Below are 54,179 nucleotides of genomic sequence, written 5' to 3' on the forward strand. Positions count from 1 at the left end.
TGGAGGTGTCTACGAAACCAGAGGCGATTCAGACTGCTATCGACCCAGGTGTTTGAATAGCGCTACAGGCAATGATTGTGGCTATCCATAACGTCTCTGGGTCGTATAGGTGGAGCTAACACCTACCCACTAGCAGCTTACGCTTGAAAAAAGCCGAAGTCGGTAGAATTCACTGTGGTCGAAAATCGGTCATCTGCGGCAGCCACCAAGCTGTTTCGCTTGGAATTTCTCAGATAGATCGTCATGCATCAAATCAGGAGAACAGTCAGGAATCTGACTGACCGACAAGAACGAAAAAGCCCGCAAACCTAGAGGGTCGCGGGCTATTCCATATTGAGATCACATCGAAGCGAGCCTAAGGATCGCTCCAGGGTCAGCAAGACTAGATTGGCTGTGAGTAGCCTTCCCTTCCTAGTACCTGCATTACCGCTGTGAATATGGTGGGTCGTGTAGGATTCGAACCTACGACCAATTGGTTAAAAGCCAACTGCTCTACCAACTGAGCTAACGACCCGTTGGATGGCGCGTATAATACTGATTTCTAACGGGAAATCAACACCTCATCGGCAATTTTTTCAAAAATAGCGGGTAGGATCCGCCACACCGGCTGCTGCGAAGCCATCGGCCCGCAAACGGCAACTGTCGCACTTGCCGCAGGCGCGCCCCTCGTCGTCCGCTTGGTAGCACGAGACGGTCAAGCTGTAATCCACGCCACGGGCAATACCGGCCTGGACGATCTGGGCCTTGCTCAGATTCTGCAAAGGCGCCTGGATACGGAAGCCCTGCCCTTCCACACCGGCCTTGGTGGCAAGGTTGGCCATGCGTTCGAAGGCCTCCACGAACTCTGGACGGCAGTCCGGATACCCCGAGTAATCCACGGCGTTGACACCAATGAAGATGTCACGGGCGCCCAGCACCTCGGCCCATCCCAGTGCCAGGGACAGGAATACGGTATTACGCGCAGGCACATACGTGACCGGGATACCTTCGCCAGGTGTCTCTGGCACATCGATACTGGTGTCGGTCAAGGCCGAGCCACCAATGCCGTTGAGGTTCAGACCGATTACCTTGTGCTCGACCACGCCCAGGTCTCGGGCAACACGCGCTGCAGCGTTGAGCTCGGCACGGTGACGCTGACCGTAGTCGAAACTCATGGTGTAGCAGCTATAGCCTTCAGCCTTGGCCATGGCGACCACGGTGGCCGAGTCCAGACCACCGGAAAGCAGAATTACCGCGCGTTTATCAGTCATGTTCATACTCCTCGTGTCAGCGTCCCGGTTCGTCGTTCCACAGCAGTTTGTGCAACTGCAACTGGAAGCGTACGGGCAGGTTGTCGGCGACGATCCAGTCCGCCAAGTCGGTGGCACTCACCTGGTGGTGGCTGGGTGAAAACAGTACTTCGCCCGCACGCTGCGCCAGGTTGTACTGAATCAGCTTGGAGACCGCCCAGTCATAGTCCTCGCGCGAGCAAATGACGAACTTGACCTGATCGTTACGGGTCAGGTGCTCGATATTCTCGTAGAGGTTGCGGTGCGACTCCTCCGAGCCCGGGGTCTTCAAATCGACCACGCGGCTGACCCGTGGATCGACCTGGGCGATGTCCAGGGCACCGCTGGTCTCCAAAGAGACTTCGTAGCCGGCATCGCAGAGGCGCTGGAGCAAGGGCAACGCATTGGGCTGGGCCAAGGGTTCGCCACCGGTCACGCAGACATAGCGCGGCCGGAATCCCGCCACTTGCTCGAGAATGTCGTCGAGGGTACGTACGGTGCCGCCGCTGAACGCGTAGGCACTGTCGCAATACTGACAGCGCAGGGGGCAGCCTGTAAGGCGCACGAATACGGTGGGCAGCCCAGCCGTCCGTGTTTCACCCTGCAAGGAGTAAAAGACTTCGGTGATGCGTAATGTGTCTTGCATGATCGCCACGGGCGTGACAGCTAAACAGGCTGTCCGCCTCCGTCAGGCACTGTCGCGGACTCGACATAGCGTTATCCGCACCAGCGTGTTTACGAAAAAAGGGCCAAGATTCTAACGAAAAAACCCGCGACAAGCGCGGGTTTCTTTCGAATGGCGATATTCAGAGCTTTTGCAGGTCACGCTGAGCCAGTTGTGCGGCAGAAGTGCCGGGATACTGGGTAATGACCTGCTGAAGGATGCCCTTGACCTTGTCGGTGTGCCCCATACGGCGCTCGACATCCGCCAGCTTGTACAGCGAGTCAGGCACTTTGCTGTGTTTGGGGTACAGCTGGCCGACTTTGGCGAAAGCCTGGCTGGCACCTTGCAGGTCGCCCTTGGCCAGGTTCACCTCACCCAGCCAATATTGGGCATTGCCGGCGTACTGGCTATTTGGGTACTTGCGCAAGAAGGCGCCGAAGGCCTGGCTGGCCTTGTCGAAATCCTTCTGCTTGATCAGGTCGAAAGCTGCATCGTAATAGAGCTTCTCTTTCGCCGGATCACCTGGTTCGCTGCTGGCGGCCGGTTGTTGGGCCGCGGCGCCAGCAGCGGCACCGGTGGCGGCATTGGAGGCGCCACCGGTGGAAGAATTCTCGGGGGTCGCGGCAGGTGCGACACCGCTGTTGATGCGACGGTCCAGATCCTGGTAACGCTCCAGGTTCTCCTGCTTCATGCGGGCGACATCGTTCTGTAGCTCTTCGATGATGCCTTGCTGGCGGGAAATCTGATCCTGCATCTGTTGCAGTTGCATGAACAGCTGGCCCTGTGCAGAAGCAGGGGCCGAAGCCCCTGCCCCGGCATAGGCGCCGCTCGTGCCATAACCCGCAGGCGGATAGCCACTTGCGTTGTCATCTACTACAGGAACCTCAGCCCAAGCCGCGAGCGGCAGGCTGAGCGCGAGGACGGTTACAGCACGACGGCACATACGCATAAGAACTTACTTACGCAGTTCTACGCGACGGTTCTGAGCCCAGGACTGCTCGTCGTTGCCGGTGGCAACTGGACGCTCTTCGCCGTAGGAAACCAGTTCCAGCTGAGCAGGGGAAACGCCCTGCAGAACCAGGTAGCGTTGAACGGCCTTGGCACGACGCTCGCCCAGAGCCATGTTGTACTCGCGAGTACCGCGCTCGTCGGTGTGGCCTTCCAGAACAACACGGTTGCCGTTGGCTTTCAGGTCCTTGGCGTGAACGTCCAGAGCGCGCATGGCTTCTGGCTTCAGGTCCGAGCTGTCGTATTCGAAGTAGAAGGTGGTGATTGCGCGCAGGGCGGCTTCTTCGCTCAGGCTGCCGTCAACAGCGCCAGTGTTGGCACCGTAGCCAGCGTTAGGATCAACAGCGGCGCCTTCGCCAGCGTTGTCACCGCCCTTGGAGGAGCAACCTACAGCTACGGCCATGGCCAGAGCCAGCGCAGCGAATTTACCAAACTTCAGCATTTCCATCGTGAAACTCCTAATGAAACCCCAGTGTGTTAAGCAAAAGTATTACGCCGCATCAGTTCAGGTAAGGGGACCAGGACGGTTCTCTGACTTCGCCTTGAGCGGTAGGAAGCGGGAGCCTCACGCGTCCATTGAGAGAGACGAGCATCAAGACTCCCCGGCCCTGCTGGCGGGTGGCGTAGATTAGCATGGTGCCGTTTGGCGCAACAGTGGGAGACTCATCAAGACTGGTGTCCGACAGAATCTTTACACTTCCGCGCTGCAAGTCCTGGGCAGCCACTTTGAAGTTGGTGAAGCCCTGTTGGCGATGGATCATCACCAGGGTCTTTTCGTCCGCCGACAGTTTCGGGTTGGCATTGTAGTTACCCACGAACGTTACACGCTCGGCGCCACCGCCACTGACCGATGTCTTGTAGACCTGCGGCTTGCCGCCACGGTCGGAGGTGAAGTACAGGGTATTGCCATCCTTGCCCCAGAACGGCTCGGTGTTGATGCCTGGGCCTGCAGTTACACGGCTGATCTGGCGCGAGCCCATGTTCATCACGTAGATGTCCGGGTTGCCGTCCTTGGACAATACGAAGGCAAGACGCGAACCATCTGGCGACCAGGCCGGAGCGCCGTTGAGGCCTTCGAAGTTGGTGATCTGCTCACGGCGCCCGGTATCGATGTGCTGAACGAAGATGCGCGGACGCTTCTGTTCGAACGAGACATAGGCAATACGCTTTCCGTCCGGCGCGAAACGCGGCGACAGGATCGGCTCACGCGATTGCAGCAAAGTAACGGCGCGGGCACCGTCATAATCAGAACGCTGCAAGGTGTAACGGGTGTTGTTGGCGGAGAAGCGCTCGGCAGTCACGTACAACATGCGGGTGGAGAATGCACCCTTGATGCCGGTGAGCTTCTCGAACGACTGGTCGGCGATGTAGTGCGACATGTCGCGCAGCTGGTCGACGCCACCAGCAACGCTGCCGGTCAGCACCTGCTGTTCGGTGGCGACGTTGAACAGGGCGTACTGCACCTGCAGGCGACCGCCGGACGGCACGATGCTGCCAACCATCACGTATTGGGCCCCCAGGGCTTTCCAGTCACGGAAGATGACTTCGCTGGCCTGGGTCGGCTGGCTGATCATGTTCTGCCGTGGAATGGGCGAGTAGTAGCCGGAGTTGCGCAGGTCATTGCCAATGATCTCGGCCATGTCCTCGGGCAACACGCTGCCACCCTGCAAACCGAACGGCACTACCGCGATCGGAGTCGCCCGATCGCTGCCGCTGGTGACCAGGATGTTCTTTTCCTCTGCCACGGCCATACCTGCCACGCAGCAGAGCATGACCAGCAGTCCTTTCAGACGTTTAATCACAACGCTAGATCCTCAGGTGTAAATGTCATCTTGAATGAACGGTACGGATTGAACTCGTTCGGCTTCAAGCCCTGCATCTCGGTCAGACGACCAATGTTCTTCACCGCTGCCACCGCCGAGCTGTCGAACGGACCGTCGCCACTGGAGCGCGCCACGCTGACGTTGGTGATGGTGCCATCGGGCAGCATGTTGATCTGCAGGACTACCGTCATGCCCCTGCGTGCGGACGGCGGACGCGCCCACCCTTCGGCTGCTCGCAAGCGAATCAGGTCGTCGAAATCGCCGGCCACTTCATCGCCACGCTCATCGGCCAGGGCCTGCTGCCGCTCGGTGGTATCGGACAGCAGCTCGGCCAGGGCCTGAGCTTTCTTGTCTTCTGCCGCCTTGCGGGCCGCTTCCTGCGCCTTTTTCTTCTGGGCATCCGCAGCCGCCTTCTTCTTGGCGTCTTCGGCTGCCTTCTTCTTCGCTTCCTCGGCCGCCGCTTTCTTCTTGGCGTCCTCGGCTGCTTTCTTCTTGGCCTCTTCGGCGGCTTTCTTTTTAGCCTCCTCGGCAGCCTGTTTCTTGGCTTCTTCCTCGGCTTTCTTCTTGGCCTCTTCCTCGGCTTTCTTCTTGGCGATATCAGCCTGCTGCTTCTCAGCGGCCTTCTTCGCCTCCTCGGCTTTCTTGGCCTCGGCAGCCTTCTTGGCTTCAGCGGCTTTGGCAGCCTCCTCGGCCTTCTTCGCCTCGGCGGCTTCACGGGCCTCCTCGGCCTTTTGAGCGGCGTCAGCTTTCTTTTGTTCCGCGGCCTTCACAGCTTCCTGCTCGACCTTCTTCTGCTCCAGTTGCTCGACCTCGGTCTGGCGCGAAGCGGTTTTCTTCGCTTCCCCGGCAATCTTCTGATTGGTCTGGGTAGTCGCCTGACTCTTGGATTTGAGCTGATAGAGCGTAGCCTGGACGATCGGCTTGGACGGCGGCAGCTCAGGCGTCATGGCGAAGCTGACGAACAGCATCGCGAACACCAGAACGTGCAGACCAATGGCCCAGACAGTGGGCCAGAAGTAGCTTTCCGAGGCGGATGGCTCTCGCTGTTGCATCAGGGCGCCTCGGTAATCAGGCCAACGTTACCGACACCGGCCTTCTGCAACCCGCCCATGGCACCCATGACCGCGCCGTAGTCGACGGCCTTGTCGCCACGAATGAAGACCTGGGTCTGCTTGCCCTGGTCGCGACCGGCGGCGATGATCTTGGTCACCGCGCTGGTCATTTCAGGCAAGGTCATGGCCTTGTCCATCTGCTTGTCGGTATCGACTTCGCTGCCGAGGTTCCAGTAGTAGGTTTTGTCGGCCTTGATCGAGATGGTCAGGATCTGAACGTTGTTGTCCTGGGGCAAGGCTTCGCTGGAAACCTTGGGCAGGTCGACCTTCACGCCCTGGTTGAGCATGGGGGCAGTCACCATGAAGATGACCAGCAGCACCAGCATCACGTCGATGTAGGGCACCACGTTCATCTCGGCGACCGGCTTGCGTTTGTGGCGAACTCGGGCCATGGGCTTCTACCTGATTACTCTTCGCTGGTGTGCACTTTGCGGTGCAGGATTGCCTGGAACTCGTCGGCGAACGTGTAGTAACGACCGATCAGCACTTCGCTGCGGGCGGAGAAACGGTTGTAGGCAATGACCGCCGGGATCGCGGCGAACAGACCGATCGCAGTGGCGATCAGTGCCTCGGCGATGCCCGGAGCCACTGTGGCCAGGGTCGCCTGCTGAGCCGAAGCCAAACCGCGGAAGGAGTTCATGATGCCCCAGACGGTTCCGAACAGGCCGATGTACGGGCTGGTGGAGCCGACAGTGGCAAGGAACGGCAAGCTCTGCTCGAGCTTTTCTTCCTCACGGGAGATGGCCACGCGCATGGCACGCCCGACGCCCTCCATGACCGCATCCGGGTCGACACCCGGCTGCTGGCGCAGGCGCGAGAACTCTTTGAAGCCGGCACGGAACACCTGCTCCACGCCCGAGTCCGGGTCCGGATTGCTGCCTGCCTGACGATACAGCTTGGACAGGTCGATGCCCGACCAGAAGCGCTCCTCGAAGGCATCGAGCGCACGACGACCGGCGCGCAGCATGGTGCTGCGCTGGAAGATCATGATCCATGAAGTGACCGAAGCGGCCACCAGGGTCAGCATGACCAGCTGTACCACTACACTGGCATTGCTGACCAGACTCCACATGGAGGTATGGTCGACGACGTTAGCTTCCACGCTTATTCTCCTGCATTCGATTGAGTACCCGTGCCGTCCGCCAGGAAGGCGTCGCGCAGTTCTGGGGGAATGGCCCGGGGTTTGAAAGTGTCGGCGCGCACGGCGGCCACCAGGAACTGCCCTTCGCAGAGCAGTGTTTCATCCTTTTCCCGCCAGACCTGCTGCACGAAGCGCAGGCTGGCGCGGTTCAATTCAAGCACTTGCGCGGTCACCCGCAATTCGTCGTCCAACCGCGCCGGCGCGTGGTAACGCGCTTCGCTGGAGTGAACTACGAACAACAGGTTCTGGCCGGCAAGCTCGGACTGGGAAAACCCCAGGTGCCGCAGCCGCTCGGTACGCGCCCGCTCCATGAATTTCAAATAGTTGACGTAATACACCACGCCACCGGCGTCGGTGTCCTCGTAATAGACGCGACAGCGGTGAGCGAACGGTTCCAGGCCATTTTGCGCGCGCATACTCTAGTGCTTACTCCTCAGCTTGCCAATCCGCCCCGGCAACTGTTTTTGCATGGATAATGTCTTATTGCCAGCGCGCCAAGCGCGTGCCAGCGGTAGGACCACGAAAACCATGATTCGATCTGTCATTCATCGGGATCGGAGAACTCTCCGCCTTCGGCGAAGCGCCCTGGAATGTTCAGGCCAAAATGCAAGTAGGCATGCCGAGTGACCACCCGCCCGCGCGGCGTGCGCATGATGTAACCCTGCTGGATCAGGTACGGCTCGAGCACGTCCTCGATGGTGTGACGCTCCTCGCTGATCGCCGCGGCGAGGTTGTCGACCCCCACTGGGCCACCGTCGAACTTCTCGATCATGGTCAGCAGCAAACGGCGATCGGAATGGTCGAAGCCACGCTCGTCGACATCCAGCAGGTTCAGTGCCATGTCCGCCACGGCCTTGGTGATCTGCCCTTTGCCACGGACCTCGGCATAATCGCGCACGCGTCGCAGCAAGCGGTTGGCTATACGCGGCGTGCCGCGGGCACGACGGGCGATCTCGTAGGCCCCCTGGTCCTCGATGGACAACCCGAGGATGCTGGCCGAGCGGCTGACGATGGTCGCCAGATCCTTGTTGCTGTAGAACTCAAGGCGCTGGACGATGCCGAAGCGGTCGCGCAGCGGGTTGGTCAGCATGCCAGCACGGGTTGTAGCGCCAACCAGAGTGAACGGTGGCAGATCGAGCTTGATCGAACGCGCCGCCGGGCCCTCGCCGATCATGATGTCCAGCTGAAAGTCCTCCATCGCTGGATAGAGCACCTCCTCGACGACCGGCGACAGCCGATGGATCTCGTCGATGAACAGCACGTCATGGGGCTCCAGGTTGGTCAACATCGCGGCCAGGTCACCTGGACGCTCGAGGATGGGCCCCGACGTACTCTTGACCGACACGCCCATTTCCTGGGCGATGATGTTGGCAAGGGTGGTCTTGCCCAGGCCCGGCGGGCCGAAAATCAAAGTGTGGTCGAGGGATTCGTTGCGACCGCGCGCCGCCTGGATGAACAACGCCATCTGCTCGCGCACCACCGGCTGGCCGATGTACTCGTCCAGGCTCAGAGGGCGGATCGCACGATCCTGGATTTCTTCGCGGTCGCGGCCACTGGCGGCGATCAGTCGGTCAGTTTCGATCACTTGGCGATCATTCCTTTAAGGCTGCGGCGAATCAGCTCCTCGCTGCTCAGACCGCTCTTGCCCTCGATGGCCGCCACCGCCTTGCTGGCCTCCTGGGGCTTGTAGCCCAGGGAAATCAAGGCGCTGACCGCATCGGCCTCCGCATTGGAGGCGCTGCTTACGGGCATTGGGCCATCAGAGACAAGGGTGAACATTGCGGGGGAGGTTTCCCACGCCTTGAAGCGATCCTTGAGCTCCACCAGCAGGCGTTCGGCGGTCTTCTTGCCTACCCCTGGTACACGCACCAACGCCGAGGCGTCCTGGGCCTGTACACAGCGCACCAACTCATCGACCTCTAGGCCCGACATCAGCGCCAGGGCGAGCTTCGGCCCTACCCCATTGAGGCGGATGAGCTCGCGAAACAGTTCACGCTCGCGCTTTTCGGCAAAGCCATAGAGCAGATGGGCATCCTCACGCACCACCAGATGGGTGTGCAGGGTGACCGGCTCACCGACTTTCGGCAACCGGTACAAGGTAGTCATTGGCACCTCCAGCTCATAGCCCACGCCATTGACATCGACTATCAGGTGCGGCGGCTGTTTTTCCGCCAGAGTGCCGCGCAAACGTCCAATCACGTTCCGATCCTTTCCTTCGGGTGCCGGCCAGAAACCGGTCCACCCTATCAGCAAATGCAGTGGGAGACTGTTCCCCCCACACAAAATATGTATCAGCGCATGAAGCGGCTACAGACGCAAGCGTCCACCGCGTCGCCGGGCTGTGGCCAATCCATGAGGGATGAGGCTGGAGCGAGTGTGAGCATGGCACAGCGCGATGGCCAGGGCGTCGGAGGCATCCACCTGGGGCTTTTGCGTCAACTTCAACAGGTGCATGACCATCAACATCACCTGTTCCTTGTTGGCGCCACCGGTCCCGGCCACGGCCTGCTTGACCTGGCTGGCACTGTATTCGGCAATCTCAAGACCCGCCTCGGCGGCCGCGACGATCGCCGCGCCCCGAGCCTGCCCAAGCTTGAGAGCCGAATCGGCGTTGCGCGCCATGAATACCCGCTCGATGCCCATGGTCACCGGCCCGTGCTGGCGGATGATCTCACTCACTCCACGGAACACGACCTGCAGCCGCTCGTGCAATTCGCCACTGCCTGTGCGAATACAACCAGACGCCACGTACTCGCAGCCGCGAGCCGTCTGACGCACCACGCCGAAACCTGTGATGCGCGAACCGGGGTCGATACCAAGAATCAGAGTCATAGGGCCTGTCATTGAAAGGAGGCATGTTTTGCGAACTGCATCGGCCCTTTCGCGGGCAAACCCGCCCCACAGACATGGCACCGGTTTCGATTGCGGCGCCATGCCTGTGAGAGCGGGTTTACCTACAAAGCCCGTACAGGCGCTGACAAGCTTACAGAGCTGGTAGGGGTCGCCCGAACACCTTAGCCGAGCTTCTCCATGATCTCGTCGGAAATTTCGGCGTTGGAGTAGACGTTTTGCACATCGTCCAGATCTTCGAGCATGTCGATCAGCTTGAGCACTTTCTCCGCCCCCTCCTGATCCAGCTCGGCACTGGTGGTCGGCTGCATCACGATCTCGGCGTCGGCGGCCTTGAAGCCGGCCTCTTCCAAGGCGTTACGCACGGCATAGAAGCTGTTGAACGAAGTGAATACATCGAAGGAGCCGTCGTCATTGGCGACCACATCGTCGGCATCCGCTTCCATGGCGGCTTCCATGAGGGTGTCTTCGTCCAGGCCCGGAGCAAAGCTGATCTGCCCCTTGCGCTCGAACAGATAGGCGACGGAGCCGTCGGTACCAAGGTTGCCGCCACACTTGGTGAATGCATGGCGCACAGCCGCTGCGGTGCGGTTGCGGTTATCGGTCATGGCCTCGACCATGATCGCCACGCCACCAGGACCGTAGCCTTCGTAGCTCAGCTCTTCGACGTTGTCGCTTTCGTTGGTGCCCGCACCGCGCGCCACGGCGCGGTCGATAATGTCGCGGCTCATGTTGGCACCCAGGGCCTTGTCCAGGGCCAGGCGCAAACGCGGGTTGGATGCCGGGTCAGGCCCACCCTGCTTGGCAGCGACAGTCAGTTCGCGGATCCACTTGGTGAAGATCTTGCCTCTCTTGGCATCCTGGCGCTCTTTGCGGTGCTTGATGTTTGCCCACTTGGAATGACCAGCCATAACGACTCCGAATCCTTGAAACAGAAACAGGTTCCGCCCCGAAGGGCGGAACGCGAGAAAACTGCGCCAAAGCGCGTGGGCGCTTCCGCCAGGGAAGCGCCCTGGGTCGATTACTCGACCTTGGTCTGCTCACGCAGACGGATGTGCAGCTCGCGCAGGGCCTTGGCATCCACCAGACCTGGAGCCTGGGTCATGACGCACGCGGCGCTCTGGGTTTTCGGGAACGCGATCACTTCACGGATCGACTGGGCGCCGGTCATCAGCATGACCAGGCGGTCCAGGCCGAAGGCCAGGCCACCATGAGGTGGCGCACCGAACTTCAGGGCGTCGAGCAGGAAGCCGAACTTCTCCTGCTGCTCTTCGGCACCGATGCCCAGCAGACGGAAGACCGCCTGTTGCATTTCCTTACGGTGGATACGGATCGAGCCGCCACCGAGTTCAGTGCCGTTGAGCACCATGTCATAAGCACGCGACAGCGCAGCGCCCGGGTTGGCCTCGAGCTCTTCAGGCGAGCACTTGGGCGCGGTGAACGGGTGGTGCAACGCGCTGAAGCTACCATCGTCGTTTTCTTCGAACATCGGGAAGTCGACGACCCACATCGGTGCCCACTCGCAGGTCAGCAGCTCGAAGTCGTGGCCCAGGCGGATACGCAGCGCGCCCAAGGCTTCGCTGACGATCTTGGCCTTGTCGGCGCCGAAGAACACGATGTCACCGTCGACGGCGCCCACGCGATCAAGGATCACGTTCAGGTTGGCCTCTGGGATGTTCTTGACGATCGGCGACTGCAGGCCCTCGACGCCCTTGGCGCGCTCGTTGACCTTGATGTAGGCCAGGCCCTTGGCGCCGTAAATGCCGACGAACTTGGTGTATTCGTCGATGCGGCTGCGCGGCATGCTGGCCCCGCCCGGCAGACGCAGAGCGGTGACGCGACACTTCGGATCGTTGGCCGGGCCTGCAAAGACCTTGAAGTCCACGTCCTTGAGCTGGTCGGCAACATCGACCAGTTCCAGCGGAATACGCAGGTCAGGCTTGTCGGAACCGTAGCGACGCATGGCCTCTTCGTAGGTCATGTGCGGGAATTCGCCGAACTCCAGATCCAGGACTTCCTTGAACAGCTTGCGGATCATGCCTTCGGTCAGGCCCATGATCTCGGCTTCGTCGAGGAAGCTGGTCTCGATGTCGATCTGGGTGAATTCCGGCTGACGGTCGGCACGCAGGTCCTCGTCACGGAAGCACTTGGCGATCTGGTAGTAGCGATCGAAGCCGGCGACCATCAGCAACTGCTTGAACAGCTGCGGCGACTGCGGCAGGGCGAAGAAGCTGCCAGCGTGGGTACGGCTCGGGACCAAGTAGTCGCGCGCGCCTTCCGGTGTGGCGCGGGTCAGGATCGGCGTCTCGACGTCGAGGAAACCGTTCTCGTCCAGGTAGCGACGGATGCTGCTGGTGATGCGTGAGCGCAGACGCAGCTTGTCGGCCATTTCCGGGCGACGCAGGTCGATGAAGCGGTAGCGCAGGCGGGTTTCCTCGCCTACATCGGAATATTCGTTCAGCGGGAAGGGTGGGGTTTCCGCCTCGTTGAGCACCTTGAGCTCATAACCCAGCACTTCGATACCGCCGGACGCCATGTTCGGGTTGACCGCGCCAGCCGGGCGCAGACGCACCTTGCCGGTGATCTGTACGACATACTCGCTGCGCACGCGGTCGGCAGCGGCGAAAGTCTCGGCGCGATCCGGGTCGAAGACGACCTGGGCCATGCCTTCGCGGTCACGGATATCGAGGAAGATCACCCCGCCGTGGTCGCGGCGACGATGGACCCAGCCGCAAAGGGTGACTTCCTGGCCGTCCAGGCTCTCGTTCAGTTGGCCGCAATAATGGCTGCGCATCATGATGGTGGTTTCGCTTCTCGTGATTCGTGTATTCGGTGGAGGTCTTGGCCGCCCAAGGGGCTAATACTGCAAGACCCAGTCACTGCAATTCAACTCAGTCGGCCTTGTCGCCGCCTGCCAGGTTCTTCTTCGCCCCGGTCTTGAAATCGGTCTCGTACCAGCCGTTGCCGCTCAGGCGGAAGCCGGGTACCGACAGCAGCTTTTTCAGGGCTGGAGCCTGGCACGCCGGGCAGTCGGTCAGTGGTGCGGCGCTGATCTTCTGCAACACCTCCATCCGGTGATCGCAGGACGCACATTGATAGTCATAAAGGGGCATGGGGGTGTCTCTCGTCAACCACAACGCTGCCGGGGCAGTAAAAAGCGGGATTATATATGGTTAAGGAGAGCTGCGCAGCCCGCCCGGCGATCAGCGTACTCAGGGCGGATCCAGCAGCCAGGCCACGCAGATCACCCGAATCAGCCCACTGAAGTTGCGAACCCCACCGTGACGCAAGTGGACCTCCCGATCCACGTAGGACAGCACGGCGCTTACCGTGCATTGGTTGGCCTGGGCGATGCGTTCGAGAATACGCCAGTAGACCACCTCAAGCCGCAGGCAGGTGGCAAAGCCATTGAGCCGGACCGACCGGGAGACCGGCCGAACCTGCATCATGTCGAAATCTGCCCGAAAAGGGTCAATGCACTGCTTGCCCGGCCATTTTCCCTGGCAAGCGCCTCGCCTGCCTTGTTGCATCACTTCCACCACACCACTCCATTGTCTGGAAAAATCCCCTCGCGCCCATGCACGACCGGGCAGATCAATAAAGCGCTGTCAGGGCCTTCAAAGCAGTGGCAAAACCTTCCGGGCGAAACGAAAGACCCGACCCTGGACAGGGTCGGATCGATGGAGCCTACAAACGAACGATCACTTTTCCTCGAGCAATACCCGCAGCATCCAGGCGGTTTTTTCATGGATCTGCATGCGCTGGGTCAGCAGGTCGGCGGTCGGCTCATCGCTGACCTTGTCGACGACCGGGAAGATGCTACGCGCCGTGCGCACCACCGCCTCCTGCCCCTGAACGAGCTGACGGATCATCTCTTCGGCAGGCGGCACGCCCTCTTCTTCCTTGATTGACGAGTGACGCGCATAGAAGGCATAGGAACCTGGCGCCGGGAAGCCCAACGCCCGAATGCGCTCGGCGATCGAGTCGACCGCCAGGGCCAGCTCGTTGTACTGCTCTTCGAACATCAGGTGCAGGGTGCGGAACGCAGGGCCGGTGACGTTCCAGTGAAAGTTATGGGTTTTCAGATACAGCACGTAAGTATCCGACAACAGGCGGGAAAGCCCATCGACGATGGACTTGCGATCTTCTTCATTGATACCGATATCGATTGCCATGAAGCTCCCCTTTCCATAAGGCTTGGTCATCAAGCGGGCACCCCAAACTGTATCAGACCCTCCCGCTCCTGCCCGTGACACAGGACAAGCCGTCGCCCCACGGTTTGAGAACCCTCTGCCTTTGCTGTTAAATAGGCACCGTGCCACCCGTGCGGACAGTCATTGCCGGGTGCATAGGCTGGCCAGTTGCGTGATCGCGCCTTGTATCTGCGCACCGCACGTCCAGCTCTTCCTGTGATCGGCCTTATCAATGTGAGCCCACTCAAATGTTCAAGATCGTCCATCTGGTGACGGGCGTAGCAGCTTTGCTGCTGTCGCTCATACCCAGCCTGAAAACCGATGCAACTCCGTTCCTGGAGCAACCTGAAGCCGTCTATCTGGCATTGCTCGGCCTGCTCAACCTGCTGTTGGCACCTGCACTGCCGCTCTACTACAAAGGCGCCCGCCAGCAACTGCAATCGCTGGCGTGCGCCTTGTTGGTGCTGGCGGTGATCCTGCAGACCATCACCCTGCTGGCACGCCCGGAACTGGGCGACCTGCCAGCCTTGCTCTGCGCCACCCTGGCCGTAGCCTTGCACCTTGGCACAGGCTTCGCCCGCAGCTTCAAGAAGCCACGCGCCAACCAAGGCACCTCACAAGATGCGGGCAAACGTGATACCGGCACGGTGAAGTGGTTCAACACCTCCAAGGGCTTCGGCTTTATCTCCCGCGATTCGGGCGACGACATTTTCGTGCATTTCCGCGCGATCCGTGGCGAGGGCCACCGCGTTCTGGTCGAAGGCCAGCGCGTTGAGTTTTCGGTGATGCACCGCGACAAAGGCCTGCAGGCTGAAGACGTGGTCGCGGTTTCCCGCCGCTGACCGACAGACCCTGGCGCAGCGGATCCCTCCGCGCCAGGGTCACCTTCCTTAATAATGAGGCGGCGGCGCCTGCTCCCCCTCGCCACCGTACTGCCCCACCACTTCCTCGTAACGCTTGATCAGTTCGGCCATCTGCAGCTGCAGGCGCTCGATCACCCGCCCCTGCTCAACCAGCACATCATTCAGCGCCTGAATGGTGTCGTCCTGAAACGCCTGACGGCTTTCCAGCTCGATGACTCGCGATTCCAACGACATCGCCTCAAACCTCCCGGAAGTCATCGTTCAACACCACCCGCAAACGCTGACGGATCGAGTCGATCTGGTCGGTGGTGTACTCGGTAGCAGGCACCCGCCCCCACACTGGCGCGGGCCAGGCCGCGTCGTCGCGTCGGCGCACGATCACGTGCATGTGCAGTTGGCTCACCACATTGCCCAAAGTCGCGACGTTGAGCTTGTCGGCAGCGAAGCTGTCCTTGAGTGTTTCGGCCAGGTAAGTGGTTTCCTTCCAGAGCTGCTGCTGGTCGGCTTCGTTCAACTGAAACAGTTCGCTGATATCGGCGCGCCGCGGCACCAGGATGAACCAGGGGTAGTTGGCATCCTTGCTCAGCAACAAGCGACTCAATGGAAAATCTCCCAACACCAGGGAATCCTGCTGCAAACGCGAATCCAGAACGAACACGGCATATCTCCTCAAGACGAAACGGCCCGGCCAGAGCGCGGGCGAGATGAGCGAAGGATACCTTGCTTCAACAGCGCCAGCATGAAATGCCACCGCAAGGGCTGCCTTTTTCGGCGAGCAGCACACTTGTACGCACAACCCGGTAACACAGCGCTACTTTTCGCACCAAAAAGGAGCCGACAGCGCAACACACCCCACTGCTTTGTGCGCGGATTAACAGTTTTCGGTAACACGTTGACTTTTAAGGTAGCTTTTCGCCCACGAGCGTGGCCGCGATTTGGCACACCATCAGACGCTTTTCGCCCCGTATTTATGGACCTTTGCCATCCCTGCCAGAGGGACTGTGAAAAATTCATGAACAAATCGTGATTTTGAGCACGCTTGTTGCATTCCCATCCGACCAAGTCACGAGGCACCTCGGTGCACGAGACAATAAAAAAAAGCGGCAGGGATACCCAGGTTGTTCCACCAGCCAGGTGTGTTTACAGAATTGTTACAGCGCTGGCGTTATACGCCCCGAAACTGGGCGTAATTTGCGACATGGAAATAGCCAAACGCGACATGTTGAAAAAGTTCCCTAAAGGTTGTTTTTTCAGTGTCGCCAAGAATAGTCAGCGTGATATACATTTTCGCCGACATAACAAGAAAGAGCTCGCCCTATAACTAAAAGAGCAGGGTGAAGCGGTACTTCCTAAAAACCAAAGGAGCAAATCACGATGCGCGTGATGAAGTGGAGCATGATCGCCCTGGCCGTTGCGGCAGGGACCTCGCAGTTGGCAGTGGCCTCTTCGCAAGACGAATCCAAGGGTTTCATTGAAGACAGCCAGCTGAACGTCAAGACCCGTATGCTGTATTTCAGCCGTGACTTCCGCAACAACCCGGCCGGCACCCAAAGCCGCCGTGAAGAGACCGGCCTGGGCTTCCTCGGCACTTACGAGTCCGGTTTCACCCAAGGCACCGTCGGTGTGGGCGTCGACGCAATCGGCATGCTGGGCCTGAAATTGGACAGCGGCAAAGGCCGCTCCGGCACCGGCCTGTTCCCAACCGACTCGGATGGCCGTTCGCAGGACGACTACTCCAAAGGCGGCGCCGCAGTTAAGTTCCGCGTTTCCGACACCGTGCTGAAGGTAGGTGACCAATTCACCGCACTGCCGGTCTTCGCGACCGATGACAGCCGCCTGCTGCCAGAAATGGCCCAAGGCACCTTGATCACCAGCAACGAGATCAAGGACCTGACCCTGCACGCCGGTCACTTCACCAGCCTGACCGCTCAGGAAGAGACCAACCGCGACAGCCTTCACCTGAAGGAAGCTAACGTTGTCGGTGGTACCTACGCGTTCACCGAAAACCTGAGCACCAGCCTCTACTACTCCAAGGTCGAAGACTACTGGCGCAAGTACTACGCCAACGTCAACTGGGCGCTGCCGATCTCCGACAAGCAAGGCCTGGTGTTCGACTTCAACATCTATGACACCAAGAGCGAAGGCCACCTGGCCCGCGCCTTCGATGGCGACAAGCTCGACAACCGTGCATTCAGCCTTTCGGGCGCCTACAACATCGGCGCTCACACCTTCACTCTGGCCTATCAGAAAGTGACCGGTGACGGCGACTACGCTTACGGCGTCGACGGTGGCGGCACCATCTTCCTGGCTAACTCCGTAGCCCGCTCCGACTTCAACGCCGAAGACGAGAAGTCCTGGCAGGCTCGCTACGACCTGAACTTCGCCGAGTACGGCATTCCAGGCCTGACCTTCATGACCCGTTACGTGCGCGGCACCGACGCCAACGTCGCCGGCACCAGCAACGGCAAAGAATGGGAACGCGACATCGATATCAAGTACGTGCTGCAAGAAGGCCCTGCCAAGGACCTGAGCTTCCGCGTACGCCAGGCCACCTACCGTTCCGCCGACGGCGTCTACTACGGTTCCCCGTCGATCGACGAACTGCGCCTGATCGTCGAGTACCCGCTGAGCATCCTGTAAGCCCCTGGCTTGCAATTGCCCCGCACCGAAAAAGCCCGGCGATCACGCCGGGCTTTTTCTTGGCTGACAAGCGCCCCGCCCTGGGGCATCCTGTACGCCTTCGCTCCGCCCCCGTACAATGCGGGGTCATTTCAACGTCTTAGGCAATCGACACGGCCCACCATGCGTACCAGTCAATATTTGCTCGCCACCCAGAAAGAAACCCCTGCCGATGCAGTGGTCATCAGCCACCAGCTCATGCTGCGCGCCGGCATGATCCGCAAGCTGGCCTCCGGCCTGTACACCTGGCTGCCGATGGGCCTGCGGGTGATGCGCAAGGTCGAAGCCGTGGTCCGCGAGGAAATGAACGCCGCTGGCGCCCTGGAAGTGCTGATGCCAAGCATCCAGCCTGCGGAGCTGTGGCAGGAATCCGGCCGCTGGGAGCAATACGGCCCTGAGCTGCTGCGCCTGAAGGACCGCCATGACCGCGACTTCTGCGTTGGCCCGACTCACGAAGAAGTCATCACCGACCTGGCACGCAACGAGCTGTCCAGCTATAAACAGCTGCCGCTGAACATGTACCAGATCCAGACCAAGTTCCGTGACGAGATCCGTCCGCGCTTCGGCTTGATGCGCGGTCGCGAGTTCATCATGAAGGACGCCTACTCCTTCCATGCCGACCAGGCTTCCCTGCAGGAAACCTACGACCGCATGCACCAGGCGTACACCAACATCTTCACCCGCCTGGGCCTGGACTTCCGTCCAGTGCAGGCAGACACCGGTTCCATCGGTGGTAGCTACTCCCATGAATTCCACGTTTTGGCCGAGTCCGGCGAAGACGACGTGATTTTCAGCGACAGCTCCGACTACGCCGCCAACATCGAGAAGGCCGAGGCCATTCCACGCGAAACCGTGCGTCCAGCCCCCACTGAGGAGCTGCGCCTGGTCGACACCCCGAATGCCAAGACCATCGCTCAACTGGTCGAGAACTACGGCCTGCCGATCGAAAAGACCGTCAAGACCCTGATCGTGCGCGGCGCCGAAGAAGGCAAGCTGATCGCCCTGGTGGTCCGTGGCGACCATGAGCTGAACGAAATCAAGGCCGCCAAGCTCGAGCAGGTCGCCGACCCACTGGTCATGGCAACCGACGCTGAGCTGCGCGCCGCCATCGGTGCTGGCGCAGGCTCCCTGGGCCCGCTGAACCTGCCGCTCGAATGCATCATCGACCGCTCGGTCGCCCTGATGAGCGACTTCGGCATCGGCGCCAACATCGACGACAAACATTACTTCGGCGTCAACTGGGAACGTGACTTGCCGGTTCCTCAGGTCGCCGACCTGCGCAACGTGGTCGAGGGCGACCCAAGCCCGGACGGCCAGGGCACCCTGGTCATCAAGCGCGGCATCGAAGTCGGCCACATCTTCCAGCTCGGCACCAAGTACAGCGAGGCGCTCAAGTGCCAGGTACTGGGCGAGAGCGGCAAACCGGTAACCTTGTCCATGGGCTGCTACGGCATCGGCGTCTCCCGCGTGGTCGCCGCCGCTATCGAGCAGAGCTATGACGACAAGGGCATCATCTGGAACGATGCCCTGGCACCCTTCCAGATCGCCCTGGTACCGCTGCGTTATGAAACCGACGCCGTTCGCGAAGCGACCGACAAGCTGTACGCTGAACTGACTGCCGCCGGTTTCGAAGTGCTGCTGGACGATCGCGACAAGAAGACCAGCCCCGGCATCAAGTTCGCTGACATGGAACTGATCGGCATCCCTCACCGCATCGTGGTCAGCGACCGCGGCCTGGCCGAGGGCAACCTGGAGTACAAGCACCGTACCGAGCAAGAAGCCCAGCCTCTGCCGCTCAACGAAGTGCTGACCTTCCTGCAAGCCCGCATCCGTCGCTGATAGCCCACCGCACGAGTGATCATGTCCAGAAGCACCTTTACCCTGGGGGGCGCCGCACTGTGCGGCGCCCTGCTCGTCAGCGGCTGCGCCAACCAGATGTCCCAGCGCAGCGAGCATGAGGAGCGCGCCGAGCGCAAGCTGCTCGAACATACCCTGCAAATCGACGTGGGAGAGCCCAAGGTGATGGAGCTTCCCCAGCGGCGCGTACGTATTCATGAACAGAAGCGCTTCGAAGTTACCGAGTTCGAAGTCACTCGCCGTTACGACCGCTACACGCCTTACCAACCCTGGCGAGAGATCTATGAGATCCCCCTGGGCGCGGTTGCCGTGGTGGCCGGTGTCGGCGCCAACGTGGTCAACGTATTCGCCCTGGGCAATCTACCGGAAAGCATCACTCATGATTGGCTCAGTTACGGCCTGGCTGGGCTCAACCCGTTCATGAACGTGCCGTCCAATGGTCGCGCGCAGCAGAACCTGGCTGGGATCAGCGAAGTGCAGAAGGACAAGCGCGAGGAGTACACCAGCCTGCCCTGGAGCGAACGCCTGGTCGAAGTCAAGGCTGGCAAACTGACCCACGAGCTGACCACCGACCATAACGGCGTACTACGTCTGAACCTGCTCGACAGCCCGTTCTCCGAGCAGAACCTCAATCACATCGGCACCCTGCACCTGCATGTAGCCGACGAGGACAATGGTGTGCGCGGCGATGCCAGCCTGCTGGTCAGCAGCAATTTGCGTGGCAAGCTGCTCGAAGCCCACGAGCTGATCTTCGATGACCTCGAGGGCGACGATGTCGGCCAATGGGTGCATCGGGTCAAGCGCCTGTCGGAGCTGGGCTTGGAAGAAGAAGCCAGCGAGCTGGAGCAAAGCCTGATCGAGTTGACCCGCAACGATCCGGAGCTGCAACGGGACTTCCTGCAAGCACTGACCAAGGACACCGGGCGACTGGTTGCCGACCCTGGAATACAGTAAACCCGCCGGGGCTGCCTAGCGGCCCCTCCCCTTCACTCACTGCGGCGGGAAGAGCTCCAACTGCTCATGCGCCCCACGCAGATCTCGCAATCGAACTCCCACGCCTAATAACCGTACTGGCTTGCCACCCCTGGCAAACGCCTGGCTGAGCAACTGTCGGTAGCTCTCCAGATCACGACCGGCTCCAGCCTGTTCCAGGGTCGTCTGGCTGAAGTCGTGAAATTTTACCTTCACGAACGGTTTGTCCGGCCGGTAACTGTTATCCATGCGCGCAATGCGCGCGTTCAGGCTCTCGAGCAGCTCGGGCAGTTTCTGCAGGCAACTCGCCAGGTCCGGCAAGTCGGTATCGTAGGTATTTTCGACACTTACAGATTGACGCCGGCTGTCATTTTGTACGATTCGTTCATCTATACCCCGCGCCAGCCCCCATAACCGCTCACCAAAACTGCCGAATTCCCGCACCAAAGCCAAGCGCGACCACTCGCGCAGCTCCAGACACGTTTCGATACCCAGGCGTGACAGTTTGTCCGCCGTGACCTTGCCCACGCCGTGCAGCCTTGCGACCGGCAAGGCTGCTACGAATGCTTCCACCTGGTCGGGGGTTATCACGAACAAACCATTGGGCTTGCGCCAGTCGCTGGCGATCTTGGCCAAGAACTTATTCGGCGCCACGCCAGCCGAAACCGTGATGTGCAGCGTCCGAGCGACCCGCTTACGAATGTCTTCAGCAATACGCGTGGCGCTGCCGGCGAACCATTGGCTGTCGCTGACATCCAGGTAGGCCTCGTCCAGCGACAGAGGCTCGATCAAGTCGGTGTAGTCACGAAAAATCGCGTGGATTTCCCGAGAGGCCTCGCGATAAGACTCAAAGCGCGGCTTGACGATCAACAGGTCTGGACAGAGCTTGAGCGCATGACGCGAAGACATGGCCGATCGCACACCATAGGCACGCGCCTCATAATTGCAGGTCGCGATCACCCCGCGCTGCTCAGGCGCCCCGCCCACGGCCATCGGGCGCCCTGCCAAACGCGGGTCGTCGCGCATTTCGATTGCGGCATAGAAACAATCGCAGTCGATGTGAATGATCTTGCGCAAGGACATGGATGACCGTCAGCACTGTAAATTCATACAGATACTACCGGCGAGTCGCCATGTGTTCCAGAGCCGGCCTGTCGGAAAGCCTTCCAATCCGATGCAAGCCCCGTCATTGCTGAGCTGCAGCCCTTATTCAAACGCTAAGAGATTGAACAAAAAAGGGTTTTTCCGAAATAGCGCTTGACATGGCAGAGGATTTCCGTAGAATTCGATCTCACAGGCGCGGGATGGAGCAGCCTGGTAGCTCGTCGGGCTCATAACCCGAAGGTCGTCGGTTCAAATCCGGCTCCCGCAACCAGATTCAGAAAAAGGCCACTGTCGATACAGTGGCCTTTTTTCTTGTCTTAGAAAAAATCTACGAGAAATCAAAGAGTAATGCTTGACAGCCACTCGGAATTCCGTAGAATGCGCATCCACTGACGCGGGATGGAGCAGCCTGGTAGCTCGTCGGGCTCATAACCCGAAGGTCGTCGGTTCAAATCCGGCTCCCGCAACCATATTCGTCAGAACAAACCCCGCGCTGCTAACGCAGCGCGGGGGTTGTTGCTTTTGGCCCCGTGAATACTTCCCCACTTCGCCTCAAGTGGGCCTCGCCGGATGAACTATCTTTAACCCTGCCAAACCGCAGAAAGCGGGCCGGGCAGGAGTAATATCTGGATACGTTTTCCGAAGGGACTTTCACTTGGCCGCACCTCTGCCCAACCTCGCGCTCCTGGCCCGAGGTTATCCATGATTTCACACGACTCCGAACCTCAGGAGCCTCTCGCCACCGCGCTTCCCAACGCCGCCCGCCGTCTGCCCTGGCTGGAGCGGCTGAGCCGTTATCGCCAACCCTTGGGGCTGGCCTTGACGTTGCTGCTGTTCAGCATGGCCTTGATCGCCTGCCGGCACTTGCTGAGCGAACTGGACATTTATGCCCTTCACGACGCCATGCTCAGCGTGCCGACACGATCTTTGGCGGGCGCCTTGCTGGCGACCGTCGTGGGCTTTGTGACTTTGCTGGGCTATGAATGGTCCGCCAGCCGTTACGCCGCAGTGCAGCTACCGGCCCGCACATTGGCGCTGGGCGGGTTCAGCGCCTTTGCCATTGGTAACGCGGTCGGGCTGTCGATCCTGTCCGGTGGCTCGGTACGTTATCGTCTGTATGCGCGGCATGGGCTAGGCGCCGCTGAAATCGCACGGATGACCGTGTTCGCCAGCCTATCCCTAGGCTGCGCCCTGCCCCCTCTGGCAGCGCTGGCGACATTGAGCAACCTGCAAGGAGCCGCCACCGCCCTGCGCCTGCCTGCCCCGTTGCTGGCCAGTATCGCCGTGGCAGTGCTGGCGCTGACGGCCGTATTGGTAATCGGCCTCTATCGCCGCCGCCTGGACGAGCAACCTCTGCCCGATAGCCTGGTGGTGCAGTTTGGACGGCGCACCCTGCGACTACCAGGCGCCCGCTTAGCCGCCCTGCAGTTGTTGATCACCGCCCTAGACGTCGTCGCCGCCGCTACCGTGCTTTACCTGCTGCTGCCCGAAGCTCCGCCTTTCGGCGCCTTCGTCCTGGTCTACCTGCTCGCCCTGGCCGCCGGTGTACTCAGCCATGTGCCAGGTGGCGTGGGGGTGTTCGAAGCCATTCTCCTGGCCGCCTTCGCCAATCAACTGGGCGCCGCGCCACTGGCAGCTGCCTTACTGTTGTATCGCCTGATCTATGTGGTCCTGCCCTTGCTGGTGGCCTGTGTGCTGCTGTTGGCGAGCGAAGCCCGCCGTCTGCTGTTCGCCCGCCAAGCGATCAATGCAGCCGCCGGGCTTGCCGCGCCGGTGCTGGCAATCCTGGTGTTTCTGTCAGGCGTCGTGCTGTTGTTCTCCGGGGCCACGCCCGAGATCGACACGCGCCTTGAGCACATGGGCTTTCTGGTGCCCCATCGCCTGATCGACGCTTCGCATTTTGGCGCCAGCCTCATCGGGGTGCTGTGCCTGCTACTGGCTCAAGGGCTACGCCGGCGACTGTCGGCCGCCTGGCTGCTGACCACTGTCCTGCTGCTGGTAGGCGCGCTGCTGTCGTTGCTCAAGGGTTTCGATTGGGAAGAAGCCAGCGTGCTGATCTTCACAGTGGCGCTGCTGGCCTTGTTCCGTCGCTCGTTCTATCGCCCAAGCCGGTTGCTGGAGCTGCCCTTCTCGCCGGTGTACCTGGTGGCAAGCGTTTGTGTGGTCGGCGCCTCAGTCTGGCTGCTGCTGTTCGCCTACCAGGATGTGCCCTACAGCCACGAACTGTGGTGGCAGTTCACCCTCGATGCCGACGCACCACGTGGCCTGCGCGCCGCCATGGGCAGTGCAGTGCTGTTAGTGGTCGTCGCGCTGACTTGGCTGCTGCGCACCGCACGGCCCGTGATTCACTTGCCCAACGATGAGGAACTGCAACAGGCCAAGGGCATTCTGATGGCCTCCGACCAACCCGACGGTGGCCTGGCACTCACCGGCGACAAAGCCTTGCTGTTCCACCCCAACCACAAGGCCTTCCTTATGTATGCCCGTCGCGGCCGCAGCCTGGTCGCCCTGTACGACCCGATCGGCCCCGCCCAAGAGCGCGCCGAGATGATCTGGCAATTCCGTGATCTGTGCGATCTGCACCACGCCCGCCCAGTGTTCTATCAAGTCCGCGCGGAGAATCTGCCGTTCTACATGGATATCGGCCTGACGGCACTCAAGCTCGGCGAAGAAGCGCGGGTCGATCTGCGCCGTTTCGACCTCGAAGCCAAGGGCAAGGAGATGAAAGACCTGCGCTATACCTGGAACCGCGGCGGCCGTGACGGGCTGACCCTGGAGATCCATGAGCCAGGCGATGCCCCGCTGGAGGCACTCAAGGAAATTTCCGACGCCTGGCTCGGTGGCAAGAACGTACGTGAAAAAGGCTTTTCCCTCGGTCGCTTCAGCCCCGAGTACCTGCAGCATTTCCGTATCGCGTTGATCCGCTTTCAAGGCCTACCGGTGGCCTTTGCCAACCTGCTGGAAACCCAGAGCAAAGAGCTGGCGAGCCTGGACCTGATGCGTGCCCATCCGCAAGCCCCCAAGCTGACCATGGAATTCATGATGATCGGTTTGATCCTGCACTACAAAAACCACGACTACGCCCGCTTCAGCCTCGGGATGGTCCCGCTCTCCGGCCTTCAGCCCCGACGTGGCGCCCCCCTGACCCAACGCCTGGGTTCAATGGTGTTCCAGCGCGGCGAGCAGCTGTACAACTTCCAGGGGCTACGTCGCTTCAAGGACAAGTTCCAACCGGATTGGGAACCCCGCTACATGGCTGTGCCGGCCGGGCTCGACCCGTTGGTGGCACTGGCCGATACCGCCGCCCTGATCGCAGGCGGCCTGACTGGATTGGTGAAACGTTGATGATCCGACGCTATTGGCTTTACCTGACCGGCGCCCTGCTCCTGGCCTTGCTGGCCGGTGCCGCGACCTTCTGGCTGTGGACCCGCCCAGCGCCCGAGGCCCGCCTGGAACACCTGACCCTGGGCGATGGCAGCAGCCTGGTCCGCGCCATACCGGGCGTACACGCCAAGGCCCGCGTGGCCATCGCCGTGCCCCAGGACCAGGCGCTCAGCGACAAACAATTGCTGGACCTGAGCCAGGCCGGCGAGGCCCAGCTGGTCCAGGTGCTTCTGCCGCCTGGCGACTGCGTCAAGCAGCAGCGCGCACTGGACCAGGCCATGGGCGAGCTGGCCGCACCGCCGAACTTGGTGGCTGGAATCGGCCCTGGCGCTGCGCAGGCCTGGCGATGGCTGGCCACCCAGAGCGATGACAAGGCCCGCGCCATCTCCGTGGACTTCACCCTCGAACAACCCGGTTGCCAGCCCCTGCCCAAATCCGCCGCCCACGGCCATTGGAGCGTTGCGTGGAATGACAATCCCGACGATGCCAGTGCCGCATTCGTGCGCGACCAGGCGAACGCCGAGACGAGCATCTCCGACTACGACATTCACCTGCCCCAGGTGCTCAAAGCTCAACTGGCCCAGGCCCTGATCGGCAAGGACGGCAATGCACTGAGCATTCCGGTAGTTGAGGTCCCCGCCGGGCAGACCACCGACACCGTCACCCTATTCCTCTCCGGGGATGGCGGCTGGCGTGACCTGGACCGCGACGTCGCCGGCGAAATGGCCAAGCTCGGCTACCCGGTCGTAGGGATCGATACGCTGCGCTACTACTGGCAGCACAAGACGCCGGAACAGAGCGCCGCCGACCTCTCTGAGCTGATGCAGCACTATCGCCAGAAATGGGGCACCAAGCGCTTCGTGCTCACCGGCTACTCCTTCGGCGCCGACGTGCTGCCGGCGATCTACAACCGCCTGCCGGATGAAGACAAACAGCGGATCGATGCCGTGATCTTGCTGGCGTTTGCCCGCAGCGGCAGCTTCGAGATCGAGGTCGAGGGCTGGTTGGGCAAGGAAGGTCAGGAAGCCCCGACCGGCCCGGAAATGGCCAAGCTGCCAGCGCCCAAGGTGGTGTGCGTCTATGGTGTCGAGGAGACCGATGAAAGTGGGTGTACCGACAAGACCGCAGTCGGTGAACGCCTGAAGCTGCCTGGCGGGCATCACTTCGACGAGAACTATCCAGCCCTGGCCAAGCGCCTGATCAGCGAGATCGAGACGCGCCAGGGGAAGTCCAGCGTGGCGGAACAGAACTGAAATAAACCTGCGGGCCGCCTCGGACGGCTGATCACGGGCTTGCCCTGCGATCAGCTGTCCGAATGCCCCTAGGGAATCAGATCTCGACCTGCGTTCCCAATTCGATCACCCGGTTCAGCGGCAGGTTGAAGAACCGAAGATTACCGTTGGCATTCTTGAGCAGGAACGCGAACAGATTGCCCCGCCAGCGCGCCATGCCCTCCAGGCGCGAGGCGATCACTGTCTCGCGGCTGAGGAAGTAGGTGGTACGCATCGGGCTGAAATCGAGTCCGTCCAGGTGGCACAGCTTCAGCGCCGCCGGCACGTCCGGTTCATCCATGAAGCCAAAGTGCAGCAACACGCGGAAGAACCCATCACCATAGGCCTCCACTTCAAAGCGCTCGTGCTCCGGCACCCGCGGCCGGTCCTCACTGACCACCGTCAACAGCACCACCTGGCTGTGCAGCACCTGGTTATGCAGCATGTTGTGCAACAGCGCATGGGGCACAGCGTCTGCCCGCGCAGTGAGAAACACCGCCGTGCCCTCGACGCGATGTGGCGGCTGTACGCGGATACTGCTGATGAACACGGGCAACGGCAGGGCTCCCTCGTCGATACGGTCCACCAGAATCTGTTTACCGCGCTTCCAGGTACTCATCAGGACGAACAGCACGATCCCCGCCAGCACAGGGAACGCGCCGCCCTGCACGATCTTCGGCACGTTGGCGGCGAAGAACAATCCATCGACAAACAAGAAGCCCAACAGAATCGGCACCGCCAGCACCGGTGGCCACTTCCACAGCAGCAGCATCACTGCCGACACCAGAATGGTGGTCATCAACATGGTGCCGGTCACCGCAACGCCATAGGCTGCGGCCAATGCGCCGGACGACTCGAAGCCGATCACCAGCAACACGACGCCGACCATCAAGGTCCAGTTCACCGCACTGATGTAGATCTGCCCTTGCTCGTCGCTCGAAGTGTGCTGGATCTGCATCCGCGGGATGTAGCCAAGCTGGATGGCCTGGCGGGTCAGGGAAAAGGCCCCGGAAATCACCGCCTGGGAAGCGATCACCGTCGCCAGCGTGGCCAGCCCCACCAGCGGCAACAGTGCCCAGCCCGGCGCCAGCAGGTAGAAGGGGTTGCGCGCCGCTTCCGGGTTTTGCAGCAGCATCGCGCCCTGTCCGAAATAGTTGAGTACCAAGGCCGGCAGCACCAGTGCGAACCAGGCCCGAGCAATCGGTTTGCGGCCGAAATGCCCCATGTCGGCGTACAGCGCCTCGGCACCGGTCAGCGCCAGTACCACCGCCCCGAGGATCGCCACGCCCATGCCCGGGTGAACAATGAAGAAGTTCAGCGCCCAGCCCGGATTGAACGCCTTGAGCACTTCCGGACTCTGCGCGATGCCATGCACCCCGAGCGCCCCCAACACCACGAACCAAGTGACCATGATCGGCCCGAACAGCTTGCCGATTTTCTCTGTGCCATGCTTCTGCACCAGGAACAATGCCACCAGCACCACCAGCGAGACCGGCACCACCCAATGATCGATTCCGTCGAAGGCAAGCCCCATGCCCTCAACCGCCGAAAGCACCGACACCGCCGGGGTGATCATGCTGTCACCGTAGAACAACGAGGCACCGACCAGACCGCAACCGACCATCAGCGCCCTGAGCTTCGGGTAATTGGCCGTCGCCCGGCGCGCCAGTGCGGTCAATGCCATCGTGCCGCCTTCCCCCTGGTTATCGGCACGCAGGATGAACATCACGTACTTGAACGAAACCACCCACAACAGCGACCACAGAATCAGCGACAGGATGCCCAGCACGCCATCATGGTTGACCTGTACCCCATACCCCCCGGTGAAGACCTCTTTGAGGGTGTACAGCGGGCTGGTACCGATATCGCCATACACCACCCCAACAGCTGCTACGAGCAGGCCCAGCGAGCGTGTCGCCCCCTGCCCACCTTCGGCGTGACTGCTTGCCTGAACCATCGACCACTCCCGCAGAAGGCCTTCTAGACCCATTTGAGTTGCACCCGCGCCGAGCCATCCCGAATGCCCCCGCGCAACGGCGCGAAGCATAGCGCAGCGTTCGTCGTATTTCTGCTGGTAAAGCGACCTTGCGCTCGCTAGAATTGCGCACTTTTTGATCAGAGGCGCCAAAAGCGCCCATCAGTATCGCCCCCGTCAGCGGCTGGGCGATCTGTCTTCAATACCGAGGTTAGCCATGTCCACCACTCCCGCCACCCCGAAGGTCGGTTTCGTCAGCCTGGGTTGCCCCAAGGCTCTCGTTGACTCCGAGCGCATCCTGACCCAGCTGCGCATGGAGGGCTATGAAGTCGTGCCTACCTACGAGGACGCCGACGTGGTGGTGGTCAACACCTGCGGCTTCATCGACAGCGCCAAGGCCGAGTCCCTGGAGGTGATCGGCGAGGCGATCAAGGAAAACGGCAAGGTCATCGTCACCGGTTGCATGGGTGTCGAGGAAGGCAATATCCGCGACGTGCACCCGAGCGTGCTGTCGGTCAGCGGCCCGCAACAGTACGAGCAGGTAGTCAATGCCGTACACGAAGTGGTTCCACCGCGTCAGGACCACAACCCGCTGATCGATCTGGTCCCGCCCCAGGGCGTCAAGCTGACCCCGCGTCACTACGCCTACCTGAAGATTTCCGAAGGCTGCAACCACAGCTGCAGCTTCTGCATCATCCCGTCGATGCGCGGCAAATTGGTTAGCCGCCCGGTCGGCGAAGTGCTGAGCGAGGCCGAGCGCCTGGTCAAGGCCGGCGTCAAGGAGATCCTGGTGATCTCTCAGGACACCAGCGCCTACGGTGTGGACGTCAAGTACAAGACCGATTTCTGGAACGGTCGCCCGGTCAAGACCCGCATGCTCGAGTTGTGCGAGGCCCTGAGCAGCCTCGGTGCCTGGGTGCGCCTGCATTATGTCTACCCATACCCGAACGTCGACGACGTGATCCCCCTGATGGCCGCCGGCAAGATCCTGCCGTACCTGGACATTCCCTTCCAGCACGCCAGCCCCAAGGTGCTCAAGGCCATGAAGCGTCCGGCCTTCGAAGACCGTACCCTGGCCCGCATCAAGAGCTGGCGCGAGCAGTGCCCTGAGCTGGTGATCCGCTCCACCTTCATCGTCGGCTTCCCCGGTGAAACCGAAGAAGACTTCCAATACCTGCTCGACTGGCTGACCGAAGCCCAGCTCGATCGCGTCGGCTGCTTCCAGTACTCGCCGGTCGAAGGCGCCCCGGCCAACGATCTGGGCCTGGAAGAAGTCCCGGACGAAATCAAGCAGGAGCGCTGGGACCGCTTCATGGCACATCAGCAGGCCATCAGCGCCGCACGCCTGCAACTGCGTATCGGCAAGGAAATCGACGTGCTGATCGACGAAGTCGAGGAGCAGGGCTCGGTTGGCCGCAGCTTCTTCGATGCCCCGGAAATCGACGGCAGCGTGTTCATCGATGGCGATCATGGCTTCAAGCCAGGCGACAAGGTGCGCTGCCGCATCGTCGATGCCGACGAATACGACATGTGGGCAGAACCGATCTGAGCCTCCTCAGGTCAGCCCCGATCAAGCCCCGCCACTGGCGGGGCTTTTTTTTGCATCTATGTTTTCCTCAGGACCCAGCAGGAGCAATGCGATGCAACCGGCACTGACGCTTCAAACGCCAAATGTGAGCGACTACCCGGAACTGGTGCGGATCTGGGAGGCCTCGGTGCGCGCCACCCACGACTTCATGCCCGATGCCTATATCGTGCTGCTGCGCGAACATGTGCTACGCCGTTATCTGGACGCCGTGATGCTGGTCTGCTGCAGGGACAGCACCAGGCGCATTCTTGGTTTTGCCGGCGTCGCCAATGGCCGGGTGGACATGCTCTTCGTCGCCCCCGAGTACCGTGGCCAGGGCATCGGCAAACGGCTGTTGCGCTATGCCGTCGACGAACTCAATGCCGAGCGCCTGGATGTCAACGAGCAAAACCCCCAGGCCCTGGGGTTCTACCTGCACGAAGGGTTCGAAGTCACCGGGCGTTCGGAAACCGATGGACTAGGTCAGCCCTATCCCTTACTGCACATGACCCTGATTCGCACAGGCTCTTGAGCTTTGGATGCAGGATGCCGTACGCCACTCCTGAAATGGCGTAAATGACATAGATTCCCAGCCCCAAGATCGTCCAGACAGGTACAATGGCGGCCTTCCCTGCCTCATTTTGCGAATTGCCTTCATGTCAGAACCCGTGCGCCTCTCCAAACGCCTCATCGAGCAACTTGGTTGCTCCCGCCGCGAGGCCGAGCTGTACATCGAGGGCGGCTGGGTCACGGTGGATGGCGTCGTGGTCGAGCAACCCCACTACAAGGTCGGGGCCGAGCCGGTTGCACTGCTCCCGGGAGCACGCGCCGAGCAACTGCCACCGGTCACGCTCCTGCTCAATCAAACGGCCGGTCAGAATGCCGAGACAGGTCGCAGCAGCATGACCATGGCTACCCTCAGCGAAGCCCATCCGCCTTCGGTGCGCCCGCTGCATGGTCACTTCGCCAGGTTGTCCTGTGTCGCGCCTCTGGAACCCGGCGCAACCGGTATGCAGCTCTACACCCAGGACTGGCGAGTCACCCGCAAGCTCGAGGCCGATCTTCATCGGATGGAGCAGGAGTACATCGTCCAGGTCGAAGGCCAGGCGTCGGCAGAGGCCTTGCAGCGCCTTGCCCGTGGCATCAGCCGCAGCGGTCAGGAACTGCCCAAGGCCAAGGCCAGTTGGCAGAACGAAAGCCATCTGCGCCTGGCCCTGAAGAATCCGCGGCCCGGGCAGATCGGCGCCTTGTGCGCCGCCCTTGGACTCAAGGTGCTGGGTATGCGCCGTATCCGCCTGGGCGGTGTGTCCATGGGCAAGCTGCCCGCCGGGCAGTGGCGCTACCTGGCGTCCAACGAACGCTTCTAGGCCCTGTATGCCATGTATCCGCACCCGGCCACACTGCCCCTAGCATTATCGCCACGCCACTGCTGGCGTGGCGCCTGAACAGGATTTGTCACCATGAACCACAACGATGTCCTGCGCAGCCTGCGCTACATGCTCAAGGTCAGCGACGCCCAAATGGCCGAGATCATTGGGCTGACCGGCCTCGAAGTTTCCGCCGAAGCGGTCGCCACCTACCTGAAGAAAGAAGATGAAGCCGGCTACGTGCGTTGCCCGGAGCGGGTCATGGCGCATTTTCTCGACGGGTTGGTGATTCACCGTCGAGGCCGCGACGACAGCCGCCCGGCGCAACCGATCGAAGTACCGGTGAGCAACAACACCATCCTCAAGAAGTTGCGTGTGGCCTTCGAGCTCAAGGAAGAAGACCTGCATGTGATTCTGAAGTCGGTCAACTTCCCGGTGTCCAAACCCGAACTCAGCGCGCTGTTCCGCAAAGTCGGCCATGACAACTACCGACCTTGTGGCGACCAGCTGCTGCGCAACTTCCTCAAGGGCCTGACCCTGCGTGTGCGCGGCTGAGCACGATGCGACATACGGTCTCCCCGGTTGGCATCGTCCGCTCCTGCTTCAAGGAGAAGTTCGCCATACCTCGCCAGCCGCAGCTGGCGCCCGCCGCACGTGGCGTGCTGGAGCTGCTGCCCCCGTTCGACCAGGGTGATGCCGTCGCCGGGCTCGAACAGGTAAGCCATGTCTGGCTGTTGTTCCTGTTCCACCAGGCCCTGGAAGACAAGCCCCGCCTGAAGGTGCGCCCGCCGCGCCTAGGGGGCAACAAGAGCATGGGCGTGTTCGCCACCCGTGCCACCCACAGACCCAATGGTATCGGCCAGTCAGTGGTGCGCCTGGAGGGTGTCGAGGCAGGTCGTCTGCTGCTGTCGGGGATCGACCTGCTCGACGGGACGCCGGTACTGGACATCAAGCCTTATGTGCCCTACGCCGACTGCATCGATGATGCAACCAACCAGATGGCCAGCGATGCGCCTGAACCTATTGCCGTGACCTGGAGCGAGGCCGCCCTACCCCAGGCCCATACACATGCCTTGCGTCTTCGAGAGCCATTGGTCGAGCTGATCGAGCAGTGCCTGGCGCAGGACCCACGCCCGGCTTACCAGGTACCGCCAGCTGATCGGGTGTATGGGGTGAAGTTCTGGGATGTCCAGGTGCGCTGGCACTACCCGAAACCAGACCAGATCCGTGTTCTGGAAGTCGTACCGGACGCTTAAGCCTTTCGGAAAACTCCCGGCGGTGCAGCCGCCGGCAGTACCGTTTTCCGGACATAAAAAAACGCAGGCCATAGCCTGCGTTTTTGCGTTGTGCGATTCGTCTTACTTTTCGACGAAAGCACGCTCGATCAGGTAGTCACCTGGCTCACGCATGCGTGGGGAGATCTTCAGACCGAAGCTGTCGAGAACCTCGGCGGTTTCGTCGAGCATGCTCGGGCTACCACAGATCATGGCGCGGTCGTCCTGTGGGTTGATCGGTGGCAGGCCGATGTCGCTGAACAGCTTGCCGCTGCGCATCAGGTCGGTCAGACGGCCCTGATTCTCGAACGGCTCGCGGGTCACGGTCGGGTAGTAGATCAGCTTGTCGCGAACTGCCTCGCCGAAGAACTCGTTCTGTGGCAGGTGCTCGGTGATGAACTCACGGTAGGCGACTTCGTTGACGTAGCGCACGCCGTGAACCAGGATCACTTTTTCGAAGCGCTCGTAGGTTTCCGGATCCTGGATGACGCTCATGAACGGCGCCAGACCGGTGCCGGTGCTCAGCAGGTAAAGGTGCTTGCCCGGGTTCAGGTCGTCGAGGACCAAGGTACCGGTGGGCTTCTTGCTGATGATGATCTCGTCACCTTCCTTCAGGTGCTGCAGCTGAGAGGTCAGCGGGCCATCCGGCACCTTGATGCTGAAGAACTCCAGGTGCTCTTCCCAGTTAGGCGAAGCGATGGAATAGGCGCGCATGAGCGGACGGCCGTTGTCCTGTTGCAGGCCGATCATCACGAACTGACCGTTCTCGAAGCGCAGGCCCGGATCACGGGTGCACTTGAAGCTGAACAGAGTGTCGTTCCAGTGGTGCACACTGAGGACACGTTCGTGGTTCATGTTGCTCATCGATGGGGCTCCTGAAGAAAGACGCGGCGCGGACCTAGCGCACTATTGCGCGATATTTTAGGGGCAGCGACAATATCTGTTAAATGGATTATCAAGATATGTCTTATCGGTTATATAGATATGCGATTCACGCTTCGTCAGCTGCAAGTCTTTGTCGCCGTCGCCCAGCACCAAAGCGTGTCCCGGGCCGCGAGCCTGTTGGCGTTGTCGCAATCGGCCGCCAGCACCTCGATCACTGAACTGGAGCGTCAATCGAGCTGCCAGTTATTCGACCGCGCGGGTAAACGGCTGAGCCTCAACGCCTTGGGCCATCAATTGCTGCCCCAGGCCGTTGCCCTGCTCGACCAGGCCAAGGAGATCGAGGACCTGCTCAATGGCAAGTCCGGCTTCGGATCGCTCTCGGTCGGTGCCACCTTGACCATCGGCAACTACTTGGCAACCCTGCTGATCGGCAGCTTCATGCAGGGTCACCCGGAGAGTCAGGTCAAACTCCATGTGCAGAACACCGTACATATCGTGCAGCAGGTCGCGCACTATGAAATTGACCTGGGTCTAATCGAAGGCGACTGCAACCACCCGGATCTGGAAGTGCAACCCTGGGTGGAAGATGAACTGGTGGTGTTCTGCGCGCCTCAGCATCCCTTGGCCAAGGTGGGCCGGGCAGATGTGGAGACCTTGTCCCACGAGGCGTGGATTCTTCGCGAGCAAGGCTCGGGGACGCGGCTGACGTTCGACCAGGCCATGCGTCATCACCGCGCCAACCTGAACATCCGCCTGGAGCTGGAACACACCGAGGCGATCAAACGCGCCGTTGAGTCCGGCTTGGGCATCGGCTGCATCTCGCGCCTTGCCCTGCGCGACGCGTTCCGGCGTGGCAGCCTGGTGGCGGTGGAAACGCCGGAACTGGACTTGTCGCGGCAGTTCTATTTCATCTGGCACAAGCAGAAATACCAGACCTCGGCCATGCGCGAATTCCTGGAGCTGTGCCGTAACTTCACCGCCGGCGTCAGCCGCAGTGACGAGATCGTCCTGCCGCCGATTGCCTGATCAGAGCAGGATTACACCCCACACCAGCGCCACCATGGTCATCGCGACCAGTTGCGCGGCGCTGCCCATGTCCTTGGCATTCTTGGACAAGGGGTGGCGCTCCAGGGAGATACGGTCGATGGCCGCCTCAACCGCAGAATTGAGCAACTCGACGATCAATCCCAGCAAGCATACGGCGATAAGGATCGCACGCTCCACACGGGTGACGGGCAGCCAGAAGGCCAACGGAATCAGTACGACGTTGGCCAGCACCAGCTGGCGGAACGCCGCCTCGCCCTTGAAAGCGGTACGCAGGCCGTCCAACGAATAGCCGGCGGCATTGAAGATACGTTTAAGGCCGGTCTGGCCCTTGAATGGCGACATGGACGGTTACTTCACCGATTAAAGGGCCAGCAGATTAGTCCAACCCGGGTCAAAAAAGCGTGAATATACGGGAACTTAGTTAGCCGGAACCGATTCGAGTTGTTGCAGCAGCAACGCTGCCTGAGTACGGGTACGCACCCCCAGCTTGCGGAAGATTGCCGTCACGTGGGCCTTGATGGTCGCCTCCGACACGCTCAATTCGTAGGCGATCTGCTTGTTCAGCAAACCTTCACAGACCATGGTCAGCACCCGGAACTGCTGCGGCGTCAGACTGGCCAGACCTTCGCTCGCAGCCTTGGCCTCGGCCGAGACATCGACCTTCTCGAACGCCTGTGGCGGCCACCACACGTCGCCATCGAGCACTTTCTGCACTGCATCCTGGATGACGTCCAGGTTGCTCGACTTGGGGATGAAACCACTGGCACCGAACTCGCGAGACTTGACCACCACGGCCGCCTCTTCCTGCGCCGAGACCATGACCACCGGAATCTGCGGGTACTGCCCACGCAGCAGGACCAAGCCGGAGAAACCATAGGCGCCGGGCATGTTCAGGTCCAACAGGACCAGATCCCAGTCGGCCTTCTCGGACAGGCGGGTTTCCAGCTCGGCGATGCTCGCCACCTCGACCAGACGTACATCCGGCCCCAGGCCGAGGGTAACGGCCTGGCGCAGGGCGCTACGAAACAGTGGGTGGTCATCGGCAATCAGGATTTCGTATGTGGCCATCGATCTAAGGATCCTGTTCTGTGCCAGGCGCGAGGGGTGGAGGAATGCCTGGCGAGCAACTCAAGGCGCAAACGGCAAGGCCGCCGGCCGCAATGGCACGGCGAAGTCCGGGAAAACAGCATCTTCGTCGTGCCCGAATCGGCGCCAAGAATGCCGAGCACGGTCCGGGCGGTCAAGCCAATTGCCCGGTCGTCCCCGCCTCCTTGGCTGCCAGCCTGGTCATTATGAACCAATCCACCGCGCCTGCCCCTTGGACTATAGGAAGGTATGCAACCGCCGATGCGCGTCGTCGTCCAGATCCAGCGGCAAGTGCCGCTTGGCACTCAAATAATGCAGGCTGAACACATCCAGGTAGGCGTCCAGCGCCTCGCTGGCGCGTTGGTCACCGGCCAGTTCCAGGCACATTGCCGCAACCTCGGCGGTACAGAAATGGTCATCACGCTTGGAACGGCGCAGCTTGTAACGCGACATCTGCTCGGCCTGCAGGCTCAGAACTGGGAAGCGGTCCAGATAAGGGCTCTTGCGAAACATCTTGCGGGCTTCGGTCCAGGTGGCGTCGAGCAGAATGAACAACGGGCGTTTGCCCGGCTCGCGCACCACCTCGCTGACAACCCGCTCTGGCGCGACGAACTCACCGGGGAAGACGATGTAGGGCTGCCATTTGGGGTCGTCAAGCAATGCGAGCAGGCGCGGGTCGACGTCGGTACGGAGCCAGCCAAAGGCCGAGGTGTCCTCTACCAGATCAGCGATCAGCCAGCCAGTATTGGTCGGCTTGAGTGGCTCTGTGTCATGCATCACCAGACACATGCCGGCGTCGGCGGTGACCTTGGGCTTAAAGGCACACAGGCAGTGGCTGGCGATCACGCGGCAATCCGGACAACGCACCGCGCGCGAACCACGGGCAATGAAGGGCTTGTTGCTGCGGGCCAGGCGTTCGGCGCGCAGGCGTGCTACGGCGTGGCTCATGGCTGCACGCCTCGCAGAAGGAAGGAAACAGGCACGGTTGCAACTCGGCGGGAAACAAGCCGCCAGTCTACCAGAGGCGTTGTCATTTGCCGTGCAGGTGGACGGACGCCTCCTTTATAATCGCGATTTTGGCGACCTGGGATATCCCACAGGCGGGTGGTTTCATGGAACGCCGCTCGCTGGCGCAGGTCAAAGTGCCAGTCATCGAACCAGGAGAGATTCATGCTGCGTCTTACCATCCCGACCTTGAGCCTGCTGCTCGCACTGCCACTGGCGGCCCAGGCGGCCTCCAAGCAGGAATACGAGCTGAACCAGATGCTGCAGAAGGTCGCCAAGGAAAGCAGCGTCGGCACCCCGCGTGCCATCAACGAAGATATCCTCGACCAAGGCTATACCGTCGAGAAAGGCCGGGCGTTGGTCAACCACCTGAGCGTACGCGAGAGCCACGCCGAGCGGATGCGCGCCAACCCGGAACAGGTTCGCAGCCAGCTGGGCGACAGCGTGTGCCGCAACAATGGCTATCGTCAGCTGATGTCCAAGGGCGCGGTCCTGGTCTATCGGTTCTCGGTCTACAAGACCAACCAGCCGATCATGGACCAAGCCTTCGACGCCTCCAGCTGCGTGGCGGGTAACAAGAAGAAGTAACTCAGGCAACCCTGTCGTTGTTACTGGCGCGCCGCTGTTCTTCATCGGCGCGCAACTCCGCCAGCAGAGCCTGGAGATAACGCGAGTGCCGCTCTGCGACTTCCAACCTGCGTAAGCACTCCGCTTCCAGGCTCACGTGATGGGCCTGGGCAGCCCGCTCCAGCAGCAGATATAGCTGCCTGTCCACCTCGATGATCAACCGATGCATACCGCGACCTCCTGCATCGAGACGTTGCGTTTCCAGTTAACCAGAGCTGCGTTACAGCTGGCCCCCTCCCGACGAGCGGGAAAACTGCGCTGTTATCGGACATCGCACTGTCTTCAATCGGCACGATCTAACGCTTGGGTCTAGATTGATAGCAAATACCCGTGCATTTCCGGCACCCGAGGAGACTGCCCAGGCGCGGCGCTCTTGCACTGCGATAACAACAATGTGATGGACATTTGTCACTGCATCATGGCCTTGAAGGCCCACTGCAATGCTCGGGTTGCATACTCGAGCAACGGCAGCCAGCGACACACGCAGTGTCGCGGCCGGGATACCCCATCGTCCCGGTCAGAGGTTCTGCTGCAGAAGGAGACGTTGAATGCCTTACCAACCGAACGAACTCTTGTTCAATCATTTCAGGGACAACGGCATCGACCTGAGCAAGATTGATGAACAGCTGCAACTGGTCGCGCCCAACAGCCCCAACCTGCCGCTGTACCGCGACATGATGCTGACCATCCTGCGCATGGCCCACGACGACACCAACCGCTGGAACGCCAAGATCACGCTGCAGGCCCTGCGCGAACTCGACCATTCCTTCCGCACCCTGGAACGCTACAAGGGACGGCGGAAGGTCACCGTTTTCGGCTCGGCGCGTACGCCATTGGAACACCCCATGTATGCGCTTGCCCGTGAACTGGGCGCAACCCTGGCACGCTCCGACCTGATGGTCATTACCGGTGCCGGCGGAGGCATCATGGCCGCAGCCCATGAAGGCGCCGGCACCGGGCACAGCCTGGGATTCAACATCACCCTGCCTTTCGAGCAACATGCCAATGCCACAGTGGATGGCACTGACCAGTTACTGCCCTTCCATTTCTTCTTCATTCGCAAACTGTTCTTCGTCAAGGAAGCCGATGCCCTGGTGCTCTGCCCAGGTGGGTTCGGCACTCTGGATGAAGCTCTCGAGGTACTCACCTTGATCCAGACAGGCAAAAGCCCTCTGGTGCCAGTGGTATTGCTGGACTCGCCAGGCGGAACCTTCTGGCGGGACGCGCTGGCGTTCATCAGCAAGCAACTGGAGGAAAACCGCTACATTCTGCCCAGCGACATGAAGCTGGTGCGCCTGGTCCACAGCGCCGACGAAGCGGTGGAGGAGATCAACCAGTTCTACAGCAACTACCACTCCAGCCGCTGGTTGAAGAACCAGTTCGTGATTCGCATGCATCATCCCTTGAGCGATGCAGCGCTCTACGACATCCAGGAAGGATTCGCCGATCTACGCCTGAGCGGCAAGTACCATCAACAACCAGACAGCGGCCTCGAGCACGAGATAGGTAACTTCAACCACCTGACCCGATTGACCTTTGCCTTCAATGGTCGTGATCAGGGCCGCCTACGCGAACTAGTGGACTTCATCAATCTGCCGGAAAACTGGGCCAAGCCCCAGCCCATGCACACCACACAGCGAGCAAGGGAAGCCTTGAAGGTCGATTGAGAAAGGGGACAGCGGGAAACTGAAGAATCAGTCGTCAAGATTGCGGCCGCTGAGCAGACGGCCGATCAGCTCCATGGGGAATCCACGGTAGGCAAGAAATCGGGTCTGCTGGGCACGGCTTCGGGGATCATGGGGACGTTGCCCGGCGAACTTGCGTTGCCAGACTTCCTGCAGCCGGGCCGCCCAGTCCACTCCGCTTTCACGCAGAGCCTGGTCGATGTCACCACGGTTCAGGCCGCGTTGCCCTAACTCTTCGCGAATACGCGCTGGGCCGTAGCCGGCATTGGAACGATAGGAAATGAAGCTTTCGAGGTAGCGTGCCTCACTGAGGAGCCCCTCTTCGGCAAGCCGATCGAGCGCAGGCTCGATCAGCTCATCCGGTGCGCCGCGCTGACGCAACTTACGTGTCAGCTCGACACGACCATGCTCGCGGCGTGCGAGCAGGTCCATGGCTGTCCGCCGAACGGCGACGGGGTTGTCGAGTACGACGGACATGGGGCCAATCAATAGCCGGCGTCGGCGTCAGCCATGTCGTCGGCATCGGCTTCAGCAGCGGCGGCCTTGCCAGCAGCGGCGACGGCACCTGCGTTGAGCAGTTTTTCACGGATTTGTTTCTCGATCTCCGCCCCTACAGCTGGGTTGTCTTGCAGGAACTTGGCAGCGTTGGCCTTGCCCTGACCGATCTTGTTGCCTTGGTAGCTGTACCAAGCACCGGATTTTTCCACCAGGCCTTGGGATACACCCAGGTCGATGATCTCACCGTTGCGGTAGATACCCTTGCCATAGAGGATCTGGAACTCGGCCTGGCGGAACGGCGGCGAAACCTTGTTCTTGACGATCTTGACGCGGGTCTCGCTACCCACTACCTCGTCGCCTTCCTTGACAGCGCCGGTACGACGGATGTCCAGACGCACGGAGGCGTAGAACTTCAATGCGTTACCACCGGTGGTGGTTTCCGGGCTACCGAACATCACACCGATCTTCATACGGATCTGGTTGATGAAGATGACCAGGCAGTTGGCGTTCTTGATGTTACCGGTGATCTTGCGCAGCGCTTGGGACATCAGGCGAGCCTGCAGGCCCACGTGCATGTCACCCATTTCGCCTTCGATTTCGGCCTTCGGGACCAGCGCGGCCACGGAGTCGACAATGATCACGTCAACGGCGTTGGAACGCACCAGCATGTCGGTGATTTCCAGGGCTTGCTCGCCGGTATCTGGCTGGGAGACCAGCAGGTCATCGACATTGACGCCCAGCTTGCCGGCGTACTCGGGATCAAGGGCGTGCTCGGCATCGACGAAGGCGCAGGTGGCGCCGTTTTTCTGGGCTTCGGCGATAACCGACAGGGTCAGTGTGGTCTTACCCGAGGATTCCGGACCGTAGATTTCAACGATACGGCCTTTAGGCAAGCCGCCGATGCCAAGGGCGATGTCCAGGCCCAGGGAGCCAGTGGAAATGGCCGGGATGGCCTGACGCTCGTGGTCGCCCATGCGCATGACCGCGCCCTTGCCGAATTGGCGTTCGATCTGACCCAGGGCAGCAGCCAAGGCGCGCTTCTTGTTGTCGTCCATTGAAATCCTCACGTGTTCGACGGGCGGCCCTGCGGCCGGAAATAACTGTATAAGTAGCCAGTATTATTCCACAGGGATTCGCTTTGGCAAACCCCCGTCGGGTGATTTACTCCACACCAAGCTGTAACAAGCCGTCTAACGCGGCGATCACCGTCTGTCGGCGCACCGCTTCGCGGTCGCCGTCGAAGTGCCGGCGCTCGCTGATCACATGGTTGCCATCGGCCCATGCCAGCCACACGGTACCCACCGGTTTGGCAGGTGAACCGCCATCGGGCCCGGCCACACCACTGACCGCCACGGCAAAACGCGCCCCGCTGGCGGCCTGAGCGCCACGGACCATGGCCTCGACCACTTCCTGGCTCACCGCGCCCACCTGGCCGAACAACACTTCGGGGACACCCAGCTGGCGGGTCTTCTGGGTGTTGGAATAAGTCACGTAACCGGCCTCGAACCACGCCGAGCTGCCGGGAATGCGGGTGATGGCCTCGGCGATGCCGCCACCGGTGCAGGACTCGGCAGTGCTCACCTGCGCATTGAGGCGCCGCAAGTGCTCTCCAAGACGGGTAGAAAGAACGGTGATCGGGTCCATGGCTGGGCTCCTTGAAAACTGCGCTCTACCCTACCACCCTCGCTTGGCCAGGCAAGGGCTCAGCGCGCCAATGCCCGAATGTAATCCTGGCAGGCGCGCAGGGCGATCAGTCCCCGGTCTCCGGTGTCGGTGATGGCGATAATGCGTCGAGCATCCGCTGGGTCAAGTCGGGCGCGTACGGGGCCATGATCCACGCCGCTGGCGCTGGAGGGGGCAGGCACTGTGGGGCAGTTGGCGCCCTGTTCGACCAAGACTGACAACCGCAGGTCAGCAGTAGCCAGGCGGTCACGCAGGCGAGCTTGAGTCTGTTGGGCATGGGCGAGCTCCTGGAAATGTCGTGTTTCACTGCCTTGCAGGCGTTGTTCGAGTTGCTGGCGTCCCTCGCGCTCGGCGAGCAGCGCTCGCGCTGCTTCCTCTGCACGCGCCTGGGCCTCATGGGCTTGAGCCTCGGCCTGCTGCGCGAACAGCCGGCCGTAGCGCCAGGCCTGGACCTGCCAGGTCAATGCCGAAGACAACAGCACGAGCACCAGACACAGCCCCAGCCATAGGCGGCTCAACACAGCACCTCCCGCGCCCGTGCCCACAAGGCCAGACGATCTTCCAGCCCATTGAGCCCACCATTGATGTGACGGGTGATGCGATTGAACTCACCCCGATCCGCCAGCGCATTGAGCCCGCGTGAATGCCAGAACCACGCCGCCGATTCACAAGCCCAGCGGGGTTGCTCAAGCATCTGCGGCTGCGCCAGCAGGCGTTCATCACCAAACAGCGCCCGGCTGCAGGCCTGATAGTTATTGCGACCGGTCACCTGGATCAGGCCACGGCCGCGATAGAGCTGACCATCACCATCAGCCTCGGGGGTATTGCCCAGCCGCTGGGCCAGGCTGCCCGTGTCATAACGCGAGAGGTAACGGTCATTGCCCAGCTCCTTGAGGTAGCGCAGTTGGCCAGATTCATGACCGACCTGGGCGAGGAACGCTGCGACGCGTTTGGGATTGTCGATTTCCCAGCGCGGCAGGGTGCTGTTCAGGGCTGGCAAAAACACGTCCGCGACAGGGCGGGCATTGGGGAAGATCGCGAGTAGTTGGTCTTCCGTAAGCATGAATATCTCCTTGATCACGCAGGATTCGGACACAAAAAAGCCCGGTGCGAACCCGGGCTTTATCGAGCCGATCGACATTATTGAAAAAGTGTCCGACGATGTTTCCAGGCGACTCTAAGTGCCACGAAAAATGGCGCAAAAGATACAAGCGCCAAAAGCACGACATTTCGCCAGATCGACTCATTGTTCCACTCGATTATTTGTCGATTGAAATCATCATCGAAAACAACCAGCCCTTCTTGAGTCGCCAGTTCACGCAGTACAATATCTGGCTCGCCGACTTCAACGGTCAGAAGTACCTTAGAACCAATCCGTAAGCCTGTCTGCTGGTAGATCGCCTGGTTGACATACACTGCCTTGACGTGTCTTGCTCCGTTCAACCTGAAAGTGATCCCCAGTGTTACGATAGCCGGATCATGCTCCCAAGATGAGGCATGGCCGTTAACACGCCCCTCTAAGTTCACAAGCCTAGTTACATCAACCGGTGCATACACTCGCAGCTGCGAGTAGTAGAGCGCAGCAAAAACCCAAAGCCCGACCGCAACAATCAACAGATTGAAAATTTGCTGCCTTGGAGGCAGTGTTTTTAGCATTCGAGCGAACGAGCTTATCGAAAACATACTCAAACCCTTGACCGACCTCTTAACCGATAATTTTATACTCAGTGGTACCGATCGATACCAATGAAGTTGTTCTGAGGGCTTACGATTTCAATAGGACCAATGTCAACTCGCCAACCGAGAGACTGTGAAACTGGGAAAATCAGCGGCCTCGAAAATCCATTCTCGATATATCCTCCGCCCGACCCGGCGGAATTTTCATAAAGGTGATAGTCTTTCCCGGTAATTGTAACGACGCCCCGCTTTGGATCCCATTGAATCACGGCAATACGATTTGTATACGCAGCTCTGATCTGTGCAAGCGTTACTAGCTTCAAATCAGGCGCAACCCAATAATTTTGATATGAAGCGTTAGGCCTAGCGCGAAAATTCTTTTCCCAGATTGGCTTCACATAGGATGAGTATATTTTCTTCGCAACATCCGAGGTCACCACTCCGGCCAAGCTCGTAAGCACACCCACAGCGACAAACCCTCCCGCCCCTACTGCCCCCCCTAATAAAATCAAACTACCGACCACCCCCACTAAATTACCAACCAAACTAATGACATCCCCTGTATCAAAGCCTTTATCCTCACGATATTTGGCTGTGATCTTCAACAAAACGGTAGTGGCGGCAAACGTATTGGTTTGAAGATTCAAGAATGGTGTGAGCCCAGCTGTCAACTTTACAATCGACGTTACATTGGCCACAGCCGCTCCCGTCTGCGCGCTCTGGTTCACCAAGGTGAAGCCCTGCTTATCACTGTTGTATTGATCGATTAATGAAGTTCCTGCCGCCGTCGCACCGGCAGTTGTGTCGACATACCCCAGGATTATTTCAACGGTCCTAGCCATACGACACTACCCCTTAATCAGCGTCTTGAATGCAACGCTCATGCGCAACCGGTTGCAGCTAGTGGCAGGAGCCCTGGCACCATGGTGTATCTGGCCATTGAACACGACGACCCGTCGTGCCTTGGGCTGAACGGCTGTGAGGATTGTTTCCTTGTCGTCTGCATAGAACATCAATTCACCGCCCCAGCAGGTCGCCCAGTGTTCACTACAGAACAACATCACGGTGCGCCCCGGTTCGTCAGGTGTATTGTCCCGGTGTATGGGGCCGTCCTGAGCGCTGGTTTGTCCATTTGCGTATACGCCGAGTAAGATCGCTTCAGGCATATGAACGGCCTTTATGCGCGCCCAGCAGTCCGCGAGAAATGCCCATTCCGATCGCTCACGCAGTTCTTGTTCACAGTCCTCTAGTTCGCCTCTACGCGTCCCTGCAATAAAGCTGTGCCAACAAGGACGCTCCAATGGTGAGTACGGATAGGGCCAGCCATATCGCCATACAGCGCCACTCAATAACTCCAGCAGTTTCGAGTGCTCTTGGGCAGTGATTCCATTGTCTATGACACATATATCTCGGCAGGTGATTGCTCCAGACATCGCTCGACACTCCTCTGTCGTCCTCAGGGTTGAAGGACGACTTTAGGGAGCGCTGAGCGCCACAGGCACCCGGAAATCTGCACAGCTACCCTCTCCATTACTGCTTCATCAGGCCGCTACGCTTGGGGGCATTCCCTTTTGCTTTTGCCTTCCCCCCATTACCGCCATTGCATTGCACGGTGGTGCGCCAGCCCGACATGGTGAACACCTGCTCGACCGATTCGACCAGATAGTCCCCGTCCAGGCCAGGAAGAAACCCTTGCAGATTGATACGTCGCTCGGCGAAGAGGTCGGTACGCCCTGGCATGTCCAGGCGCACGCTGGCGGTGTCGCGATTGAAGCTGGCCAGGCGGGCCCTGGCCGCTTGTTCAGCGGCAGCGCGGTTGGGGTAGAGATGGCGATCGGTGTACACCGGTTGCAGGCCGTCCGGCGCATCGCCATTGGCGAGCTCGACCGTCTTGAGTTCACCGCTGGCAGGATCTTGGTGGCGGGCGCGTACCGCTTTGTGCGTGGTTTTATCGCCCAGGCGAAACTGCCACTGACTGACATCGACGCGCGTAACACTTACCACCCCGAGGGCCTTGCCGCTGGCGCTCTGCCCTCCCTGGCGCGGCAGTACCAACAGCTGGCCATTGGCAAGCTTCGCAGTGCAGTCGTGCAGCCGTGCCAGGCGGGTGATGAAATTGAAATCGGACTCGCTGTACTGATCGACCCGCGGCACGTGCAGCGTCACGGGGCACACCGTCTGCCAGCCATTGCGGGCAGCGATGTCGGCAACGATGCGCTGCAGCGTGACCTGCTCCCAACTGCCGCTGCGTATGGTCTTGCCGCTGCCACGCAGGTCGCTGGCCTTGCCTCGGATCACCAGGGTGTCCGGCGGGCCGGCCAGCTCGACCTCATCGACGGTGTAGCGCCCTAGCAGGTTCAGTGTCTGTCCGGCATAGCCCAGGTGCACCTCGAGCACGGCGCCCCGGGACGGCAGTGCGACAGCGCCGTCACGGGCATCGATGCGCAACTCGAACTCGTCCGACTCAAGGCCAGGCTTGTCCGTGGTGCGCAGTGAGAGCAGGCGGTCGTTGATCAGCAGGGTAACGTCGTGTCCGTCGGCGGTAATGCGAAATTGCGGTTGCATGTCAGGCTCCTTGGGAGGAACCGTTGCCCGGCCCGGTCGAAACCGGCCACGCATCAGTCCCACAGTTGCAGGGTGTCGCTCGCCACCGCGGGCAGCTCCGGCAGTCGAATCCTCACGCCTGCGCGAAACGGCTGAGGCTCATCCGCCAGTCCTTGGTTGGCATCCAGCACCGCCTCGACGGAGCCCACAAGGTGCCCGTAGTAGTGCTGGCAGAGCGTGTCGAGCAGATCGCCCTCAGAGGTTGCGCAGGTCTTGGCCATAGCTCACGAACTCCAGTGAAAACCCTTGTTTGCGCGGAATGCCGCCAGCCAACAGTTGGCTCTGCTCCTCTTCGATGCTGGTCAGGCACCAAGTGCCGAGCACCTCGCCGTAGCCGGTGGTCAAGGACAGGGGCAACAGTTGACGGCCGATGCTGCGCAGCGCCTGCAACTGGCCGATGCCGCCCTTGAAGCCGGGGTAGATGGCCCCGCGGATGTAGATGTGCTCCTCGCCCAGGCTGACAGCCTGTTGCGCGTTGTCGCGGCTCAGGCGCTCTTGCCCGACCCAGCGATAGCGCGTCTGGCGACGCAACTGATCGAAGGCAGCGGTATCGAGGTTGAAATAATAGGGCGCAGCGCCTGGCTTCAACGGTTGCAGAACCAACAGGTGAGGGAACGGCTTGACCGCTTCGGCGGCGGGCGTTACCTCGGGCGCGAAGCCCAGAGTCGACAGCACGCCCTCCACCGTCGAACTCACCGCCCCGACAACACGACGGATCGCCGCGCCGGCTTTGGCCGCATGGCCGGCAAAACTGTCGATGCGCTCCCGCACCTGCCGTACCACTGCCACCGTCTGGTCATATTTGGCCACGACCTTGGCCACCTGATCCTGGGCCCGGTTGATCGCACCCAGGGTGCGCTGGAGTTTGGCCCCAATGATCGGGCCGACCACCGGCAACGCCTCCAGGTCGGAGACGGCGCCCTGGATATGATCGATCGCCTCGGCCATCGGATCGAGCATGGCATCGGCACGCCGACGCCCTGCCTCTCCCGCCTTGACCAGGGCGTGCAGCGTGGCTTGCAGCTGCTCCATATAGGTCATGGATAGTCCTCAAAGTGCGATATGTGGGGTGTCTGCCAATTGCGCCGAGCGGGCTTGGCGCATCAGCTCTTCCAGCTGACGCCGGGCGATCATCTCCAGTTGCTGGAGGACCGAAGGATCATCCAGGCTGTTGTTGAAAGTGACCGGCATATTGGATGTGAAGGTGAATTGCTGGTTGATGGTGGTGGGAGGAGTCGGTTGCGTCGGCGACGCAGCGGGTGATGCAGGCAAGGTTGGCGGCGCAGAGGCAGTATCCAGTACCCGCGCCGCCTCGCTCACGGCAGGTTTGCCAGCCGCTTCGTCCTTGTTCGAGGCCAGCGTCCTACCTAGCCAGCCACCGATACCCTCTCCACCCATGCTGCCCAACACGCCTCCGATCAAGCCGCCGATCGCGGTCCCGATCACCGGTACTACCGAACCGATAGCCGCACCGGCGGCTGCACCAGCAAGGCCACCACCCAGACCACCGACAGCGCTGCCATAGCCTTCGAGCTTCTGCTCCTGGGTGGCGTCGCTGTTGAAGGTTTCGGCAAGTTGCAGGCCGGTGTCGAGCAACGCAACGCCTGGCACTCGTCTGAACGCCCGTCGAGCCAAGGAAGCGCCGGCACTGCCAGGCCTGGCCTTACCTGCAAGGCCGGTGAACGCGGTGCTGGCTAGGGCGAAAGCAGGCTTCTGGGCAGCCCTTTGCAGGAGGGCTGTAGAAGCAGGCTCCTGCGCCTCGGAAAACGCAGGCTCGGGCGCTGCTTCATCCACCTCCTCTTCTTCCTCTTCCTCCTCCACTTGCTCACCGCTTTCATCCGACGCCCATTCATCAACGACTTGGTGTGCATGGCCCGAGACTGAACGGCTTATGGCACCACCGGGGGCTGTTGTGGCGGACGGATCATTGGCAGCCGGCGTGCCGGAGAACACCCCATGGACCGTCTTGCCGATGAAGCCGCCGACGCCTTCGCCGATCAATTCGCCGATCTCACCGCCGTACTGCTGGATCCGCTTGTTCTTGGTCAGGCCTCCCAACAGCTGCGTGCCGAGGTTCCCCATCGCACCGCCAAGCGCGGATCCGACTGCTTCAGCTTGGTCTTCGCCGCTGTCCTCAAGCAGGGCCAAACCCAAATTACCGATCAGCTTGGCACCAGCTTTGCCAGCGCTCTCCCGCAGACCGCCAGCGAGTCTATTGCGCCGCTTACGTGGCAGACGCGAGTAAGCTTTATGGGCTTTGCGTCCGGCCATCGCCACCGCTGCGGTACCAACGAGGGCACCGCCTATGGCCAATCCCCTGTTGATGCCTTCCCGGCTGCTTGTCTGCAGCCCCTGAGAAAACGCCCCTTGTTCCGCGGGTTGCTGCGATAAGGCCGGTGACGCCTGCACTGCGCTGTCGTCAGGCACCTCGTTGGCGCCCACCGTGTCGGAAAACCAGCCATGGAATGTCTTGCCGATAAAGCCGCCGACACCCTCCCCTATCAGCTCACCGATCTCACCCCCATGCATTTGGATCTGCTTGTTCTTGGTCAGGCCACCCAGCAATTGCGCTCCCATGTTTCCGAGCGCACCGCCGAGAGCTGCACCCACCGCCTCGGCCTGGTCCTGGCCACTGTCCTCCAACGTCGCCAACCCCAGTTTGCTGACCAGCTTGGCGCCCGCCTTGCCAGCGCTCTGCCGAACGCCACGGGTGATCTCACGGCGCCTTTTAAGTGATTGGCGCTTATACATCCTGTGCGCAGCACGCCCAAGCGCAGCAGCGGCAACGCCTGCACCGACGGTGGCCGTGCCGATCATGCCGGCCCTGACTGCCGTCAGACCACTATTCGCCGACTCCAGAGGGATGAATCCCTGTTCCGAGCTACGCGGCTCAGGCGGATCGCTGCCCATAGGCCCCTGTACAGGCCTCATCACGACGGTCTGGCGCGGCGCCTGCGAGGAGCCAATCTCGCTTGCAGACAGGCAAAGCTTGCGCAGGCGCTCGATCTCATCGGTCAGGCGCCGCACCTGGTCGACCTGCGCCTTCAAGGCCCATGTCTGATCGCTGGCCAGCCGTCTTTGGGCCTGTGCCGTCTTGTCGACCTCCAACCCCAGACGGCTGATCTCGCTGATGTACGGCTCGACTTGCATGCCCTCAAGCGGCATGCGCAAGCGTTCGAATTGAGCGCGCAACGTATTGAAGGTACTGCCCAGTGCCCGATCGCTGGTGACGCCGACGGTGAGCACCGATGTGTTCTCCATAGGTTCCTCCTGATCACTCCGCCAGCCACCAGACCATGTCGCTGTACGACATGGTCATGATTTCGCTCGCGGAAAAGTTCAGCTCCTTGGCCAGCCGCCGGGCGGCGGCCTTCTGCCGGGCAGGGTCAAAGCTCGTCGTCCTGCACCAGGCGAAAGTAGCCACTCTGCAGGCGGCTGTAGTCCTTCAGGGCCAGGCCTTCCAGATCCTTGACACCGACTTCGGCGAGGGAGGCGAACAGGTTCAGTTCGCGCTGCTCGTCGTCATTGGCGCCGCCTGCCTGGGCGTTGCGGATGTCGCGCACCGTCGGGGCGCGCAACGACAGGCTGTCGACCTGCACGCCATTGGCCTCACTGGGGCGCGAAAGCCGCACGGTCACGCGGTCGGCACTGAGGGTCAGCCATTGCGGAAGCTTTTTCGCTTGAGCCATCGTCAGGCCTCCTTACAAGCCAAGGGCCGCGCGCTGGGCGGCCAGTTGATCGACACCGTTGATCACGCGCTTCATGCCCAAGGCGTCGATCTCGTAGACCGGGCGGCCATCGACTTCGAGCTTGTAGAAGGTCACGGCGACGCTGTGCTTGATCTCGGCTTTTTCAGCGGACTTCCAATCGCCCATCTCGACCTCCTTGAGCGCACCACGCAGGGTGACGACCACTGGGGTGATCTTGCCCTTCAGGCCCTTGAAGGCCCCGCGGAAAGTACCGTTGAAGGCGCTGGCATCGGCCAGGCCGAAGAACTTCAGGGACTCGCGACGCACGCCGGTGGTGCTGAAGGCCGCTTCGAGTTTTTCCATGCCCAGGTCCATCTCGACCGGCATGTCCATGCCGCCTGGGCGGTGCTCCTCCATTTTCAGGGTGAGCTTGGGCAGGGTCAGGCTGGGGACATCGCCCTGGAAGCTAACGCCATCGACGAACAGGTTCAGGTTGGCCAGTGTTTCGGGAATCATTGCCATGTAATGCGCTCCTTAAGCAGCGGAATCGAGAACTTCGGTCAGCCACTGGTTGGTGACTTCAACGCGGAAGTTGGGGTTTTCGGCGGGCGGGACGTCGGTGAAGCGGATGTTCCAATACACCTTGCCCTGCTCCAGCTGGCTGGCGGTGTTCAGCTCGGGGTCGGCATAGACCTCGAAGTTGATGATCGCGCCTTGGTTCTTCAGGTCGCGCATGAAGGCCTGCAGGCCTTCGGTGACGTCCTTGACGTAGGTGGCGGTGATGGCACGATCGACGGCCCATTTGTGACCGTACAGAATCGCGTCCATGACGATGTCCAGGGTCCGCACGCGGGTGACGAAGGCCCATTTCGGGTCGCTCGACAGCGTACGGTTGCCCCACAGACGGAAGCCGTCGTCGCGGATGATGGTGGCGACGTTGGCGTTGTTCAGCAGGTTGGCGCGGCAGCTGTCGTCGCCATCGAGGAACTCCACCGGGCGACCGGTGCCGGTGATGCCGACGAATTCCTTGTTCGAAGGCGAGGCCCAGAAGCCGTATTCGTTGTCGGTCCAGGCGAACAGGCCGGCGACCCAGGCCGAGCCCGGCGCGTCGACGGTGGCTTCGCTGTCGTTGTCCCAGTAACGCACGCCTGGGTCGACCATGAAGGCCCGCTTGGCGCCAAAGTTGCCGGCGTAGGCGATGGCCGCCTCGTCAGTGGTATTGGGGCCGTCGATGATGGCGATGCCGCGCAGCTTGTCGGCCAATGCCACCAGGGCCGTGCCGACTGCATCGGTGGCGCTGTGCTTGGGCGCCACCAGCAGGCGTGGCTGGGCGTTGAAGCGGCTCTTGCCATCGAGCAATGCCTGAAGGCCGGTACGCTTGCCGTCGTTCTGGACAGTGCCGATGATGGCGGCGGTCTGCTCGGCAGCGTCTTCGACCTTGGCCACGCCGCAGGCGACGATCACCGCCTTGGCGCGGGTATAGACGGCGCGGCAGGCCTTGGTGATCGCCGCGTCCTTGCCGAATGCCGCGACCGCTTCGCGCTCGCTGGTGATCAGTACCAAGTCGTTGGCCTTGGCGGTGACGCCCGGGCCTTCAGTGAAGGTGTCGACCAAGCCGATGATCGAAGACGACGGCAGCGCGATGCTGCGTGCGCCGGTGTCGACGTTGGTCACGGTGACGCCGTGGAAGAATCCAGTCATAGGTATTTTCTCCATTTAGATAAAGAAAAGGCCTTGCGTGGTGGCAAGGCCTTCAGGGTTTTGGGAGCATGGCGCCGAGGGATTCATCAGGGCTGCTCGGCGCGAGTTTGGTCAGGGCTCGTCGGCCATTTGAAAGACAAGGGATAACCTGGTTGCTGGCTCACTCGGCTGAGGTCGATCCGATAGCGCTTCCAGGCCAGCAGAGTGGCCTGCTCTTCTTCGGACGCCTCACCGATATCTGCGGCGTCTTCCAGCGGCATGATGCGCACGGCAGCTTCGGTGAGCTTTCTGTCACACAACGCGATCGCTTCAGCCATAGCTTTTTCGTATTGGGCCTCAGCATCCGCGACCCACTGGCTTCCGTTCCAGATATGGAAAGGACCTGGATATGGCACACGAGTCAATTCAGCCGGCAGAGGTCCTAACGTGAGATGATCGCGAGCCTCGCCGGTAGCAGTCAGATAAACCGTGCCACGGTTGTCTTCGACCAGCTCCCAGGCTTCGAGGAACTGGTTACGTACAATTGCGTAACCAGTACGCTGTTCTGGAAGCGCGTCGGTATAGGCGAAAGCCGGTATGAGCCATTTCCCTTCCTCGAGTGGGCTCGGATCGGCAAATCCGTTACCGATATACTCCAGCGTGTCCGGGTGAACATAGTAGATCGTAGGGGCGTCCATTGTTGCCTCGTCAGTATTTGATGCATGCGAGCAATGCCATGTTGCGCGGGCGCGCTTCGTTGCCGCCGTTCGCGGCAATCGTAACGACGTGCGTGTGATCGCCAGCAGCTGCGGCAGTACCGGAGATCGAATGAGTGTGGGCACCGGCAGCGTGGGTAGGGGCCGTGGTGCCATTGAGCAAATTCGCGGTGGTGAAGTTGGGTGAACCACCACCTACGTCGTTGTTCTGAGCACGAGGTGCGGTGTGGGTGTGCTCACCCGCAGTCAGCGCTGTACCGCTGATGGTGTGCGTATGAGCGCCAGCAGCGGCAGCAGAACCAGTATGGGTGTGGCTGAGGTTCTGACCGGCTTGTATCGAGCCCAGGACCCGGCTGGGATCCATGCCACGACCATCATCCAGGCCACGGATAAACTCGCCACGCAAATCCGGTACGTTGAAGGTGGTACTACCATCGCCGCCCCCGAATGTCGTACCAATCTGGGCGAACAGGCCAGCATAGGCGACGCGTCCTACTGCTGCACCGTTCGCCTTGATGTAGCCCACCGGGGGTGTCGATCTGGCGACATAGATGATACTGCCAGGAGGTACGCCGTTATCGAGTCTCGCCCAAGCGGTCCACTGGCTTCCATAGAAGCTCCGCGCATAAACCGCATTCCCGCCGTTGTACTGAATCGCCAATTGCGCACGATTCGATGTAGCAGCAACTGCGACATAGAACGTCGTCGTGATGTGCCAGAAATAGGTCGGGTCCGGGGTGTTCGCATGGTTCGAGAGAATTACATGGTCGGCTGCAAGATTGGGGTCCTGACCCGTGGATCCTTGGGCAAGACCATAGGCTGCATTCAAGGCAGCGCCCAGGCCCGAAATTTCAGCGATGGAATGACCATGCGATGTCTGCGCCGCACCTAAGGTGGCACGAGCCGCTGCGGCATCACCATCATCCAACAACGAACGGATGAACGCCGACAATGGCGTCGTCGCGAACTGGTCGGTGGCCGTGCTGTAGATCAACTGGTTCGCCGACGTGTTAACGCCTGCCAACGCCGTCAAGGTCGCATCTAGTGGCTGCTTGCCCGCCAGCGCATTGGTCATGGTGGTGGCAAAGTTCGGGTCGTTGGCCAATGCTCCGGCCAGTTCCTTTAATGTATCGAGTGTCCCGGGTGCCGAATCGACAAGACCCGCAATTGCCCCTTGGACAAAGGCGGTCGTCGCCAGTTGCTGGGTATTTGTGCCCTTCACCGCAGTCGGGGCGGTAGGCGTTCCACGAAAGATCGGTGAATCGGTGAGACTCAGCTCGGCCCACGTCGACCAGTTACCTGAATAACACGAACGGCTGTACACGCGCCCATTGTTGTAGGTGATGTAGAGTTGCGTGCAGATAGTTGCGGAAGCGGCCTGCACCAATAAAGTACCCGCCACCGGCTCCGGGTAATTGAGGATTAGAGTGGCTTGGGCATTGGCTGTCTGTCCGTAAGAACCCGGCTTCGTCACACTGTTAAGATTGGTTCCGCTGGGTAGATTGCTACCGCTGATGCCACCCTCACCCCAACCAAACGCACCCAATAGCTGTCGAGCAAACTGAGTTGTGGCAATACTCGTATCGTTACTGTTGATCGCCGGCGTGGGTGATTTCGGCGTGCCACTCAGAGTCGGAGAAGCGAGGTCGGCCTTGAGGTCCAGCGCCGTGTCAACTTGGGCCTTGGTGTAAACGTCGGTCAGGCCATAGCCTGCAACCGTGGTGGGGTTGGTAGCCGCTGCCACTCGGCCATATTTATCCACGGAGACGCTACGATAGGTGCCCGCGAGAATTCCGGTACGGCCAAACGCCATTTCGAAGACCAACGCTGTCACGCCCAGCGAGATCACACCATCGGTGACCAACTGCCATGCACTGTCACCGTTGACTGTCCCCTGCTCGACATGTACCAGAAGCCCTGGCGTAACCTTGGCGGACGTATTGGCATCTTTGCAACGCGTCCAGGCGCCAGTAGCCATTTCATAAAGGCCGTTATCCTTCGCTTGCGCCTGGTTCTTCACCAGTACCCGCGCTCCTGCCACCAGCGTCACACCATCGATGGGTTGAACGCCACTGAGCGAGATATTCGCGGTGGTCGCCGCCTGCACTGAGTGCTTGAAGTCCTGCCTCGCAAGTTCCTCGGTCACCCACTCACGAGTGGCAAGCACCACGCTGGGGTCGATCTTCAACTGCACATTGGCAGCGCTGCTGACTACAAGGTTCATGCGCACCACCTGGGTTCGCCCCGAGCCTTGGCTCAACAATGGCTTGAAGGTGGGCGCACAATTGGCCACGGCAATCATGTCGCCGTCTGCGTCGTAAAGTGCGATCTCACGAATCCAACGGCCGCCAACATCTGCCGGAATGACTTGTTCAGCAACAATGATGGCGCTGTTCTTATCATCCACTTTCAGCTGGTTCAGCGGCGCCCGACGCCACTCGTTGATTAACTTGGTCTGACTGGCGCTGGGAGTCGGGTCCGCCCCGTTGGCGTCACCGACTCCCATCTGAGTGATTTTCCATGGGATACCTAAGGCATCCGCATTTGCCTGTTTCGCTGCGCCCACATTGGTGAGAATCGCGTAGAACTGTGAATTCTGGTCAACCATGTGCAATATCCAAGGTATCGATTGTATGTTCACGGCCGCCGCGACTGATCAGGCCGACGACCTCAAGATCGCGCTCTGCCAGCGGGTAGATGTCCAGTTCATCGCCGTCCTGGCATGCGCAGCCAAAATGGAACTCGCCACGGCTTTCAAGGCTGATGGTCAAGCCGGTCAGGTGGCGGCTGACAGGCCTGGCGTCGTCGATCAATGACGACAGCTGCTCATAGGTGTCTTCGTCGATGCCGGCATCGGACACTCCGATCATCAGGGCAAACGTACCGGGGACCTCCGGCGGCTCGGACTCCCACCATTCCTTGACC

Annotated in this window: 58 protein-coding genes, 3 tRNA genes and 1 pseudogene (1 of these 62 running past the window's edge); 16 read left to right on the forward strand and 46 right to left on the reverse strand. The window is 60.8% G+C overall.

What is annotated here, in order from left to right:
• Positions 1-438: 438 nt before the first annotated feature.
• From HMPREF3173_RS08180 to HMPREF3173_RS08265, 18 genes are all read right to left on the reverse strand, one after another.
• Positions 439-514, reverse strand: a tRNA-Lys gene (locus HMPREF3173_RS08180).
• A gap of 61 nt (positions 515-575) precedes the next feature.
• Positions 576-1,250: a 7-cyano-7-deazaguanine synthase QueC gene (gene queC, locus HMPREF3173_RS08185; protein WP_043209502.1), complete on the reverse strand. Its 675-nt coding sequence runs from the start codon at positions 1,248-1,250 to the stop codon at positions 576-578.
• Between the two features lie 16 nt (positions 1,251-1,266).
• On the reverse strand, positions 1,267-1,914 hold the full coding sequence (gene queE, locus HMPREF3173_RS08190; RefSeq protein WP_070572402.1) for a 7-carboxy-7-deazaguanine synthase QueE: 648 nt from the start codon (positions 1,912-1,914) through the stop codon (positions 1,267-1,269).
• A 160-nt stretch (positions 1,915-2,074) separates the two neighbouring features.
• Positions 2,075-2,881: a tol-pal system protein YbgF gene (gene ybgF / locus HMPREF3173_RS08195; protein ID WP_070572287.1), complete on the reverse strand. Its 807-nt coding sequence runs from the start codon at positions 2,879-2,881 to the stop codon at positions 2,075-2,077.
• A 6-nt stretch (positions 2,882-2,887) separates the two neighbouring features.
• Positions 2,888-3,388: a peptidoglycan-associated lipoprotein Pal gene (pal, locus tag HMPREF3173_RS08200; protein WP_043209505.1), complete on the reverse strand. Its 501-nt coding sequence runs from the start codon at positions 3,386-3,388 to the stop codon at positions 2,888-2,890.
• 52 nt (positions 3,389-3,440) lie between these two features.
• Positions 3,441-4,712, reverse strand: coding sequence for a Tol-Pal system beta propeller repeat protein TolB (tolB, locus tag HMPREF3173_RS08205; RefSeq protein ID WP_043209564.1), 1,272 nt, complete (start codon positions 4,710-4,712; stop codon positions 3,441-3,443).
• A gap of 26 nt (positions 4,713-4,738) precedes the next feature.
• On the reverse strand, positions 4,739-5,815 hold the full coding sequence (gene tolA / locus HMPREF3173_RS08210) for a cell envelope integrity protein TolA (RefSeq protein WP_043209507.1): 1,077 nt from the start codon (positions 5,813-5,815) through the stop codon (positions 4,739-4,741).
• Positions 5,815-6,267 (reverse strand): protein TolR, encoded by a 453-nt coding sequence (gene tolR, locus HMPREF3173_RS08215; RefSeq protein ID WP_012315816.1) that lies wholly within the window; start codon positions 6,265-6,267, stop codon positions 5,815-5,817. The genes tolA and tolR overlap by 1 nt, the downstream gene beginning before the upstream one ends.
• A 14-nt stretch (positions 6,268-6,281) precedes the next feature.
• Positions 6,282-6,977 carry a protein TolQ gene (gene tolQ, locus HMPREF3173_RS08220; protein ID WP_043209509.1) on the reverse strand — a complete coding sequence of 232 codons (696 nt, stop codon included), beginning with the start codon at positions 6,975-6,977 and terminating at the stop codon, positions 6,282-6,284.
• 2 nt (positions 6,978-6,979) lie between these two features.
• Positions 6,980-7,432, reverse strand: coding sequence for a tol-pal system-associated acyl-CoA thioesterase (gene ybgC / locus HMPREF3173_RS08225; RefSeq protein ID WP_043209510.1), 453 nt, complete (start codon positions 7,430-7,432; stop codon positions 6,980-6,982).
• A 125-nt stretch (positions 7,433-7,557) separates the two neighbouring features.
• Positions 7,558-8,601 (reverse strand): Holliday junction branch migration DNA helicase RuvB, encoded by a 1,044-nt coding sequence (gene ruvB, locus HMPREF3173_RS08230; RefSeq protein ID WP_070572289.1) that lies wholly within the window; start codon positions 8,599-8,601, stop codon positions 7,558-7,560.
• Entirely contained in the window at positions 8,598-9,215 is a 618-nt protein-coding gene (ruvA, locus tag HMPREF3173_RS08235) for a Holliday junction branch migration protein RuvA (protein ID WP_070572291.1), read from the reverse strand. The genes ruvB and ruvA overlap by 4 nt, the downstream gene beginning before the upstream one ends.
• A 108-nt stretch (positions 9,216-9,323) precedes the next feature.
• On the reverse strand, positions 9,324-9,848 hold the full coding sequence (gene ruvC / locus HMPREF3173_RS08240; RefSeq protein WP_043209516.1) for a crossover junction endodeoxyribonuclease RuvC: 525 nt from the start codon (positions 9,846-9,848) through the stop codon (positions 9,324-9,326).
• 182 nt (positions 9,849-10,030) lie between these two features.
• Positions 10,031-10,777, reverse strand: a complete 747-nt coding sequence (locus HMPREF3173_RS08245) for a YebC/PmpR family DNA-binding transcriptional regulator (RefSeq protein WP_043209518.1) — start codon at positions 10,775-10,777, stop codon at positions 10,031-10,033.
• 110 nt (positions 10,778-10,887) lie between these two features.
• Positions 10,888-12,663, reverse strand: coding sequence for an aspartate--tRNA ligase (gene aspS / locus HMPREF3173_RS08250; RefSeq protein WP_043209519.1), 1,776 nt, complete (start codon positions 12,661-12,663; stop codon positions 10,888-10,890).
• A 94-nt stretch (positions 12,664-12,757) separates the two neighbouring features.
• Positions 12,758-12,979, reverse strand: a complete 222-nt coding sequence (locus tag HMPREF3173_RS08255; RefSeq protein ID WP_043209521.1) for an FmdB family zinc ribbon protein — start codon at positions 12,977-12,979, stop codon at positions 12,758-12,760.
• Between the two features lie 99 nt (positions 12,980-13,078).
• Positions 13,079-13,396: a ribbon-helix-helix domain-containing protein gene (locus HMPREF3173_RS08260; protein WP_232111746.1), complete on the reverse strand. Its 318-nt coding sequence runs from the start codon at positions 13,394-13,396 to the stop codon at positions 13,079-13,081.
• 171 nt (positions 13,397-13,567) lie between these two features.
• Positions 13,568-14,041, reverse strand: coding sequence for a Dps family protein (locus HMPREF3173_RS08265; RefSeq protein WP_043209523.1), 474 nt, complete (start codon positions 14,039-14,041; stop codon positions 13,568-13,570).
• A 266-nt stretch (positions 14,042-14,307) separates the two neighbouring features.
• Between HMPREF3173_RS08265 and HMPREF3173_RS25185 the strand changes: the two genes are divergently transcribed.
• A complete protein-coding gene (locus HMPREF3173_RS25185; protein ID WP_043209525.1) occupies positions 14,308-14,901 on the forward strand; it encodes a cold-shock protein in 594 nt (197 codons plus the stop codon).
• Between the two features lie 48 nt (positions 14,902-14,949).
• Here the strand turns inward: HMPREF3173_RS25185 and HMPREF3173_RS08275 are convergent, their stop codons facing one another.
• Together HMPREF3173_RS08275 and HMPREF3173_RS08280 are read right to left on the reverse strand one after the other, a co-directional pair.
• Positions 14,950-15,156 (reverse strand): SlyX family protein, encoded by a 207-nt coding sequence (locus HMPREF3173_RS08275; RefSeq protein ID WP_043209527.1) that lies wholly within the window; start codon positions 15,154-15,156, stop codon positions 14,950-14,952.
• Positions 15,157-15,160: 4 nt separating this feature from the next.
• Positions 15,161-15,580, reverse strand: a complete 420-nt coding sequence (locus HMPREF3173_RS08280; protein WP_070572293.1) for an HIT family protein — start codon at positions 15,578-15,580, stop codon at positions 15,161-15,163.
• Between the two features lie 716 nt (positions 15,581-16,296).
• Here HMPREF3173_RS08280 and HMPREF3173_RS08285 point away from each other — a divergent pair.
• From HMPREF3173_RS08285 to HMPREF3173_RS08295, 3 genes are all read left to right on the forward strand, one after another.
• On the forward strand, positions 16,297-17,562 hold the full coding sequence (locus HMPREF3173_RS08285) for an OprD family porin (RefSeq protein ID WP_070572295.1): 1,266 nt from the start codon (positions 16,297-16,299) through the stop codon (positions 17,560-17,562).
• A gap of 162 nt (positions 17,563-17,724) precedes the next feature.
• Positions 17,725-19,440, forward strand: coding sequence for a proline--tRNA ligase (locus HMPREF3173_RS08290; RefSeq protein ID WP_043209534.1), 1,716 nt, complete (start codon positions 17,725-17,727; stop codon positions 19,438-19,440).
• 18 nt (positions 19,441-19,458) lie between these two features.
• The gene (locus HMPREF3173_RS08295; RefSeq protein ID WP_090346163.1) at positions 19,459-20,412 is read left to right on the forward strand and encodes a hypothetical protein; all 954 of its coding nucleotides are present in this window, start codon (positions 19,459-19,461) and stop codon (positions 20,410-20,412) included.
• A 36-nt stretch (positions 20,413-20,448) separates the two neighbouring features.
• On the opposite strand, the gene dinB is transcribed toward HMPREF3173_RS08295, so the two are convergent.
• Positions 20,449-21,507: a DNA polymerase IV gene (gene dinB, locus HMPREF3173_RS08300; protein WP_168166370.1), complete on the reverse strand. Its 1,059-nt coding sequence runs from the start codon at positions 21,505-21,507 to the stop codon at positions 20,449-20,451.
• A gap of 221 nt (positions 21,508-21,728) precedes the next feature.
• On the opposite strand from dinB, the gene HMPREF3173_RS08305 reads away from it, so the two are divergent.
• The 4 genes from HMPREF3173_RS08305 (at position 21,729) to HMPREF3173_RS08320 (ending at position 26,171) form a co-directional block, all read left to right on the forward strand.
• Positions 21,729-21,805: transfer RNA gene (locus HMPREF3173_RS08305), tRNA-Met, on the forward strand.
• 122 nt (positions 21,806-21,927) lie between these two features.
• A tRNA-Met gene (locus HMPREF3173_RS08310) sits at positions 21,928-22,004 on the forward strand.
• A gap of 232 nt (positions 22,005-22,236) precedes the next feature.
• The gene (gene mprF, locus HMPREF3173_RS08315; protein ID WP_070572299.1) at positions 22,237-24,879 is read left to right on the forward strand and encodes a bifunctional lysylphosphatidylglycerol flippase/synthetase MprF; all 2,643 of its coding nucleotides are present in this window, start codon (positions 22,237-22,239) and stop codon (positions 24,877-24,879) included.
• The gene (locus HMPREF3173_RS08320) at positions 24,879-26,171 is read left to right on the forward strand and encodes a virulence factor family protein (RefSeq protein WP_070572301.1); all 1,293 of its coding nucleotides are present in this window, start codon (positions 24,879-24,881) and stop codon (positions 26,169-26,171) included. The genes mprF and HMPREF3173_RS08320 overlap by 1 nt, the downstream gene beginning before the upstream one ends.
• 76 nt (positions 26,172-26,247) lie before the next feature.
• Here the strand turns inward: HMPREF3173_RS08320 and HMPREF3173_RS08325 are convergent, their stop codons facing one another.
• Entirely contained in the window at positions 26,248-28,146 is a 1,899-nt protein-coding gene (locus HMPREF3173_RS08325; protein WP_043208731.1) for a potassium transporter Kup, read from the reverse strand.
• Between the two features lie 235 nt (positions 28,147-28,381).
• On the opposite strand from HMPREF3173_RS08325, the gene rimO reads away from it, so the two are divergent.
• The 5 genes from rimO (at position 28,382) to tsaA (ending at position 32,354) form a co-directional block, all read left to right on the forward strand.
• Positions 28,382-29,713, forward strand: coding sequence for a 30S ribosomal protein S12 methylthiotransferase RimO (gene rimO / locus HMPREF3173_RS08330; protein ID WP_043208732.1), 1,332 nt, complete (start codon positions 28,382-28,384; stop codon positions 29,711-29,713).
• A gap of 91 nt (positions 29,714-29,804) precedes the next feature.
• On the forward strand, positions 29,805-30,263 hold the full coding sequence (locus HMPREF3173_RS08335; protein WP_070572303.1) for a GNAT family N-acetyltransferase: 459 nt from the start codon (positions 29,805-29,807) through the stop codon (positions 30,261-30,263).
• Between the two features lie 124 nt (positions 30,264-30,387).
• Positions 30,388-31,098 carry an rRNA pseudouridine synthase gene (locus HMPREF3173_RS08340; protein ID WP_070572305.1) on the forward strand — a complete coding sequence of 237 codons (711 nt, stop codon included), beginning with the start codon at positions 30,388-30,390 and terminating at the stop codon, positions 31,096-31,098.
• Positions 31,099-31,191: 93 nt separating this feature from the next.
• Entirely contained in the window at positions 31,192-31,653 is a 462-nt protein-coding gene (locus tag HMPREF3173_RS08345) for a YehS family protein (RefSeq protein WP_070572307.1), read from the forward strand.
• 5 nt (positions 31,654-31,658) lie between these two features.
• Positions 31,659-32,354, forward strand: coding sequence for a tRNA (N6-threonylcarbamoyladenosine(37)-N6)-methyltransferase TrmO (gene tsaA, locus HMPREF3173_RS08350; RefSeq protein ID WP_070572308.1), 696 nt, complete (start codon positions 31,659-31,661; stop codon positions 32,352-32,354).
• A gap of 102 nt (positions 32,355-32,456) precedes the next feature.
• On the opposite strand, the gene fpr is transcribed toward tsaA, so the two are convergent.
• Positions 32,457-33,236, reverse strand: coding sequence for a ferredoxin-NADP reductase (gene fpr / locus HMPREF3173_RS08355; RefSeq protein ID WP_043208743.1), 780 nt, complete (start codon positions 33,234-33,236; stop codon positions 32,457-32,459).
• Positions 33,237-33,356: 120 nt separating this feature from the next.
• Between fpr and finR the strand changes: the two genes are divergently transcribed.
• Positions 33,357-34,283: a LysR family transcriptional regulator FinR gene (finR, locus tag HMPREF3173_RS08360; RefSeq protein WP_043208745.1), complete on the forward strand. Its 927-nt coding sequence runs from the start codon at positions 33,357-33,359 to the stop codon at positions 34,281-34,283.
• On the opposite strand, the gene HMPREF3173_RS08365 is transcribed toward finR, so the two are convergent.
• From HMPREF3173_RS08365 to HMPREF3173_RS08375, 3 genes are all read right to left on the reverse strand, one after another.
• The gene (locus tag HMPREF3173_RS08365) at positions 34,284-34,646 is read right to left on the reverse strand and encodes a diacylglycerol kinase (RefSeq protein WP_043208747.1); all 363 of its coding nucleotides are present in this window, start codon (positions 34,644-34,646) and stop codon (positions 34,284-34,286) included.
• Between the two features lie 75 nt (positions 34,647-34,721).
• Positions 34,722-35,372 carry a response regulator transcription factor ErdR gene (gene erdR, locus HMPREF3173_RS08370; protein ID WP_070572309.1) on the reverse strand — a complete coding sequence of 217 codons (651 nt, stop codon included), beginning with the start codon at positions 35,370-35,372 and terminating at the stop codon, positions 34,722-34,724.
• Between the two features lie 255 nt (positions 35,373-35,627).
• On the reverse strand, positions 35,628-36,338 hold the full coding sequence (locus HMPREF3173_RS08375; RefSeq protein ID WP_070572311.1) for a tRNA-uridine aminocarboxypropyltransferase: 711 nt from the start codon (positions 36,336-36,338) through the stop codon (positions 35,628-35,630).
• Between the two features lie 222 nt (positions 36,339-36,560).
• Between HMPREF3173_RS08375 and HMPREF3173_RS08380 the strand changes: the two genes are divergently transcribed.
• Positions 36,561-36,983 carry a quorum-sensing-regulated virulence factor family protein gene (locus HMPREF3173_RS08380; protein WP_043208752.1) on the forward strand — a complete coding sequence of 141 codons (423 nt, stop codon included), beginning with the start codon at positions 36,561-36,563 and terminating at the stop codon, positions 36,981-36,983.
• Position 36,984: 1 nt separating this feature from the next.
• Here HMPREF3173_RS08380 and HMPREF3173_RS08385 read toward each other — a convergent pair whose 3' ends face one another.
• Positions 36,985-37,191 carry a hypothetical protein gene (locus HMPREF3173_RS08385; protein WP_043208754.1) on the reverse strand — a complete coding sequence of 69 codons (207 nt, stop codon included), beginning with the start codon at positions 37,189-37,191 and terminating at the stop codon, positions 36,985-36,987.
• A 379-nt stretch (positions 37,192-37,570) separates the two neighbouring features.
• Between HMPREF3173_RS08385 and HMPREF3173_RS08390 the strand changes: the two genes are divergently transcribed.
• The gene (locus HMPREF3173_RS08390) at positions 37,571-38,689 is read left to right on the forward strand and encodes an LOG family protein (RefSeq protein WP_043208756.1); all 1,119 of its coding nucleotides are present in this window, start codon (positions 37,571-37,573) and stop codon (positions 38,687-38,689) included.
• A 27-nt stretch (positions 38,690-38,716) separates the two neighbouring features.
• On the opposite strand, the gene recX is transcribed toward HMPREF3173_RS08390, so the two are convergent.
• The 19 genes and pseudogenes from recX to HMPREF3173_RS08480 form a co-directional block, all read right to left on the reverse strand.
• On the reverse strand, positions 38,717-39,184 hold the full coding sequence (gene recX / locus HMPREF3173_RS08395) for a recombination regulator RecX (protein ID WP_043208758.1): 468 nt from the start codon (positions 39,182-39,184) through the stop codon (positions 38,717-38,719).
• Positions 39,185-39,192: 8 nt separating this feature from the next.
• Positions 39,193-40,260 (reverse strand): recombinase RecA, encoded by a 1,068-nt coding sequence (gene recA, locus HMPREF3173_RS08400; RefSeq protein WP_043208760.1) that lies wholly within the window; start codon positions 40,258-40,260, stop codon positions 39,193-39,195.
• A gap of 106 nt (positions 40,261-40,366) precedes the next feature.
• Entirely contained in the window at positions 40,367-40,849 is a 483-nt protein-coding gene (locus HMPREF3173_RS08405) for a CinA family protein (protein ID WP_070572313.1), read from the reverse strand.
• A 59-nt stretch (positions 40,850-40,908) separates the two neighbouring features.
• Positions 40,909-41,406, reverse strand: coding sequence for a lysis system i-spanin subunit Rz (locus HMPREF3173_RS08410; protein WP_070572404.1), 498 nt, complete (start codon positions 41,404-41,406; stop codon positions 40,909-40,911).
• Positions 41,403-41,951 (reverse strand): glycoside hydrolase family 19 protein, encoded by a 549-nt coding sequence (locus HMPREF3173_RS08415; protein ID WP_070572316.1) that lies wholly within the window; start codon positions 41,949-41,951, stop codon positions 41,403-41,405. The genes HMPREF3173_RS08410 and HMPREF3173_RS08415 overlap by 4 nt, the downstream gene beginning before the upstream one ends.
• A gap of 77 nt (positions 41,952-42,028) precedes the next feature.
• Positions 42,029-42,544 carry a hypothetical protein gene (locus HMPREF3173_RS24290; RefSeq protein WP_139146829.1) on the reverse strand — a complete coding sequence of 172 codons (516 nt, stop codon included), beginning with the start codon at positions 42,542-42,544 and terminating at the stop codon, positions 42,029-42,031.
• A gap of 68 nt (positions 42,545-42,612) precedes the next feature.
• Positions 42,613-43,407: a hypothetical protein gene (locus tag HMPREF3173_RS08425; RefSeq protein WP_070572320.1), complete on the reverse strand. Its 795-nt coding sequence runs from the start codon at positions 43,405-43,407 to the stop codon at positions 42,613-42,615.
• Positions 43,408-43,413: 6 nt separating this feature from the next.
• A complete protein-coding gene (locus tag HMPREF3173_RS25255; protein WP_083299961.1) occupies positions 43,414-43,998 on the reverse strand; it encodes a 2OG-Fe(II) oxygenase in 585 nt (194 codons plus the stop codon).
• Positions 43,999-44,095: 97 nt separating this feature from the next.
• Positions 44,096-45,130: a phage late control D family protein gene (locus tag HMPREF3173_RS08435; protein WP_070572324.1), complete on the reverse strand. Its 1,035-nt coding sequence runs from the start codon at positions 45,128-45,130 to the stop codon at positions 44,096-44,098.
• Positions 45,131-45,183: 53 nt separating this feature from the next.
• Complete coding sequence (locus HMPREF3173_RS08440; protein WP_043208769.1) at positions 45,184-45,390, reverse strand: tail protein X; 207 nt, start codon at positions 45,388-45,390, stop codon at positions 45,184-45,186.
• A complete protein-coding gene (locus HMPREF3173_RS08445; RefSeq protein WP_070572325.1) occupies positions 45,365-46,210 on the reverse strand; it encodes a phage tail protein in 846 nt (281 codons plus the stop codon). The genes HMPREF3173_RS08440 and HMPREF3173_RS08445 overlap by 26 nt, the downstream gene beginning before the upstream one ends.
• Positions 46,211-46,219: 9 nt before the next feature.
• Positions 46,220-48,334, reverse strand: a complete 2,115-nt coding sequence (locus HMPREF3173_RS24890; protein ID WP_256544170.1) for a hypothetical protein — start codon at positions 48,332-48,334, stop codon at positions 46,220-46,222.
• Positions 48,335-48,555: 221 nt separating this feature from the next.
• Positions 48,556-48,858: a phage tail assembly protein gene (locus HMPREF3173_RS08455; RefSeq protein WP_070572329.1), complete on the reverse strand. Its 303-nt coding sequence runs from the start codon at positions 48,856-48,858 to the stop codon at positions 48,556-48,558.
• A gap of 12 nt (positions 48,859-48,870) precedes the next feature.
• Positions 48,871-49,380: a phage major tail tube protein gene (locus HMPREF3173_RS08460; RefSeq protein WP_070094583.1), complete on the reverse strand. Its 510-nt coding sequence runs from the start codon at positions 49,378-49,380 to the stop codon at positions 48,871-48,873.
• A gap of 12 nt (positions 49,381-49,392) precedes the next feature.
• Positions 49,393-50,559 (reverse strand): phage tail sheath subtilisin-like domain-containing protein, encoded by a 1,167-nt coding sequence (locus HMPREF3173_RS08465; RefSeq protein WP_043208780.1) that lies wholly within the window; start codon positions 50,557-50,559, stop codon positions 49,393-49,395.
• Positions 50,560-50,645: 86 nt separating this feature from the next.
• Positions 50,646-51,236 (reverse strand): tail fiber assembly protein, encoded by a 591-nt coding sequence (locus HMPREF3173_RS08470; RefSeq protein WP_070572333.1) that lies wholly within the window; start codon positions 51,234-51,236, stop codon positions 50,646-50,648.
• A gap of 10 nt (positions 51,237-51,246) precedes the next feature.
• Positions 51,247-52,329 (reverse strand): phage tail protein, encoded by a 1,083-nt coding sequence (locus HMPREF3173_RS24300; RefSeq protein ID WP_139146832.1) that lies wholly within the window; start codon positions 52,327-52,329, stop codon positions 51,247-51,249.
• A 423-nt stretch (positions 52,330-52,752) separates the two neighbouring features.
• Positions 52,753-53,862, reverse strand: a pseudogene (locus tag HMPREF3173_RS24305) (phage tail protein); the annotation flags it as partial.
• On the reverse strand, positions 53,855-54,179 hold the 3' portion of the coding sequence (locus tag HMPREF3173_RS08480) for a phage tail protein I (protein ID WP_070572335.1). 284 nt of this gene lie beyond the right edge of the window; the window shows 325 of its 609 coding nt (coding positions 285-609); the start codon falls outside the window, past its right edge; the stop codon is at positions 53,855-53,857. The gene HMPREF3173_RS08480 and the pseudogene HMPREF3173_RS24305, both read right to left, overlap by 8 nt.

Source organism: Pseudomonas sp. HMSC08G10 (assembly GCF_001808425.1).
Lineage (GTDB): Bacteria > Pseudomonadota > Gammaproteobacteria > Pseudomonadales > Pseudomonadaceae > Aquipseudomonas > Aquipseudomonas guariconensis.

What these genes read in the sequence shown, in the direction of transcription:
- HMPREF3173_RS08245 (WP_043209518.1), bottom strand. Translation starts at nt 10,777, where the DNA reads ATGGCTGGTCATTCCAAGTGGGCAAACATCAAGCACCGCAAAGAGCGC.
- HMPREF3173_RS08265 (WP_043209523.1), bottom strand. Translation starts at nt 14,041, where the DNA reads ATGGCAATCGATATCGGTATCAATGAAGAAGATCGCAAGTCCATCGTC.
- recA (WP_043208760.1), bottom strand. Translation starts at nt 40,260, where the DNA reads ATGGACGACAACAAGAAGCGCGCCTTGGCTGCTGCCCTGGGTCAGATC.
- HMPREF3173_RS08285 (WP_070572295.1), top strand. Translation starts at nt 16,297, where the DNA reads ATGCGCGTGATGAAGTGGAGCATGATCGCCCTGGCCGTTGCGGCAGGG.
- HMPREF3173_RS08365 (WP_043208747.1), bottom strand. Translation starts at nt 34,646, where the DNA reads ATGTCGCCATTCAAGGGCCAGACCGGCCTTAAACGTATCTTCAATGCC.
- HMPREF3173_RS08275 (WP_043209527.1), bottom strand. Translation starts at nt 15,156, where the DNA reads ATGTCGTTGGAATCGCGAGTCATCGAGCTGGAAAGCCGTCAGGCGTTT.
- erdR (WP_070572309.1), bottom strand. Translation starts at nt 35,372, where the DNA reads ATGGCCACATACGAAATCCTGATTGCCGATGACCACCCACTGTTTCGT.
- HMPREF3173_RS24890 (WP_256544170.1), bottom strand. Translation starts at nt 48,334, where the DNA reads ATGCCGCTTGAGGGCATGCAAGTCGAGCCGTACATCAGCGAGATCAGC.
- HMPREF3173_RS08325 (WP_043208731.1), bottom strand. Translation starts at nt 28,146, where the DNA reads ATGGTTCAGGCAAGCAGTCACGCCGAAGGTGGGCAGGGGGCGACACGC.
- tolR (WP_012315816.1), bottom strand. Translation starts at nt 6,267, where the DNA reads ATGGCCCGAGTTCGCCACAAACGCAAGCCGGTCGCCGAGATGAACGTG.
- queE (WP_070572402.1), bottom strand. Translation starts at nt 1,914, where the DNA reads ATGCAAGACACATTACGCATCACCGAAGTCTTTTACTCCTTGCAGGGT.
- ybgC (WP_043209510.1), bottom strand. Translation starts at nt 7,432, where the DNA reads ATGCGCGCGCAAAATGGCCTGGAACCGTTCGCTCACCGCTGTCGCGTC.
- tsaA (WP_070572308.1), top strand. Translation starts at nt 31,659, where the DNA reads ATGCGACATACGGTCTCCCCGGTTGGCATCGTCCGCTCCTGCTTCAAG.
- ybgF (WP_070572287.1), bottom strand. Translation starts at nt 2,881, where the DNA reads ATGCGTATGTGCCGTCGTGCTGTAACCGTCCTCGCGCTCAGCCTGCCG.
- HMPREF3173_RS08255 (WP_043209521.1), bottom strand. Translation starts at nt 12,979, where the DNA reads ATGCCCCTTTATGACTATCAATGTGCGTCCTGCGATCACCGGATGGAG.
- HMPREF3173_RS08425 (WP_070572320.1), bottom strand. Translation starts at nt 43,407, where the DNA reads ATGGCTAGGACCGTTGAAATAATCCTGGGGTATGTCGACACAACTGCC.
- HMPREF3173_RS08470 (WP_070572333.1), bottom strand. Translation starts at nt 51,236, where the DNA reads ATGGACGCCCCTACGATCTACTATGTTCACCCGGACACGCTGGAGTAT.
- HMPREF3173_RS24290 (WP_139146829.1), bottom strand. Translation starts at nt 42,544, where the DNA reads ATGCTAAAAACACTGCCTCCAAGGCAGCAAATTTTCAATCTGTTGATT.
- HMPREF3173_RS08385 (WP_043208754.1), bottom strand. Translation starts at nt 37,191, where the DNA reads ATGCATCGGTTGATCATCGAGGTGGACAGGCAGCTATATCTGCTGCTG.
- HMPREF3173_RS08405 (WP_070572313.1), bottom strand. Translation starts at nt 40,849, where the DNA reads ATGGACCCGATCACCGTTCTTTCTACCCGTCTTGGAGAGCACTTGCGG.
- HMPREF3173_RS08390 (WP_043208756.1), top strand. Translation starts at nt 37,571, where the DNA reads ATGCCTTACCAACCGAACGAACTCTTGTTCAATCATTTCAGGGACAAC.
- rimO (WP_043208732.1), top strand. Translation starts at nt 28,382, where the DNA reads ATGTCCACCACTCCCGCCACCCCGAAGGTCGGTTTCGTCAGCCTGGGT.
- HMPREF3173_RS08455 (WP_070572329.1), bottom strand. Translation starts at nt 48,858, where the DNA reads ATGGCTCAAGCGAAAAAGCTTCCGCAATGGCTGACCCTCAGTGCCGAC.
- HMPREF3173_RS08380 (WP_043208752.1), top strand. Translation starts at nt 36,561, where the DNA reads ATGCTGCGTCTTACCATCCCGACCTTGAGCCTGCTGCTCGCACTGCCA.
- recX (WP_043208758.1), bottom strand. Translation starts at nt 39,184, where the DNA reads ATGTCCGTCGTACTCGACAACCCCGTCGCCGTTCGGCGGACAGCCATG.
- HMPREF3173_RS08435 (WP_070572324.1), bottom strand. Translation starts at nt 45,130, where the DNA reads ATGCAACCGCAATTTCGCATTACCGCCGACGGACACGACGTTACCCTG.
- HMPREF3173_RS08415 (WP_070572316.1), bottom strand. Translation starts at nt 41,951, where the DNA reads ATGCTTACGGAAGACCAACTACTCGCGATCTTCCCCAATGCCCGCCCT.
- HMPREF3173_RS08460 (WP_070094583.1), bottom strand. Translation starts at nt 49,380, where the DNA reads ATGGCAATGATTCCCGAAACACTGGCCAACCTGAACCTGTTCGTCGAT.
- HMPREF3173_RS08375 (WP_070572311.1), bottom strand. Translation starts at nt 36,338, where the DNA reads ATGAGCCACGCCGTAGCACGCCTGCGCGCCGAACGCCTGGCCCGCAGC.
- HMPREF3173_RS08335 (WP_070572303.1), top strand. Translation starts at nt 29,805, where the DNA reads ATGCAACCGGCACTGACGCTTCAAACGCCAAATGTGAGCGACTACCCG.
- HMPREF3173_RS25185 (WP_043209525.1), top strand. Translation starts at nt 14,308, where the DNA reads ATGTTCAAGATCGTCCATCTGGTGACGGGCGTAGCAGCTTTGCTGCTG.
- HMPREF3173_RS08340 (WP_070572305.1), top strand. Translation starts at nt 30,388, where the DNA reads ATGTCAGAACCCGTGCGCCTCTCCAAACGCCTCATCGAGCAACTTGGT.
- tolB (WP_043209564.1), bottom strand. Translation starts at nt 4,712, where the DNA reads ATGCTCTGCTGCGTGGCAGGTATGGCCGTGGCAGAGGAAAAGAACATC.
- tolA (WP_043209507.1), bottom strand. Translation starts at nt 5,815, where the DNA reads ATGCAACAGCGAGAGCCATCCGCCTCGGAAAGCTACTTCTGGCCCACT.
- pal (WP_043209505.1), bottom strand. Translation starts at nt 3,388, where the DNA reads ATGGAAATGCTGAAGTTTGGTAAATTCGCTGCGCTGGCTCTGGCCATG.
- HMPREF3173_RS24300 (WP_139146832.1), bottom strand. Translation starts at nt 52,329, where the DNA reads ATGACCAATGCGCTGGCGGGCAAGCAGCCACTAGATGCGACCTTGACG.
- HMPREF3173_RS08320 (WP_070572301.1), top strand. Translation starts at nt 24,879, where the DNA reads ATGATCCGACGCTATTGGCTTTACCTGACCGGCGCCCTGCTCCTGGCC.
- aspS (WP_043209519.1), bottom strand. Translation starts at nt 12,663, where the DNA reads ATGATGCGCAGCCATTATTGCGGCCAACTGAACGAGAGCCTGGACGGC.
- finR (WP_043208745.1), top strand. Translation starts at nt 33,357, where the DNA reads ATGCGATTCACGCTTCGTCAGCTGCAAGTCTTTGTCGCCGTCGCCCAG.
- HMPREF3173_RS08445 (WP_070572325.1), bottom strand. Translation starts at nt 46,210, where the DNA reads ATGACCTATATGGAGCAGCTGCAAGCCACGCTGCACGCCCTGGTCAAG.
- HMPREF3173_RS25255 (WP_083299961.1), bottom strand. Translation starts at nt 43,998, where the DNA reads ATGTCTGGAGCAATCACCTGCCGAGATATATGTGTCATAGACAATGGA.
- mprF (WP_070572299.1), top strand. Translation starts at nt 22,237, where the DNA reads ATGATTTCACACGACTCCGAACCTCAGGAGCCTCTCGCCACCGCGCTT.
- HMPREF3173_RS08345 (WP_070572307.1), top strand. Translation starts at nt 31,192, where the DNA reads ATGAACCACAACGATGTCCTGCGCAGCCTGCGCTACATGCTCAAGGTC.
- fpr (WP_043208743.1), bottom strand. Translation starts at nt 33,236, where the DNA reads ATGAGCAACATGAACCACGAACGTGTCCTCAGTGTGCACCACTGGAAC.
- queC (WP_043209502.1), bottom strand. Translation starts at nt 1,250, where the DNA reads ATGACTGATAAACGCGCGGTAATTCTGCTTTCCGGTGGTCTGGACTCG.
- HMPREF3173_RS08290 (WP_043209534.1), top strand. Translation starts at nt 17,725, where the DNA reads ATGCGTACCAGTCAATATTTGCTCGCCACCCAGAAAGAAACCCCTGCC.
- ruvC (WP_043209516.1), bottom strand. Translation starts at nt 9,848, where the DNA reads ATGACTCTGATTCTTGGTATCGACCCCGGTTCGCGCATCACAGGTTTC.
- HMPREF3173_RS08465 (WP_043208780.1), bottom strand. Translation starts at nt 50,559, where the DNA reads ATGACTGGATTCTTCCACGGCGTCACCGTGACCAACGTCGACACCGGC.
- HMPREF3173_RS08260 (WP_232111746.1), bottom strand. Translation starts at nt 13,396, where the DNA reads ATGCAACAAGGCAGGCGAGGCGCTTGCCAGGGAAAATGGCCGGGCAAG.
- HMPREF3173_RS08440 (WP_043208769.1), bottom strand. Translation starts at nt 45,390, where the DNA reads ATGGCCAAGACCTGCGCAACCTCTGAGGGCGATCTGCTCGACACGCTC.